The 55,998-nt window shown below is 60.5% G+C and carries 55 protein-coding genes and 1 pseudogene (1 of these 56 only partly in view); 24 read left to right on the top strand and 32 right to left on the bottom strand.

All coding sequences use genetic code 11. The features are described 5' to 3' along the window. From AU074_RS07125 to AU074_RS07095, 7 genes and pseudogenes are all read right to left on the bottom strand, one after another. Positions 1–309 carry the 5' portion of a DUF3944 domain-containing protein gene (locus AU074_RS07125; protein ID WP_076014118.1) on the bottom strand. It extends 432 nt beyond the left edge of the window, so only the first 309 of its 741 coding nucleotides appear in the window; the start codon lies at positions 307–309; its stop codon lies off the left edge, out of view. Between the two features lie 44 nt (positions 310–353). Further along, positions 354–998 carry an OmpA family protein gene (locus AU074_RS07120; RefSeq protein ID WP_076014117.1) on the bottom strand — a complete coding sequence of 215 codons (645 nt, stop codon included), beginning with the start codon at positions 996–998 and terminating at the stop codon, positions 354–356. A gap of 364 nt (positions 999–1,362) precedes the next feature. Then, positions 1,363–1,455 (bottom strand): annotated as a pseudogene (locus AU074_RS34795) (hypothetical protein); the annotation flags it as partial. 1,502 nt (positions 1,456–2,957) lie between these two features. Further along, entirely contained in the window at positions 2,958–4,208 is a 1,251-nt protein-coding gene (locus AU074_RS07110; RefSeq protein WP_143503547.1) for a hypothetical protein, read from the bottom strand. A gap of 19 nt (positions 4,209–4,227) precedes the next feature. Then, on the bottom strand, positions 4,228–5,172 hold the full coding sequence (locus AU074_RS07105; protein WP_076014114.1) for an ATP-binding protein: 945 nt from the start codon (positions 5,170–5,172) through the stop codon (positions 4,228–4,230). 200 nt (positions 5,173–5,372) lie between these two features. After that, positions 5,373–5,729, bottom strand: coding sequence for a MerR family transcriptional regulator (locus AU074_RS07100; RefSeq protein ID WP_076014113.1), 357 nt, complete (start codon positions 5,727–5,729; stop codon positions 5,373–5,375). Continuing rightward, positions 5,668–6,312, bottom strand: coding sequence for an NAD(P)H-dependent oxidoreductase (locus AU074_RS07095; RefSeq protein WP_076014112.1), 645 nt, complete (start codon positions 6,310–6,312; stop codon positions 5,668–5,670). The genes AU074_RS07100 and AU074_RS07095 overlap by 62 nt, the downstream gene beginning before the upstream one ends. Positions 6,313–6,713: 401 nt before the next feature. Between AU074_RS07095 and AU074_RS07090 the strand changes: the two genes are divergently transcribed. Next, positions 6,714–7,025, top strand: a complete 312-nt coding sequence (locus AU074_RS07090) for a DUF6124 family protein (protein ID WP_076014111.1) — start codon at positions 6,714–6,716, stop codon at positions 7,023–7,025. A 123-nt stretch (positions 7,026–7,148) separates the two neighbouring features. Here the strand turns inward: AU074_RS07090 and fic are convergent, their stop codons facing one another. From fic to AU074_RS07040, 10 genes are all read right to left on the bottom strand, one after another. Next, positions 7,149–8,270 (bottom strand): protein adenylyltransferase Fic, encoded by a 1,122-nt coding sequence (gene fic / locus AU074_RS07085; RefSeq protein ID WP_076014110.1) that lies wholly within the window; start codon positions 8,268–8,270, stop codon positions 7,149–7,151. A 506-nt stretch (positions 8,271–8,776) separates the two neighbouring features. Further along, a complete protein-coding gene (locus tag AU074_RS07080) occupies positions 8,777–9,553 on the bottom strand; it encodes an XRE family transcriptional regulator (RefSeq protein WP_076014109.1) in 777 nt (258 codons plus the stop codon). Between the two features lie 213 nt (positions 9,554–9,766). Continuing rightward, positions 9,767–10,294, bottom strand: a complete 528-nt coding sequence (gene ppa, locus AU074_RS07075; protein WP_003176323.1) for an inorganic diphosphatase — start codon at positions 10,292–10,294, stop codon at positions 9,767–9,769. Between the two features lie 93 nt (positions 10,295–10,387). Beyond that, positions 10,388–11,218: a zinc-dependent peptidase gene (locus AU074_RS07070; RefSeq protein WP_076014108.1), complete on the bottom strand. Its 831-nt coding sequence runs from the start codon at positions 11,216–11,218 to the stop codon at positions 10,388–10,390. Positions 11,219–11,224: 6 nt separating this feature from the next. Next, a complete protein-coding gene (locus AU074_RS07065) occupies positions 11,225–11,881 on the bottom strand; it encodes a DedA family protein (protein ID WP_076014107.1) in 657 nt (218 codons plus the stop codon). Positions 11,882–12,121: 240 nt separating this feature from the next. Then, the gene (locus AU074_RS07060; protein WP_076014106.1) at positions 12,122–12,580 is read right to left on the bottom strand and encodes an N-acetyltransferase; all 459 of its coding nucleotides are present in this window, start codon (positions 12,578–12,580) and stop codon (positions 12,122–12,124) included. Between the two features lie 92 nt (positions 12,581–12,672). Further along, entirely contained in the window at positions 12,673–13,521 is an 849-nt protein-coding gene (eutC, locus tag AU074_RS07055) for an ethanolamine ammonia-lyase subunit EutC (protein WP_076014105.1), read from the bottom strand. Then, positions 13,518–14,912, bottom strand: coding sequence for an ethanolamine ammonia-lyase subunit EutB (locus tag AU074_RS07050; protein ID WP_003219393.1), 1,395 nt, complete (start codon positions 14,910–14,912; stop codon positions 13,518–13,520). Before AU074_RS07050 ends, eutC begins: the two co-directional genes overlap by 4 nt. 64 nt (positions 14,913–14,976) lie before the next feature. Continuing rightward, positions 14,977–16,425 (bottom strand): ethanolamine permease, encoded by a 1,449-nt coding sequence (gene eat / locus AU074_RS07045; protein WP_076014104.1) that lies wholly within the window; start codon positions 16,423–16,425, stop codon positions 14,977–14,979. A gap of 205 nt (positions 16,426–16,630) precedes the next feature. Next, the gene (locus AU074_RS07040; protein ID WP_003219398.1) at positions 16,631–18,151 is read right to left on the bottom strand and encodes an aldehyde dehydrogenase family protein; all 1,521 of its coding nucleotides are present in this window, start codon (positions 18,149–18,151) and stop codon (positions 16,631–16,633) included. 289 nt (positions 18,152–18,440) lie between these two features. Here AU074_RS07040 and AU074_RS07035 point away from each other — a divergent pair, with 289 nt between their 5' ends. The 4 genes from AU074_RS07035 (at position 18,441) to AU074_RS07020 (ending at position 22,659) form a co-directional block, all read left to right on the top strand. Further along, entirely contained in the window at positions 18,441–20,345 is a 1,905-nt protein-coding gene (locus AU074_RS07035; RefSeq protein WP_076014103.1) for a sigma-54-dependent Fis family transcriptional regulator, read from the top strand. A gap of 61 nt (positions 20,346–20,406) precedes the next feature. Further along, a complete protein-coding gene (mpl, locus tag AU074_RS07030; RefSeq protein WP_076014102.1) occupies positions 20,407–21,756 on the top strand; it encodes a UDP-N-acetylmuramate:L-alanyl-gamma-D-glutamyl-meso-diaminopimelate ligase in 1,350 nt (449 codons plus the stop codon). Next, positions 21,753–22,382, top strand: coding sequence for a flavin prenyltransferase UbiX (gene ubiX, locus AU074_RS07025; RefSeq protein WP_003219402.1), 630 nt, complete (start codon positions 21,753–21,755; stop codon positions 22,380–22,382). The genes mpl and ubiX overlap by 4 nt, the downstream gene beginning before the upstream one ends. After that, on the top strand, positions 22,375–22,659 hold the full coding sequence (locus AU074_RS07020) for a YceK/YidQ family lipoprotein (protein WP_076014101.1): 285 nt from the start codon (positions 22,375–22,377) through the stop codon (positions 22,657–22,659). The genes ubiX and AU074_RS07020 overlap by 8 nt, the downstream gene beginning before the upstream one ends. A gap of 148 nt (positions 22,660–22,807) precedes the next feature. On the opposite strand, the gene AU074_RS07015 is transcribed toward AU074_RS07020, so the two are convergent. From AU074_RS07015 to AU074_RS07005, 3 genes are all read right to left on the bottom strand, one after another. After that, positions 22,808–23,449: an oxidoreductase gene (locus tag AU074_RS07015; protein WP_076014100.1), complete on the bottom strand. Its 642-nt coding sequence runs from the start codon at positions 23,447–23,449 to the stop codon at positions 22,808–22,810. A gap of 28 nt (positions 23,450–23,477) precedes the next feature. Then, entirely contained in the window at positions 23,478–25,196 is a 1,719-nt protein-coding gene (locus AU074_RS07010; protein ID WP_076014099.1) for a C13 family peptidase, read from the bottom strand. A 102-nt stretch (positions 25,197–25,298) separates the two neighbouring features. Next, a complete protein-coding gene (locus AU074_RS07005) occupies positions 25,299–25,754 on the bottom strand; it encodes a MaoC family dehydratase (protein ID WP_076014098.1) in 456 nt (151 codons plus the stop codon). A gap of 165 nt (positions 25,755–25,919) precedes the next feature. Between AU074_RS07005 and AU074_RS07000 the strand changes: the two genes are divergently transcribed. The 4 genes from AU074_RS07000 (at position 25,920) to AU074_RS06985 (ending at position 27,917) form a co-directional block, all read left to right on the top strand. Continuing rightward, complete coding sequence (locus AU074_RS07000; RefSeq protein WP_017476261.1) at positions 25,920–26,273, top strand: CidA/LrgA family protein; 354 nt, start codon at positions 25,920–25,922, stop codon at positions 26,271–26,273. Continuing rightward, entirely contained in the window at positions 26,270–26,986 is a 717-nt protein-coding gene (locus AU074_RS06995; protein WP_076014097.1) for an LrgB family protein, read from the top strand. The genes AU074_RS07000 and AU074_RS06995 overlap by 4 nt, the downstream gene beginning before the upstream one ends. Positions 26,987–27,008: 22 nt before the next feature. Continuing rightward, positions 27,009–27,599, top strand: coding sequence for an LON peptidase substrate-binding domain-containing protein (locus AU074_RS06990; protein WP_076014096.1), 591 nt, complete (start codon positions 27,009–27,011; stop codon positions 27,597–27,599). A 111-nt stretch (positions 27,600–27,710) separates the two neighbouring features. Next, positions 27,711–27,917 carry a hypothetical protein gene (locus AU074_RS06985; protein WP_076014095.1) on the top strand — a complete coding sequence of 69 codons (207 nt, stop codon included), beginning with the start codon at positions 27,711–27,713 and terminating at the stop codon, positions 27,915–27,917. On the opposite strand, the gene AU074_RS06980 is transcribed toward AU074_RS06985, so the two are convergent. Next, a complete protein-coding gene (locus tag AU074_RS06980; RefSeq protein ID WP_076014094.1) occupies positions 27,914–29,230 on the bottom strand; it encodes a bifunctional DedA family/phosphatase PAP2 family protein in 1,317 nt (438 codons plus the stop codon). The genes AU074_RS06985 and AU074_RS06980 overlap by 4 nt on opposite strands. 147 nt (positions 29,231–29,377) lie before the next feature. After that, the gene (locus tag AU074_RS06975) at positions 29,378–30,061 is read right to left on the bottom strand and encodes a DNA-3-methyladenine glycosylase (RefSeq protein ID WP_076014093.1); all 684 of its coding nucleotides are present in this window, start codon (positions 30,059–30,061) and stop codon (positions 29,378–29,380) included. A 176-nt stretch (positions 30,062–30,237) separates the two neighbouring features. Here AU074_RS06975 and AU074_RS06970 point away from each other — a divergent pair, with 176 nt between their 5' ends. The 13 genes from AU074_RS06970 (at position 30,238) to AU074_RS06910 (ending at position 42,769) form a co-directional block, all read left to right on the top strand. Next, complete coding sequence (locus AU074_RS06970) at positions 30,238–31,503, top strand: glutamate-5-semialdehyde dehydrogenase (RefSeq protein WP_076014092.1); 1,266 nt, start codon at positions 30,238–30,240, stop codon at positions 31,501–31,503. Further along, positions 31,503–32,147, top strand: a complete 645-nt coding sequence (nadD, locus tag AU074_RS06965) for a nicotinate-nucleotide adenylyltransferase (protein WP_003215431.1) — start codon at positions 31,503–31,505, stop codon at positions 32,145–32,147. Before AU074_RS06970 ends, nadD begins: the two co-directional genes overlap by 1 nt. Positions 32,148–32,216: 69 nt before the next feature. Continuing rightward, a complete protein-coding gene (gene rsfS / locus AU074_RS06960) occupies positions 32,217–32,711 on the top strand; it encodes a ribosome silencing factor (RefSeq protein WP_003215432.1) in 495 nt (164 codons plus the stop codon). A 9-nt stretch (positions 32,712–32,720) separates the two neighbouring features. After that, positions 32,721–33,188, top strand: a complete 468-nt coding sequence (gene rlmH, locus AU074_RS06955) for a 23S rRNA (pseudouridine(1915)-N(3))-methyltransferase RlmH (protein ID WP_003185785.1) — start codon at positions 32,721–32,723, stop codon at positions 33,186–33,188. A 15-nt stretch (positions 33,189–33,203) separates the two neighbouring features. After that, positions 33,204–35,102 (top strand): penicillin-binding protein 2, encoded by a 1,899-nt coding sequence (gene mrdA / locus AU074_RS06950; protein ID WP_076014091.1) that lies wholly within the window; start codon positions 33,204–33,206, stop codon positions 35,100–35,102. 31 nt (positions 35,103–35,133) lie between these two features. Then, entirely contained in the window at positions 35,134–36,237 is a 1,104-nt protein-coding gene (gene rodA / locus AU074_RS06945; protein WP_050543221.1) for a rod shape-determining protein RodA, read from the top strand. A gap of 17 nt (positions 36,238–36,254) precedes the next feature. After that, on the top strand, positions 36,255–37,268 hold the full coding sequence (gene mltB, locus AU074_RS06940; protein ID WP_076014090.1) for a lytic murein transglycosylase B: 1,014 nt from the start codon (positions 36,255–36,257) through the stop codon (positions 37,266–37,268). Further along, positions 37,268–38,266 (top strand): septal ring lytic transglycosylase RlpA family protein, encoded by a 999-nt coding sequence (locus AU074_RS06935; RefSeq protein ID WP_076014089.1) that lies wholly within the window; start codon positions 37,268–37,270, stop codon positions 38,264–38,266. The genes mltB and AU074_RS06935 overlap by 1 nt, the downstream gene beginning before the upstream one ends. Positions 38,267–38,451: 185 nt before the next feature. Next, positions 38,452–39,609, top strand: a complete 1,158-nt coding sequence (locus AU074_RS06930) for a D-alanyl-D-alanine carboxypeptidase family protein (protein ID WP_076014088.1) — start codon at positions 38,452–38,454, stop codon at positions 39,607–39,609. Positions 39,610–39,693: 84 nt separating this feature from the next. After that, positions 39,694–39,969 carry a DUF493 domain-containing protein gene (locus tag AU074_RS06925; RefSeq protein WP_076014087.1) on the top strand — a complete coding sequence of 92 codons (276 nt, stop codon included), beginning with the start codon at positions 39,694–39,696 and terminating at the stop codon, positions 39,967–39,969. Continuing rightward, positions 39,969–40,616, top strand: a complete 648-nt coding sequence (lipB, locus tag AU074_RS06920) for a lipoyl(octanoyl) transferase LipB (protein WP_003215439.1) — start codon at positions 39,969–39,971, stop codon at positions 40,614–40,616. The genes AU074_RS06925 and lipB overlap by 1 nt, the downstream gene beginning before the upstream one ends. Before the next feature lie 2 nt (positions 40,617–40,618). Further along, positions 40,619–41,638: a lipoyl synthase gene (gene lipA, locus AU074_RS06915; RefSeq protein ID WP_003215441.1), complete on the top strand. Its 1,020-nt coding sequence runs from the start codon at positions 40,619–40,621 to the stop codon at positions 41,636–41,638. A 195-nt stretch (positions 41,639–41,833) separates the two neighbouring features. After that, positions 41,834–42,769, top strand: coding sequence for an LD-carboxypeptidase (locus tag AU074_RS06910; protein ID WP_076014086.1), 936 nt, complete (start codon positions 41,834–41,836; stop codon positions 42,767–42,769). 133 nt (positions 42,770–42,902) lie between these two features. On the opposite strand, the gene AU074_RS06905 is transcribed toward AU074_RS06910, so the two are convergent. The 5 genes from AU074_RS06905 to leuS form a co-directional block, all read right to left on the bottom strand. After that, a complete protein-coding gene (locus tag AU074_RS06905; protein WP_076014085.1) occupies positions 42,903–44,228 on the bottom strand; it encodes a lytic murein transglycosylase in 1,326 nt (441 codons plus the stop codon). A 61-nt stretch (positions 44,229–44,289) separates the two neighbouring features. Further along, positions 44,290–44,454: an alternative ribosome rescue factor ArfA gene (gene arfA / locus AU074_RS06900; protein ID WP_003176285.1), complete on the bottom strand. Its 165-nt coding sequence runs from the start codon at positions 44,452–44,454 to the stop codon at positions 44,290–44,292. A gap of 84 nt (positions 44,455–44,538) precedes the next feature. Next, positions 44,539–45,576 (bottom strand): DNA polymerase III subunit delta, encoded by a 1,038-nt coding sequence (gene holA, locus AU074_RS06895; protein ID WP_076014084.1) that lies wholly within the window; start codon positions 45,574–45,576, stop codon positions 44,539–44,541. A gap of 39 nt (positions 45,577–45,615) precedes the next feature. Beyond that, a complete protein-coding gene (gene lptE, locus AU074_RS06890) occupies positions 45,616–46,221 on the bottom strand; it encodes an LPS assembly lipoprotein LptE (RefSeq protein ID WP_076014083.1) in 606 nt (201 codons plus the stop codon). Between the two features lie 90 nt (positions 46,222–46,311). Further along, a complete protein-coding gene (gene leuS / locus AU074_RS06885) occupies positions 46,312–48,918 on the bottom strand; it encodes a leucine--tRNA ligase (RefSeq protein ID WP_076014082.1) in 2,607 nt (868 codons plus the stop codon). Between the two features lie 261 nt (positions 48,919–49,179). On the opposite strand from leuS, the gene AU074_RS06880 reads away from it, so the two are divergent. Together AU074_RS06880 and AU074_RS06875 are read left to right on the top strand one after the other, a co-directional pair. Beyond that, a complete protein-coding gene (locus AU074_RS06880) occupies positions 49,180–49,497 on the top strand; it encodes a hypothetical protein (RefSeq protein ID WP_076014081.1) in 318 nt (105 codons plus the stop codon). A 99-nt stretch (positions 49,498–49,596) separates the two neighbouring features. Then, a complete protein-coding gene (locus AU074_RS06875; RefSeq protein ID WP_076014080.1) occupies positions 49,597–50,358 on the top strand; it encodes a YdcF family protein in 762 nt (253 codons plus the stop codon). 120 nt (positions 50,359–50,478) lie between these two features. Here the strand turns inward: AU074_RS06875 and lnt are convergent, their stop codons facing one another. The 5 genes from lnt to miaB all read right to left on the bottom strand — a co-directional run bounded on the left by lnt (position 50,479) and on the right by miaB (position 55,888). Further along, entirely contained in the window at positions 50,479–52,002 is a 1,524-nt protein-coding gene (lnt, locus tag AU074_RS06870) for an apolipoprotein N-acyltransferase (protein WP_076014079.1), read from the bottom strand. Positions 52,003–52,010: 8 nt separating this feature from the next. Then, entirely contained in the window at positions 52,011–52,850 is an 840-nt protein-coding gene (locus AU074_RS06865) for an HlyC/CorC family transporter (RefSeq protein ID WP_003215451.1), read from the bottom strand. Between the two features lie 27 nt (positions 52,851–52,877). Next, complete coding sequence (gene ybeY, locus AU074_RS06860) at positions 52,878–53,351, bottom strand: rRNA maturation RNase YbeY (RefSeq protein WP_076014078.1); 474 nt, start codon at positions 53,349–53,351, stop codon at positions 52,878–52,880. Further along, positions 53,344–54,345 (bottom strand): PhoH family protein, encoded by a 1,002-nt coding sequence (locus AU074_RS06855; RefSeq protein WP_076014077.1) that lies wholly within the window; start codon positions 54,343–54,345, stop codon positions 53,344–53,346. The genes ybeY and AU074_RS06855 overlap by 8 nt, the downstream gene beginning before the upstream one ends. A 214-nt stretch (positions 54,346–54,559) precedes the next feature. After that, positions 54,560–55,888, bottom strand: a complete 1,329-nt coding sequence (gene miaB, locus AU074_RS06850; RefSeq protein WP_076014076.1) for a tRNA (N6-isopentenyl adenosine(37)-C2)-methylthiotransferase MiaB — start codon at positions 55,886–55,888, stop codon at positions 54,560–54,562. Positions 55,889–55,998 lie beyond the last annotated feature (110 nt).

Here is a 55,998-nt window from a genome sequence, read left to right as displayed (position 1 = left end):
TTTGGCTTTTGCCTTGTCGCAGACGTCGCTGAGCATTTCCCGGTACAAAACACCCTGGCGGCGGAACAGGTTGACGATGGAGTCACCGGCAAAATGCTGCAGCTCACCGGCGACCAACTTCCAGCATTGGCGCCATTGGTTCGGCTGTCCCTCAAGCTGTTTGAATTGCGGGTCGTCGGCAATCTCGCTGGCCACGCGTTTTTCGCCGTCGTCATCGAACATCAGGTACTTGGCCAGTTGGCGGATGTCGTCCTCTGTGCAGTACTGGAGAAACGCCAGGTCATCATCCGGTCGGTAGGTGATACCCATTGCTGTAATCCTTTGTCTGTAGTGAAAAGTGGGGTGAAGCCTGCCTAGCGATCTTCCTGAATCACCCAGCGCACTTCGATACGCCGTTGTTGTGCGTCCTCGGGGGCGATGCCGGGAATGGGCTGGGAGTCGCCGTAGCCGGCCACCACCACGCGTTTTGCGCTGGCCGTGTCGAGGTCGCCGATGATCAACTTGCGGGCCTCTCGGGCGCGTGCGGCGGACAGAGTGAAGTTGTCGTCGTATACCGTGCAAAACGCCTCGAAGTTGGTCACTGGGCGTGATACGGGCAAGTTGTCGGTATGGCCTTCGATATACACTTTTCCGCTGCTGAAGGTGGCCAGGAAGTCAGCGATACGCGCCTCGATACTGGCGAACGCCAGTTTGGCCTGATCAGTGACACAGGCGCTGCCGCGGCCGAAAATACCGTCCCGCAAGGTCATCTTCTGCGTGTTGATGTCCAGCACAACCAACCCGTCGTTATCACTGGTTTCCAGCGAGGCCTTGAGTTGGCTGAGAATCGCGCCAACCTTTTCGCGTTGTGAGGTGCTGCTTTTTTCCATCTCCTGCTTGTGCTTGAGGTCGGAGTAGGTCTTTTGCAGCACCGACATCACCAGTAGCAACATGACCACGGCCATGACTCCGGCCATCAGGTCAGCGATGGACACCCATTCATTTGGTTTGTCTTTCATGGGGAAACCTTCACGCCTCTACGGCACTGAGACTCAAGGGCTTGAGGCGCGGGGCGGGGTTTTCAAGCCGCTCTACAATCCGTTGCAGCGGGGCCTGCAGTTGGCCAATCGCGTGTAACTGTCGCTCGTCGTCGGCAGCCGACTTGAGTGCGAGCAGGTGCTCGTCCAGGCGCTGCAGGCTATGCCCGATCATCTCGACCCGGCCTGCGACGGTATCCATTACCGGTTGCAAGGGGCTGGCGTGTTGGAGCTTTTGCAGTTCAGCGACGAGTTCCTCGATTGCGACGGCGCTACGGGCGGCTTTTTCAGTGACGTCCTGGAATTTAGAGTTGACGGCGATCATGCCCCGACTGCTTTCCGACACGGCCTTGAGCCCAGAGACAATGCGTTCACGCAGGTCCCCGACCAGGTCGGTCATGCTCCCAATATTTATGTTCAGGTTTTCGCTGGTCCCCAGGAATTCGATTTGGGCATTCTTCTGGATTGCCATCGAGTCTTCGTTTGACTTCTGTATCTTGTCCATCGTCTGGCCGACGCTACTGGACAGGTTGGTGACGGCTGTTGAAATACCGCCGGTGGCGTTGGCCATGGTCGCGGACATAGTGGCCATATTGTCTGTGAAGCTGTCTCCCATCTGGCCGATGGTACTGCCCAAGTCTTGCTTGATACTGCCCAGTACATCGGCAACACCATCCTTGAAACCACCGATAGCCGACTGCAGTTCCTTGGCTGACAGGCCCACATCGCTGGCAGCACCGGCCATCTGCGTGGCCGCCTCGGAAATCGCTGCCAGGTTGCTGATATTGGCCTCCATATGCTCCAGGCTTTTTTGCGCGGCATGGGCGGCCTTGAGCTGTTGTTTCTGCCCTTCGTTGTTCTGTTGCTGAGTGCTGGCGGTGTCGCGCAAAGCCTCCAGCGCTTGCTCGGCGTGGGTGTTGAGGTTCTGAACTTCGGGCAGCAGGGCTTGCTGCAGATCCTGAACTGCGGAGTGGGTCGCGCTCGCCGTGATGCCGTGTTGCTGCAGATGCGTGACGGTTTCCAGCAGGGCATCGCGTGCCTGGTTATTGCTGGTGTTAAGCGTCTGCACCTCGGGCAACAGGGCTTGTTGCAGGTCCTGGATGGCCGAGTGGGTCGCACCCAGCGTGACGCCGTGTTGATGCAGGTGAGTCAGCGTCTCTTGCAGCGCATCACGAGCTTGAGCGTTGCTGGCGTTGAGGGCCTGCATCTCGGGCACCAGGGCCTGCTGCAATGTCTGGACAGCCTTGTGAGTGGCAACCTGGATGGCGCCAGAATGCTTGTTCAGTGTGCATTGGGTTTCAAGCAACGCGTGATTTGCTTGCCCTTGGCTGACCAGTGTCTGGTCAATCCTGCCCAAGGCCTCGATCAGTGCATATTGGGTTTGCTGGCGTTCCTGCTGTTGTGCCAGGCGGCTGAAGTCGAACGCGGCTTTCATCTTGCCGACACACCAACGCAGGCGTCGCTCCTCGTAGCCATTGCGGGCCGACCACGCCTTGAGCAGCAGGAAAGCCATGATGCCCCAGGTGGATGTTTTGAACTTGGTGCCCAAGCCTTCCATCATGCCCATCAGGTTGGCCATGGCATTGTCCATGCCGCCCCCTGCATTGGCTTCGAGCAGGATGGTCGAGGCCTTGTTCAGGGCGATACCCAAGCCGAGGAACGTACCGAGCAGCCCCAGGATCAGCAGGATGCCGGGCATGATGTCCGCGAGCTTTTCGCCGGGGCTGGCCACGGCAGCACTGATCTCATTGACCGAGCCGTGTTCCACGTCCAAGTCATCGACTTGACCGTTGCCGTTCCATCGCTTTTCCCAGGACTCTGAGGTAGCGCCACGCCATACGCCGATCAGCGTCGCGGCGATCAGGATCAGAAACAGGCCGCCAAAAAACAGCTGTATGGGGTCGTTTCCCGGGATCAGGAACGCGATGATTTCGTCGAACTTCACGCCACCACCTCGACCAGCCTGGCCGCTCGGGCGCGACTGGCTTCCTCAAAGATATTGGCGAAATCGATGATCAGGAACTGCTCGGACTCGCTGAGCTCCTCCCATTGCTTACCGTGCTGGGCACACTCGATGATGATCATCCCGGCTGCGCTGCTGTCTTCGAGCAGGTATTCCTTGTCGGCGAAATCCTCGGGATTTTTTTCCAGCATCTGCAGGAAACCTTCGGCGGCAAACACGTAGCTGCGCATTTCATTGGCGCGTTTGCGCTTGCTGTCCATCTGGGCTTTGAGGGCCGGCACCTTGGCCTGCAGGTCGGCCAGTATCGCGGCCTCTTCAGCATCCAGTTCAGACAGACGCTGGCCGATTTCCAGACGGCGCAGCAGCACCTGATCCTTGGCGATGGCTTGGCTCTGGGCTTTCCATTCCTGCTCCATGGTGTCCAGGTTGCAGCCCCAGGCCATGATCATTTCTTCGAACACGAACGGGATCAACTTCTGCTGGAAGCGCGCGTAGATGACTTCGTCCAGACGTTGGGTGTCGGCGTCGCTGATGCTCGGAGTTTTCTTCAGCAGCTCGGCGCCGATCTCCATAAGGAACAGGTCGTCGGCATTGATAACGTGGATGTCTTGCGCCAGCATCAGGCGTTTTTCGGTGTCCTTGAGCAATTTTTGCGCGGCACGCAAGCGCAGGTAGTGCTCAAAGTCCTCAATGTTGTTGTTTTCCATGACGTGAGTGATGCGCGTATTGAGCTGTGCATAGCTGGTAATCAGGCTGGCCAGGTCGATGGCCTTGGCGGCATCACCGCGCACCTCGCTGCGGGCCTCGCGGAAGGTTGCTTCGTGTTCTGCCGCGGTGGCCATTTCCTCTTTACTGAGGTTTATGTCGTGCAGGTCCTTGGCTCTCTGAATGACCCAGTGAATGGCGGCATCGAGTTTTTTCGCCATGACGGTCTTGTCCCAGGCCACCAAGGCATCCAGCGCTTTGTCGAAGGCTGCGATGGCTCCGGCGACCCAAGGAAAGGCGGGCAACGCGGCCGAAGTCCATTGCACGGCGAGCTTCAGAGCCGGCTGTACGACCTTTTCAATAAAGGGCTTCACCTTCTGCCAGACGCTTTTGACTGTGCCGACAAACGTCTCAGCCTTTTCTGCCATCAAGCCGATAGCTTCTCTGGCTACTTCCTTAGTCTTTTCCCAGGCCGACGAGGCAGCTTTTTTGATGCCGCCCCACATTTTTGAAAGAATTCCCATGACGTTGCTCATTATTAAGTTATTGAAGGCCTAGCAGGCTTTTGGCACGAGCCACGTCCTGCTCGCTGTGTATTCGGGTGGGAGGCGGTGTTGCTACCTGGAGGTGACTGGCCAGGACTTCATCGATAGCCGCGTGCAAGTGCTCGGCGTGCAGGCACGGGGGCCCGCCGTTTTTCTCGGCGGCAAGAAACGACTTGGGCAGTGCCAGGCGCATGCACGTGCGGATTTCTCGGCCAGATAGCCCGTCGGAACGCAGGCTGGCACTGTCGATCAACGCTCCGCGCGGCCCGGCCAGCGGAATCTGCGGCACCAGGAAACGCTCCCAAAGCTGTTGCCGGGCGCCCAGGTCGGGCAAACAGAATTCGACGTGGTAACCGATCCTGCTGCGAAAGGCCTCGTCATAATTCTTGGCAAAATTGGTGGCAAACACCACGATGCCCTCGAAACGCTCCAGCTCGATCAGCAAGGTCGAGCGCATGGCATTGACCTCGTTGTCCACGCCCTGGGTGACGGACGACAAGCGCTTGCCGAGCAACGTGTCGGCTTCATCGAAGAACAGCAGCGCCCCGGTTTGCCGGGCCTGTTCGAAGGTCGCCTGAATGTTCTTGGCCGTATCGCCCATGAACTTGCTTTCCAACTCGGCGATACCCAGTGCCATGAACGGCAGCCCAAGCTGACCGGCGAGGGCCTCTGCACATAAGGTCTTGCCGGTGCCGGGCGGGCCATAGAAGTTCAAGATGGCGGTCATGCCCATCGGGTCTACGGCAGCAAAGCCCCAGTCCTGGTAAATTTTCGTATGAAAGCGCAGGCGCGCCAGGCACTCGTCCAACTGCAGCCGGGTGCGTGCAGGCAGCACCACATCCCGCGAAAGGTTGAAACGCGCTTCGCGCAGAGGTGTTTGCAGCGCAGGGGGCGTCGCCTCCGATAAACGCCGGTGGGCGATCGAAGGGGGAAGATCAGTCATGTGAGAGCCTGGAGTGAGCGGGGGCCGTTAGGCAGGTAAAGCAGAGCCTTGGGCCAACAGAGCGGATCCTTCGCTGTGACATGGTAACTGCCTTGTACTGCCGGGCCTGGGAGGTGTTGTCAATTGGTTAGGAGCCTACTACAGGGGGTGGCTAGTTGCTACTACGCTTTAGGCGAAGGTCATTCACTGGCAACCGGACATTACTCAGGCTGACAGTGACCGGTCCAGTTCGCTTCAAACTTGACCAGGTCCGTATACACCCGTTGGAGAGCTTCAATCTGATGGGACAGTTGCTGTTTTTTGTCTGCAATCGCTTTATTTGCCTTATGCCAAGGCAGCTCATCGCCCTGCGCGTTATGCAGAATGCCCTGCAGTTCCTTGAGCTTGAAGCCCAGCTGCTGGGCGCACTTGATAAACATCAGGAGCTCGACGCTTTGTGCTGAATAGATCCGATAGCGGCCCTCCCGCTGCGGCGGCGGCAACAGGCCGATTGCCTCATAGTGACGAATCGCCTTGATCGTGGTGCCCGACAACTGAGCAGCTTTGCCGATGTACATGAAAAGTCCTTTTCCCTAAGAGAGTACTGGCCTGTTGTAGCCATCGGTCCCGTTGCTGTGGCGTGGAGCCGAGTACCGGTCCGAACAACAGCGTCTTGATCGGCTGGATGCCACAAAACTCCAGCGTCGTCTTGCGCATCTGGTGCAGCGCGGGCATGCGGTAGAACCACCTGTAATACCACGGCGGCGTGTCCAGGGTCACCAGCAAATGCGCGGTTCGGCCCTTCAGGAGTTTGTCGGGGAAGGCGTTGCCTTTGCGGTATTTGAAGGCGAAACCGGACAGGAAAATTCGGTCGATAAACCCCTTCATCAACGCCGGGATGCCACCCCACCAGATGGGAAAAACAAACGTCAGGTGATTGGCCCACAGGATGTCGGATTGGGCGCCGAGCAGGTCGGGTTCCAAGGGTTGGATCAGGCTGTAGCCATTGTGGAGGATCGGGTCGAAAGCCAGGTCGCCCAGGCGCAGGACGCGCACTTCGTGGCCGGCTGTTTTGGCGCTGGTGATGTAGGTGTCGGTGAGGGCGGAGCAGAAGCTGGTGCTGGAAGGGTGGCCGAGGATGACCAGGATGCGTTGGCTCATGGCGGTGGAGTCCTGAAAATTGGGGGTTCAGGGTGAGGTGTGACCTTAGGGGGAGAGTCAAGAAGTGGCGTGATTGGGAATGGCCAGGAAGACTCATCCCTTTCATTTGCAGGACGTTTCCTAGAGAATTCCAAGCGCTTGCGCCAGCAAAATCCCGCGACTAGTCTGCGTTCCGTCACCGCATATTCGGTGATCGGGTTTAGTCGCCCGGATAACGCTAGGCGTACAGCGCCATCTCAAAGCCAGGTATTTATCGCCTGCACTTTATGGTGGCTGTGCGCAGGGCACCTTCGGGTGCGCCGGTGCCTAGCGGCCGGTCGACTAACCTGCGTACAGCTGCCACCTTCTGATCGTTTAGTCGCGAGAGGTTAGTGGTTCAACTCACTGCTAGGAGTTCTACCATGGTCAAAGTTACCCCCGATCCACCCGCATTCCATAAAGCCTTACTCCGCGACACTGATGCCTCACGCCGAGTGATTGATCGCTACCTCAAAGCGCCGGACGCGCAGCCTTCACCCACCCCGTTTACCGTTGATGACGAACTGAGTTTCGAAGATGCGCTGGCCCATGCTGCCGAGTTGCTGCATTGCGCCGTGGCGACCGCCCAGGCGTCGACCGAGCCGCTGAATGGTTCGCAGCGGGCGGTGATGCATTTGGTGGAAATGTCGAAGGTGGTGGTGGATCGAGCGCTGGATTGTTTGCAGCCGAGGTGAGGATCCTAAGCCGACACTGAGGTAACGATGCATTTGGTCAGCAACCTACTGACCAAATGCTGATCATCACGGCTCAGGGGCGCAGATCCCGGCAGACGATTGTCATCGAGTAAGGCTGTCCCCTCAGGCGTATGGCTTGAAGTCGTTGTAGTCGCGAGTGAGTAACTGCATCAGCTTGGGATGGATGAAGAGCTTTTCCTTGCCAACCTGAACCTCTTGCAGAACGCCGATGGCGACTAGCTCTTTGAGGTAACGGGAGGCTGCTTGACGCTGGGCAATCTGTTTGTCGACGACGTTGCTGATGCGGCAATAGGGCTGTTCGAAAATAACGTCCACCAGTTCGCGGGAATAGGTTTTCGGCAACTGCTCGCGAACGAACTGTGTGGTGTGTTCGGACAGGCTGCGGATGGCGGCAATTTTGGCACATGTCCAGCGTGCGGTTTCTTCTACTGCGCTAAGCATGTACAGCAACCAGGGTTCCCAGGCTTGTTCACGAGTGACATCAAGCAACAGGCGGTAGTAATCGGCTCGATGGGCAATGATGTAACGGCTAAGGTAGAGAATCGGTAGATTCAGCAGGCCTTCCTGGATCAGGTACAGGGTGTTGAGCACTCGCCCGGTACGGCCATTGCCGTCGGTGAATGGGTGAATGGCTTCGAATTGATAGTGACTAACCGCCATACGTACCAATGGATCCAGGTCGGTCTCGTTGTGCAGGAAGCGCTCCCAGTTGGCGAGCATGTCACGTAAGCGATCTTCGCCTTCCGGTGGGGTATAGATGATCTCGCCGGTTCGGTCGTTGGCTAGCTGGACTCCTGGCACCCGGCGTATATCCATGTTCACGCCTTTAAGCGTGCGGCAGATTTCGACTGCAGTACCGGTGGAGAGTGGGCGTTCGGCCAACGATTGATAACCCTTCTGCAGGGCTCTGCGGTAGCGCAGTGCTTCCTTGGTCGCTGGGTCGGCATGGCTATCTCCATTCTGAGCGTGCTGAAAGAGCAGGTCCGTGGTGGTGACGATACTTTCGATCTCCGAGCTATCCTTGGCCTCCAGCAATGGAATGGTGTTGATCAGCATTGTCTGGTTAGGGATCAGCTCAGCCGCTTGCTTCAATTCGGCCAGGGCTGTGCGGGCCTCAATGCAGCGTTTGAGCACTGCATGGGTTTCCAGAACAGTTGCCGGTGGCAAAGTGGGAAGCTGGTTGTAGGGCTTGTCAGCCTGCCAGGGAAGGTGGGATGCGGTCATGGATGGGGCTCGGTCTTTGACTTATCCGTCTAAAGGTAAGAGGGGCTCATCAGGGCGCCCTTTCGTGGCGTCAGTGTAAACATGTGTGCACTACGTGTCGCTATATTTTGATTTCTGCGACACGTCTTGACGTCATGTCGTTGGTAACGACAGGTATGCGAAACGTGTTCTTGGAGCGGGCTTTTAGCGACGTATCAGGCGAATGTCCTGAGGATGGAAAAGACGGCTTGCGTGCCTTGGAGCGGTTGGCGCGTTCTCAAATAGCTCGATGCCTGGCAGGTGTAGTGCATTTCTTCCAGGCATTAAAAAGCCGGCTTGTGGCCGGCTTCTCGGGGACTGGTTCAGCTTATTTTTGGTAAACCTCACCAGCCTTCAAATCGTTCACCCAAACTCGCGCCCGGGTGATAAGGGGCATCAGCGGGAACTCCTCCGCATCGCCAGGCAGGGCGGACCGGCTTCACGCCAACCCCCTACCAAATGTGCGGCGGATAATACCCACATTCGCCTCAATTTCCCAGCTTCGGATCCGATTTAGAGCCTTCGTAGCCCAATAAATGCTCATCCAGCGGCACTGGTGGTCGGCGGTTATTCAGTGTCGCCCACCAGAACACCCAACCCAGAATCTCAAAGTTCTGCTCGTGCCGCTGTTCGTAGGTCAAAAACTCGTCCGGATGCTCTGCGCTGTTGTGGCTGCGCATCCGCAGGCCGCCTCCGGGGCGGTTGTAGAGGTATTTGATGCGCAGCATTCCGTCGTGCTCTACCGCGTAGATTTCGCCGTCGATGATCTGTTTGCGGCCACAGTCGATCGCGAGGGTACTTCCGTCCTGGATGATGTCGATCATGCTGTTGCCAACCATGTAGGCACCGAGTGCCCGCTCCGGGTTTACGCCGATGGTTTCAAGGGCGTGCAGGGAGAGGCGGATGCTTTCGGTTGAGGTGAAGGTGGGATGGAGGGGAATCTCCACATCGATTTTTACCGGGCCAGAGACCGGGTGGGTGATGTAGTTGCCGCTGTTTTCGCGGGCAATACGGTGTGAGACGTCTAAATCGGTTCCTTCCAGTAGGTAGTTAGCGGGTGGATGTTTGGGGCCTTCGCCTGTACGCAGCCATCGGCTGGTGACGCACAACAGTTCTGCGAACTCGTTGAGCCGGCCCATGGGGACGCCGCGTTTGAACCAGTTGTTTACGTGCTGAGGCGTAACATTGCGGTTCTTGGCGAAGTCGGAAGCGGAAAGATGAACTTCCCGTAATAGCGCTCTTAAGCGATCACCTGATGTATTCATAAACGCAGAGTTTACTGGCCGTAAAAATAGATCAAATAAACCATGCGTTGAGTTGCCGTATGTAGGTGTTTCCTTATTGAGGGAATGTTCTACCGGATAACTAAGCTAGTTAAACAGTAGCTGTAAATGTGTTTATTAAAATGCTCGGATGTTTATATTTTTCCCACAAAAAAAGCCCCGATTAATCGGGGCTTTTTTGAGCGTGTAGCGGTATCAGCCTTTGTAGGCAGCGACCGACTTCATGATCTCGGCGCGGGCGGCGTCTGCGTTGCCCCAACCGTCGATCTTCACCCATTTGCCTTTTTCGAGGTCTTTGTAGTTCTCGAAGAAGTGTTTGATCTGTTCCAGCAGCAGTGGCGGCAGATCGGTGTATTCCTTCACGTCGACATACAGCTGGGACAGCTTGTCGTGTGGTACTGCGATAACTTTGGCATCGCCGCCGCCATCGTCAGTCATGTTCAGGATGCCGACCGGGCGTGCGCGGATAACCGAGCCTGGGGTAACCGGGTAAGGGGTCACGACCAGCACGTCGAGGGGGTCACCGTCGTCTGCCAGGGTGTTAGGGATGAAACCGTAGTTGGCCGGGTAGAACATCGGGGTGGCCATGAAACGGTCAACGAACAGGCAGTCGCTGTCTTTGTCGATTTCGTATTTGATCGGCGCGTGGTTGGCCGGAATCTCGATGGCGACGTAGATGTCGTTCGGCAGGTCTTTGCCAGCCGGAATCTTGCTGTAGCTCATTGGGCGTTGCCCCCGTAGTTGGCCATGGAACATGGCCGGATTGGCCTAAAAGTGGCGGCGATTATAGGCATATTCTGACGCCGATGCCATGCGTCAGACGTCGTAGGACGCTTGGCGTTCAGTCTGATACCGCACGTCGCCGGCCTGCAGTTGGTGCAGGCGCGCCAGGGGATCCTGGCGGTAGAAGTGGCGCAGTTGTTCGTACACCTCTGGATAACTGCTGACCAGCAAATCCGGGGCACTGAAGAAATATTCGCTGGTAACGGCAAAGAACTCGGCCGGGTTTTCCGCGGCGTACGGGTCTATGAGCGTTTCGGCGTCCGGGTTGTGGTCCAGTTGACGGTTGAGGTCATCAAAGGCGCTTTGCATGACGCCGGCCCATTCCTGCACGCGCATGTCGTGGTGCAACGGCGGCAGGCCGTTGGCGTCGCCATTGAGCATGTCCAGCTTGTGGGCCAGTTCGTGGATCACCAGGTTGTAGCCTTCCCAGTTGCCGCTGGCCAGCACACCGGGCCAGGCGAGGATCACCGGGCCTTGCTGCCAGGCCTCGCCGCTGTGCTCGCCGTCCCACTCGTGTTCCACGCCGCTGGCGTCGCGATGGCGCTGGGGGCTGAGGAAGTCGTCGGGGTACAGCACGATCTCGTGGAAGCCCTGGTACCAGTCGAGGTCGCCGAGGTTCATCAGCGGCAGTTGTGCCTGGGCAGCGAGCAGCAGGCGTTGTTCCTGGTGCAGTTCGACGCCGGGCAGGGCGGTGAGGTGTTTTTCGGCGAGGAACACCACGCAGGCTTCCCGCAGCCACTGGTCTTGCTCAACGGTGATGCCGTCGAGGAAGGTCAAGTGGTGGCGCACCCGCTGCCACGTTTCATCGGCAATCGGGTGCTTGGCCAGCAGGCGCCGGCGACGCCAGGCGCTCAGGGACCACATCGCAGGTTACTGCGGCTTGGCTTCGGAGGACGAGCGGCCAAAGCGGCTGCGGAACACGCCGATGATCATCGGTACCAGCGACAGCAGGATGATGAACACCACCAGCAGCGACAGGTTTTTCTTGATGAACGGTACGTTGCCGAAGAAGTAGCCCAGTGTCACCAGGCCGCCGACCCACAGGATGGTGCCGAACACGCTGAAACCGAAGAAGCGCGGGTAAGGCATTTTCGCGATGCCGGCGACGAACGGTGCAAACGTGCGCAGGATCGGCAGGAAGCGCGCCAGGGTCACGGTTTTGCCGCCGTGCTTGTCGTAGAAGTCGTGGGTTTTTTGCAGATAGTCGCGGCGGAAGATTTTCGAGTTGGGGTTGCTGAACAAGCGTTCCCCGGCCGTTCGTCCGATCACGTAGTTGGTACTGTCACCCAGGATGGCCGCGAGCATCAGCAAACCGCCCAACAATACCGGGTCCATCCCACCGCCCGCGGCGATGGCGCCGGCAATAAACAGCAAGGAATCACCCGGCAGGAAGGGCATGACCACCAGGCCTGTTTCGCAAAAGATAACCAGGAACAGAATGGCGTATATCCACACTCCGTAGTTTCTCACCAGCATGTCGAGGTACACGTCGAGATGCAGGATAAGGTCGAGCGGGTTGAAATCCATGGATGGCACCTGTGTGAATGGCCTGGCTCAGCGGGCCTGTGCGGAGGCTTCGGGTAATAAGGGCTACAAGGTTGCGGCGTAATTCTTACGACCCTGAAAGGTCCGCATTATACGGATAGAGTCGTGAAAAGCGTGTTGGTTTTGTAGCGGGGGATGTCGCGACATCGATCTTATTCCAGGCACAGAGTCAGTGTGGGAGGGGCCTCCCACAACCGATGCATGAGCTTTGGTTAATAGATGTCAGTCATCGCTGATGGGCAGCACGTAGTTCTTGAACTCGGTGTCTTCCCGAAAACCGATGGACTCGTAGGTCTTCTGCGCCACCAGATTGTCGCTGCTGGTGGACACACGCAGGCGCACGGCGTGAGTTTCCTTGGCCATCTTCTTCGCGGTACGCATCAGGTTGTCGGCCACCAACTGACGGCGTGCGTCTTCGGCGACGTAGATGTCGTTGAGGATCCACACGCGCTTGAGGGACAGCGATGAAAAGCTTGGATACAGCTGGCAGAAACCGAGCAGTTTCTTGTCGTCATCGTCGGCCAACGCCAGATAGATCACGGATTCCTTGCGGCGCAGGCGTTTTTCCAGAAAGGCGCGGCTCGAATCAGGGAAAGGCAGCGCACCGTAGAACTCACGGTATTTGACGAAAAGCGGGGTCAACAGGTCCAGGTGTTCCAGGGTCGCTTGAGTAATCCGCATGCCAGGCCTCAACTTCCAAATGGGGTATGACCACACAAGCGGCCGTGTTTCGATGCTGCCTAAAGCGGAGAAAAAGCGCAATCGTGCAAGGATCAGTCCTTCGGCGGGCTGAGCAGGAAGTTGCCTTTCATCAGGTCGGGATCATCCGACTCGAGGGTTTGTACCTGGGCTTCATCCTTGAGGTTGACCCCCGATAACTGCCGGCGGCAGGCCTCACGCATCAAGTACAGCAAGCGGTGAGCGGCCATGCCGTAGCTCAAGCCCTCCAGGCGCACATTGGAGATGCAGTTGCGGTAGGCGTCGGTGAGGCCGACCTTGGGGTTGTAGGTGAAATACAGGCCCAGGCTGTCCGGCGAGCTGAGCCCCGGCCGCTCGCCGATCAGAATCACCACCATTTTCGCTCCCAGCAACTGGCCGACTTCATCTGCCACCGCCACGCGGCCCTGTTCCACCAGAATCACCGGCGACAGCGACCAACCCTCTGCGTGGGTTTGCTCTTCCATGCGTGTAAGAAACGGCAGCGTATGTTTATGCACCGCCAGCGCCGACAAACCGTCGGCCACTACCACCGCCAAGTCCACGCCGCCCGGGTTGGCTTCGGCGTAGTCCCGCAGGGCCTGGGCCGACTCATCACTCAGGCGCCGCCCAAGGTCCGGGCGTTGCAGGTAGCTGTGACGGTCGACGGCGGCGCTGTGCAGCAACAGGCTGTCGCGGCCGCGTTCGGCCAGTTGGCTGCTGAGTCCTACATGGTCAAACGGCAGGTGTACGGCGTCCCGCGCCTGGGCGTGGGCGAACTGGAAATCCAGCTGCGCACCGGTAGGAATGCTGGTGCCGGTACGGCCCAGGGCAATTCGCGCCGGGGTCAGGCGCCGCAGTTCCAGCCACGGGTTGTCCACGTTGTTTTCCGGGGTGTCGATGTGCACAGGCGGTTCCTTCTTCATCCCAGTTGCGCCAAGGCGTGGCGGAATGCCGGTGGCAGGCTGTTGCCGAAGTGCACCTTGCCGTCGGCTTGCGTGAAGATGCCCATTTTTGCCAGCCACTGTTCAAACTCCGGCGCTGGCTTTAAACCCAATGTTTGCCGGGCGTAGAGCGCGTCGTGGAACGAGGTGGTCTGGTAGTTGAGCATGATGTCGTCGGAGCCCGGGATGCCCATGATGAAGTTGATCCCGGCCACGCCCAGCAGCGTGAGCAGGGTGTCCATGTCGTCCTGGTCGGCTTCGGCATGGTTGGTGTAGCAGATGTCGCAGCCCATCGGCACGCCCAGCAGCTTGCCGCAGAAGTGATCTTCGAGGCCGGCCCGGATGATCTGCTTGCCGTTGTACAGGTACTCGGGGCCGATGAAGCCGACCACGGTGTTCACCAAAAACGGTTTGAAGTGCCGGGCTACGGCGTAGGCGCGGGTTTCGCAGGTTTGCTGGTCGACGCCAAAGTGCGCGTTGGCCGACAAGGCGCTGCCCTGGCCGGTTTCGAAATACATCAGGTTTTGCCCGAGGGTGCCGCGATTCAGGCTCAGGCCCGCGTCGTAGCCTTCCTGCAACACGCTCAGGCTGATGCCGAAACTGGCGTTGGCCGCCTCGGTGCCGGCGATCGACTGGAACACCAGGTCCAGCGGCACGCCACGGTTGATGGCTTCGATGGAGGTGGTGACGTGGGTCAGCACGCAGGCCTGGGTCGGAATTTCGTAGCGCTGGATGATCGCGTCGAGCATTTCCAGCATGGCGCAGATCGAGGCGATGCTGTCGGTGGCCGGGTTGATGCCGATCATCGCGTCGCCGTTACCGTAGAGCAGGCCGTCGAGAATGCTGGCGGCGATACCCGCCGGTTCATCGGTGGGATGGTTGGGTTGCAGGCGGGTGGACAGGCGCCCGCGCAGGCCCATGGTGCCGCGAAACTGTGTGACGACGCGGATCTTCTGCGCCACCAGTACCAGGTCCTGCACCCGCATGATCTTCGACACGGCGGCGGCCATTTCTGGTGTCAGCCCGGGCGCCAGGGCGCGCAGGCTTTGTTCGTCGGCCGCGTCGCTGAGCAGCCAATCCCGCAGGCCACCGACGGTCAGGTGGCTGACCACGGAAAACGCCTGTTTATCGTGGGTGTCGATAATCAGCCGGGTGACTTCGTCGCTTTCGTACGGGATCAGCACTTCTTCAAGAAAGTGCTTCAGCGGAATATTGGCCAGGGCCATTTGCGCCGCGACCCGCTCACCGTCGTTTTGCGCGGCAACACCGGCGAGGAAATCCCCGGAGCGCGCCGGGCTGGCCTTGGCCATCACGTCCTTGAGGCTGTCGAAGCGGTAGGTCAATGCACCGACCGCGTGGGAAAAGCTTGCCATACAGAGTCTCCTTTTCGGCGCGGGCAGAATGTGAGTAAAGCGCCCGCACCGAGGTTTACGGCGTTTAGTGCAAGGCGGCCTCTGCGGCCTGGATCGCCGCAAATTCTTCTTCCGGCGTGCCTGCTACCAAGTGATGCCGACTGTAGAAAGCAAAGTAAGCAATTAATACTCCATAGATGATCGCGGCGCCAATCACCACGCGCGGATCCACCAGAAAGCCCGCCACAACAGCGATGCAGGCCAGTACCAGAGCGACGCCCGAGGTGAAGATGCCGCCCGGTGTGCGGTAAGGACGGTCCATTTTGGGGCGGCGGATGCGCAAGGTGATGTGTGCGGCCATCATCAGCACGTAGGAAATGGTCGCGCCGAACACGGCCACCAGGATCAGCAAATCACCCTGGCCGGTCAGCGACAGGCCAAACCCGATGATGCCGGGGATCACCAGGGCCAGGACCGGTGCCTTGCTTTTGTTGGTCTGCGACAGCTTGCGCGGCAGGTAGCCGGCGCGGGACAGGGCGAAGATCTGCCGAGAGTAGGCGTAGATGATCGAGAAAAAACTCGCGATCAGCCCGGCCAGGCCCACCAGATTGACGAAGTGGCTCATCCACGTGGAACCGCCATAGGCTTTGGACAAGGCTTCCACCAGCGGATTGCCCGATGCCATCAGTGCATAGGCGCCAGCACCGCCGGGCGCGATGACCAGGATCAGCAGGGCGAAGCTGGTCAGCACCACAATGGCACCGATCAGGCCGCGGGGCAGGTCACGTTTCGGGTTCTTGGTTTCTTCGGCGGCCAGCGGCACGCCTTCGACCGCCAGGAAGAACCAGATTGCATAGGGAATCGCTGCCCACACGCCGACATACCCGAATGGCAGGAAGGTGCTGGCGCCCTTGGCCTCGGTCACCGGAATATCCAGCAGGTTGGCGACATTGAAGTGCGGCACCATCGCCACCAGGAACACGCCCAGGGCAATGGCCGCGACGGCGGTAATCACAAACATCAGCTTCAACGCTTCACCCACACCAAAGATGTGGATGCCGATAAAGATGATGTAGAACGCCAGGTAGATCATCCAGCCGCCAATGCCGAACAGCGACTCGCAATAGGCGCCGATAAACACTGCGATGGCGGCGGGGGCGATGGCGTATTCGATAAGGATCGCGGTGCCGGTGAGGAATCCGCCCCAGGGGCCGAACGCGCTGCGGGCAAAGCCGTAGCCGCCGCCGGCGGTAGGAATCATGGAAGACAGTTCGGCCAGGGAGAAACACATGCACAGGTACATGGTGGCCATCAGCAGTGTGGCGAGGAACATGCCGCCCCAGCCGCCCTGGGCCAGGCCGAAGTTCCAGCCGGCGTAGTCGCCGGAGATCACGTAGGCAACCCCGAGACCGACCAGCAGCACCCAGCCGGCAGCGCCTTTTTTCAGTTCCCGTTGTTGGAAGTATTCGTTGCCGACCTTTTCAAAGTCGACGGAAGACCCGGACGCCGGAGCGCCATTCGGTTCGCTAGGCATGATGGAATCCCTTTCTTATTGTTTTGTCCCGGCTTACTTAAGTAAGCCGAATGAGTAGCAAGGTCTTGTGAAGATCAAGTGTGGGAGCGGGCTTGCTCGCGAATGCGGTGGGTCAGTTCAAAATTCAGTCACTGATACACCGCATTCGCGAGCAAGCCCGCTCCCACATTTTTATTGCATTTCAAATGTGGGAGCGGGTTGTGAGTTAGAAGAAGCCCAGCGGATTGATGTCGTAGCTCACCAGCAGGTTTTTGGTCTGCTGATAGTGATCAAGCATCATCTTGTGAGTCTCACGCCCCACACCGGACTTCTTGTAACCGCCAAACGCGGCATGCGCCGGGTACAGGTGATAGCAGTTGGTCCACACGCGCCCGGCCTTGATCGCCCGGCCCATGCGGTAGGCGCGGTTGATGTCGCGGGTCCACAGGCCGGCACCCAGGCCGAACTCGGTGTCGTTGGCGATCGCCAGGGCTTCGGCTTCATCCTTGAACGTGGTGATGCTCACCACCGGGCCAAAGATTTCTTCCTGGAACACCCGCATCTTGTTGGTGCCCTTGAGCAGTGTCGGCTGGATGTAATAGCCGGTGGCCAAATCGCCGGTCAGCTTCTCGACCTTGCCGCCGGTCAGCAACTCGGCGCCTTCGCCCTTGGCAATTTCGAGGTACGACAGGATCTTGTCGAACTGCTGCTCGGACGCCTGGGCGCCGACCATGGTGTCGGTGTCCAGCGGGTCGCCACGTTTGATCGACTCGACCTTCTTCATCACCACTTTCATGAAATCGTCATAGATCGACTCTTCCACCAGCGCGCGGGAAGGGCAGGTGCAGACTTCACCCTGGTTGAAGAACGCCAGCACCAAACCTTCGGCGGCTTTCTCGATGAATTGCGGTTCGGCTTTCATGATGTCGGCGAAGAAGATGTTCGGCGACTTGCCGCCCAGTTCAACGGTGGACGGAATGATGTTCTCGGCGGCCGCATGCATGATGTGCGAGCCCACTGGTGTGGAGCCGGTAAAGGCGATCTTGGCAATGCGCTTGCTGGTGGCCAGGGCTTCGCCGGCTTCTTTGCCGTAGCCGTGCACCACGTTCAGTACGCCCGGCGGCAGCAGGTCGCCGATCAGTTCCATCAGCACGTTGATGCCCAGCGGGGTTTGCTCGGCGGGTTTGAGCACCACGCAGTTACCGGCAGCCAGGGCTGGCGCGAGTTTCCAGGCGGCCATCAGCAGCGGGAAGTTCCACGGGATGATCTGGCCGACCACGCCCAGCGGCTCGTGGAAGTGATAGGCGGCGGTGTGTTCGTTGATTTCGGCGCTGCTGCCTTCCTGGGCGCGGATGCAGCCGGCGAAGTAGCGGAAGTGGTCAGCGGCCAGCGGGATGTCGGCGTTCAGGGTTTCGCGCACGGCCTTGCCGTTGTCCCAGGTTTCGGTGATGGCTAGCAGTTCGAGGTTCTGTTCGATGCGGTCGGCGATTTTCAGCAGCACCAGCGAGCGGTCCTGAGCCGAGGTTTTGCCCCAGGCGTCAGCGGCGGCGTGGGCGGCGTCCAGGGCCTTGTCGATGTCTTTGGCCGTGGAGCGCGGGAATTCGGCGATGGGCTTGCCGTTGACCGGCGAGGTGTTGGTGAAATAGTTGCCATCGACCGGCGCGACAAATTCACCGCCGATGTAGTTGCCGTACTTGGCCTTGAACGAAACGATAGCGCCTTCAGTACCGGGGTGTGCGTAACGCATGGTGGGTATCTCCTGGCTTTTTGTGTTTATTGGAGGACGCACGGTTGTGCTTGTTAAAGCGTAGAGCAAAGGTCGGGCCAGTGCCTTGCGGGCCCCGCAAATCAAGGGTTTTGAGGTTGTTGCAAGCCGTTGCTGTGACAGGCTTGGTACAGCCAGGGTGACAGTTTGTGCCACAAACGGTACAGCCTGTGACCCATGGGTCTGGTCGGGATTGCAATGGTCGGGGTGCTGGAGGATGCTGGGCATTCGCGCGCGGTGGTGTAGCTCACGCAGGGAGAATAATAAAAACATGCAAAACGATCATTTCAGTCGTCATGCCCAGCAAGTCCTGACGGTCACCCGTGGTCAGGACCCTTTGCACGGCCCCGGCAGCGATCCGTCCATCGCCCGCTCCTGGCTGCGTTGCCTGGAGGACTATCACCTCGACCCCGCGCTGACGGTTGCGCCCACGGTGCTCGAACATGGCCGCCTGCTGGAAAGCCGCGAGCGCCTGCAACAAGTGCTGAGCATCGCCGGCAGTGAAATGAACAGCCTGCATCAACAGTTATCCGGCGCCGGCCATGCCGTGCTGCTGACCGATGCCCGTGGGGTGATCCTCAACTGCGTCACCGCCCCAAGCGAGCGCAAGATTTTCGAGCGTGCCGGGCTGTGGCTGGGCGCCGACTGGAGCGAGGCTTGCGAAGGCACCAACGGCATCGGCACCTGCCTGGTGGAGCGCCAGTCCCTGACGATTCATCGCGATGAACACTTCCGCGGCCGGCATACCGGCCTGACCTGCTCGGCCAGCCCGGTGTTCGACCCCCATGGCGAGCTGCTGGCGGTGCTGGATGTGTCCTCGGCCCGGGAAGCGGTGTCGCGTCAGAGCCAATTCCACACCATGGCGCTGGTCAATCTTTCGGCGAAGATGATCGAGAGCTGTTACTTCCTGCGGCATTTTGAGCACCACTGGTTGCTGCGCTTTCATTTGCAGGCCGAGTCTGTGGGGCTGTTCAGCGAAGGGTTGCTGGCGTTCGATGGCGAAGGGCGCATTTGCGCGGTCAACCAGAGTGCGTTGAACCTGCTCGGGCAGATCCGTGGCGGCCTGTTGGGCCAGCCGGTGGAGGCGTTTTTCGATTGCTCCCTGGACGAGTTGCTCGGACGTGCCAGCGCGAATGCCAGCGCCAGTTGGCCGCTGCGTACCCGCGATGGCCGTGGGTTGTTCGCGGTGTTGCGCGGCCAGCCCCGCAGCGTACCGGTGCCAGCTCCACAGCCCTTGCCCGAACGGCCCCGGTTGCCGGGCATTTGCCTGGGCGATGCGGCGCTGCAAAACGATTTCCGCAAGGCGTTGCGTGTGTTCGAACGCGACGTGCCTTTACTGATCAATGGCGAAACCGGCTCCGGTAAGGAGGCGTTTGCCAAGGCGGTGCACCATGCCAGCCTCCGGGCGGATAAAGCCTTTATCGCCCTGAACTGCGCGGCCATCCCGGAAAGCCTGATCGAGAGCGAGCTGTTCGGCTATCGCGGCGGCAGTTTCACCGGCGCCCGCAAGGAAGGCATGCGCGGCAAGCTGCAACATGCGGATGGTGGTACGTTGTTCCTGGATGAAATCGGCGATATGCCCCTCGCTTTGCAAACGCGCCTGCTAAGGGTTTTGGAAGACCGACTCGTCGTGCCCATCGGCGGCGAGCCGCAAGCGGTGAACGTTAGAATCATCAGCGCCACCCACCGTAATTTACTGGAGCGGGTAGAGGACGGCAGTTTTCGCGAAGACCTGTACTACCGGCTGAACGGCCTGGAAATCGCCCTGCCGCCGTTGCGTGAGCGCAGCGATAAGTCGCAACTGCTCGACTTCCTGTTGGCTGAGGAGACGGGCGACCAGCCGGTGTTGCTCGACGGCCCTGCGCGTCAGGCACTGTTGGCATTTGCCTGGCCGGGCAATGTGCGGCAGTTGCGCACGGTGCTGCGCACGTTGGCGGCATTGTGTGACGATGGACGGATTGGGCTTGAGGACCTGCCGGCGGTCATTCGCCAGGCGCGCCCGCAGCCTGCAGTAGTGGAGGACCGTTCGGATTCGCCCTTGGACGATGCAGAGCGCCTGGCGCTGCTCAGTGCCTTGGAGCAACAGCGCTGGCACATGAGCCATACCGCAGAGCAACTGGGGGTTAGCCGCAACACCTTGTATAGAAAGCTGCGTAAACACGGGATCGCCCGTTAGCTAAAGAGTGCGAATTTTCCCACCCTACGCTAACCTGCCTCGATGTTTTACGAGGTCGACTATGCACATTCATATTCTCGGTATTTGCGGCACGTTCATGGGCTCTATGGCGGTTCTCGCCAAAGAACTGGGCCATCATGTTACTGGCTCCGATGCCAACGTTTACCCTCCCATGAGCACGCAGCTGCAGGCTCAGGGCATTGAGCTGACCCAAGGCTACGACCCGTCGCAGTTCGACCCGGTCCCGGACCTGGTGGTGATCGGCAATGCCATGAGCCGCGGTAACCCGGCGGTCGAGTACGTACTGAATAAAGGTTTGCCTTACGTGTCTGGCCCGCAATGGCTGGCAGACCACGTGTTGCAAGGCCGTTGGGTGCTGGCGGTTGCCGGAACCCACGGCAAGACCACCACCAGCAGCATGCTGGCCTGGGTGCTGGAGCACGCGGGCATGAGCCCGGGCTTCCTGATCGGCGGCGTGCCACAGAACTTCTCGGTGTCGGCGCGCCTGGGCGATACCCCGTTCTTTGTCATCGAAGCCGATGAGTACGACAGCGCATTCTTCGACAAGCGCTCCAAGTTCGTTCACTACCGCCCGCGCACGGCGATCCTGAATAACCTGGAGTTCGATCACGCTGACATCTTCCCTGATCTGGCGGCCATCGAGCGGCAGTTCCATCACTTGGTGCGCACTATCCCAAGCGAAGGCCTGGTGATTCACCCGACTACCGAACCGGCCTTGCAGCGCGTGATCGAGATGGGCTGCTGGACCCCGGTACAAACCACCGGCGCGGGCGGCCAATGGCAGGTCAAACTGCTGAGTGAAGACGGCTCAAAATTTGAAGTGCTGTTCGAAGGCGTCGCCCAAGGCGTCGTCGATTGGGGCATGACAGGCCAACACAACGTCGCCAACGCCTTGGTTACCCTGGCGGCTGCGCGGCATGTCGGGGTGGTGCCATCCATGGGCATCGCTGCCTTGAGCGCATTCAAAAGCGTCAAGCGCCGTATGGAAAAGGTCGCCGAAGTGAATGGGATTACCATCTACGACGACTTTGCCCACCACCCGACGGCCATCGCCACCACCCTGGATGGCCTGCGCAAACGCGTGGGTGGCGCCCAGGTCATTGCGATTATCGAACCACGCTCCAACTCCATGAAGCTGGGCGCCCACCGTGATGGTTTGCCGGAAAGCGTGAACGATGCAGACCAGGCTGTGTGGTATGCACCGGCCAACCTCGGCTGGGACTTGCCCGCCATCGCCGCGCTGTGCACGGTGCCGTCGATTTGCTGCGACTCACTGGAAGGCATCATTGAGCACGTGAAACACCAGGCCAAGCCCGGCACTCACGTGGTGATCATGAGCAACGGCGGCTTCGGCGGCCTGCACGGCAAACTCGCCGAGGCCCTGAAGTGAGCGGCCCGGAACGCGTCACCCTGGCGATGACCGGCGCATCGGGCGCGCCCTATGGCTTGCGCCTGCTGGACTGCCTGGTGCGCGAAGACCGCGAGGTGCACTTCCTGATCTCCAAGGCGGCGCAATTGGTGCTGGCCACCGAGACCGATGTCGCGTTGCCGCCCAAGGTGCAGATGATGCAGGCCTTCCTCACCGAGTACACCGGTGCGGCGGCGGGGCAGATCAAGGTCTATGGCAAGGAAGACTGGATGTCGCCGGTGGCTTCGGGTTCCGGCGCACCGGCTGCGATGGTGGTGGTGCCGTGTTCCACCGGGACCCTGTCGGCGATTGCCACGGGGGCCTGCAACAACCTGATTGAGCGCGCAGCGGATGTGACCTTGAAGGAGCGCCGCCAGTTGATTCTGGTGCCGCGCGAGGCGCCGTATTCGAGCATCCATCTGGAACACATGCTCAAGCTATCAAACATGGGCGTGACCATCCTGCCGGCGTCGCCGGGCTTTTATCACCAGCCGCAAACCATCGATGACCTGGTGGATTTTGTGGTGGCGCGGATTCTCAACCTGCTGAACATTCCCCAGGACATGCTGCCGCGCTGGGGCGAGCACCATTTGAGCAGTGATGAATAAATTATTGATGGTGTTGCTGGCGGCTCAGCTGACGGGGTGCGCGACTGCGCGCACGCTGGACGCGGCGCAACCCGGGGCGCCGGTGGTGTATGCCGGGACGCGTCTGGATTTGTATGCGATTCAAGGTGGGTGTTGCGCGATGGACCGCTTTGGGGCCGAGGCGCCGAGCTATCCCCATGTCGACCTGCCGGCCAGCGCGTTGCTCGATACGTTGCTGTTGCCGTTGTCGGTGCTGACGGTGTTGGGGGTTGGGTTTAACGCGACGGGCGGCCTGTAGTACAAAATATCAGGAACACCCTATACCTAATGTGGGAGCGGGCTTGCTCGCGAATGCACAGTGTCAGTCAATACATCAGTGACTGATCTACCGCATTCGCGAGCAAGCCCGCTCCCACATTTGGATTGTGTACGCCCTGGAATACGGGTTACTTGCCGAGCTTGCGCAACTCATCCGACTCCACAACCCGCACCCCGTCCTGCTCTTCCAGCGCCAGCCGCCACATCGCGCGTGCCAGTTCGCACACTTCAATGCCGTGGTACTTGCCCGGAATCAGTCGCGACAATGGCCCGGCCAGTTGCTCGGCCAAGCGTGGCTCCAACCGCTCACCCAGCAACAGCGAAGGCCGCACGATGGTCAACTGCGGCCAATCCTGAGCCTTCAGCGCCTGTTCCATTTCGCCCTTGACCCGGTTGTAGAAGATCGAGGATTTCGGATCGGCGCCAATTGCGCTGATCACGATCAGGTGCCGTGCGCCCAGTTCCCGGGCGCGCTTGGCAAAGGCTACAACCATGTCCAGGTCGACGGCGCGGAAGGCTGCTTCGGACCCGGCCTGTTTGATGGTGGTGCCCAGGCAGCAGAAGGCGATGTCCACCTGGCCGCTCAGTTGTGGCAGGAATACTTTCGGGTCGCCCACTGGGTTTTCGAGGTGTGGATGCTCGGCCAACGGCTTGCGGCTGGGTGCCAGCACGCGGGTCACTGTCGGCTCGTTGAGCAGGCGGTCCAGCAGGTGTTCCCCGGTCAGGCCGGAGGCTCCGGCGAGCAATATATGCTGAGGCGTCAGGTACATGATGTTTCCCCCTAGATACAGATTCAGCTTAGTTGCTCTTGGCTTCCTTGCTATTCATTGAGACGCTTTCCAACGCTTTTCGTGCCTGCTGTTTTCGTAATAATTGCCAATGGGCAATCACGCCTTTGGGGGCCCAGATCTGCGGCTCGGAGGCTTCGAAGTTGTCCGCCTGTTCGCGTTCGGCCACGTGGGTTTGCGCCAGTTTGAAGGCTTGCTGCAAGTCGTCGGTCTGGTTGAAGGCCTGGGCGAAGAGGGCGTCGCCGAAGTAGGTGAAGTCGGCCTCTTCGGAACAGCCGAACGACACGCGGTCGGCCCGTGAGGCGGTCATGATCAGGGTGTGTTCGTCTTTCAGCGCCGGGATGAACCCGCCGGAGTAGCAGGCCGAAATCACGATGATCTTGTCGCGGTTCTTCAGCGGTTCCAGCACGGCGGCCAACTCATCGGCCGGCAGGTCGGCCAACTCCATGCGTGGCTGGTCGAGCACCAGTTCGTGTTCGTGGGTGCCGTGGCTGGTCAGGTAGATGAACACCAGGTCTTCCGGGCCACTGCGTTCGGCCAGGGTCTGAACCGAGCGGCGCAGGCTTTCGCGAGTGGCCATGGGGCGGTCGGCAATATGGTCGCGGTGGTTCACCAGGCGGATCTGGCCGTAGGCGCCGAAGCGGGTGGCGAGCATGTTGCTGACGTAGTCGGCTTCACGCAGGAACACGCTCTGCTTGCCGTCGCCGGCCACCACCAGGGTGTACAGCTCCACCGCCTTGGTGGAGGCTGGCACGGCGGCGAGGGCAGCATCGAGCAAACGGCCCTGGGCCAGCAGGCCGGTTTCCAACGGGTCGGGTAATAACTTGCCGTCGGCGTCGCGCACGCGCATGCCGTTGACCCAGGTGCCGGCCTGTACGGTGCCATCGGTGAGCACCAGGGTTCCACGCCCTTGATAGCTGTCGCTGTCAAAGCCGCCGATATAGAAGCTGCCGTCGGTGAGGTTCAGGCGGCCTGGGCCGGTGAAGCGCCAGTCAACGAATTGACCGACATAGTGGCTGCCGTCGACGCCGATCAGTTCGCCCTTGCCGCTGAGGGCGCCTTCCTTGAACTCGCCGATCCATACGTCGCCGTCGGCGTTCTCATAACGTCCCTTGCCGTTGAGCTGGTTCTGTTTGAAGTGGCCGATGTACATGTCGCCTTCGGCACTGTTGAAGGTGCCGTTGCCCTCCAACTGGCCATCGACGAAGCGGCCGCTGAACTGGTTGCCGCTGTCGTCGTTACGCTGGCCTTCGCCGTTGGGCTTGCCGTGGGCGAACTGGCCCTGGTACTGGCTGCCGTCGGCCAGCTCGAGGCGGCCGAGGCCGGAATACTGGTCGTCCTTGAATTCGCCGCGATAGGTCATCTGCCCTTCTTTGAGGGTGCCTTCGCCGTTGCGTTTGCCTTGCTTGAACCCGCCGACGTAGCTGTTGCCCGCAGTGGTCAGGCTGCCCTGGCCGTCGAACAGGCCTTGCTGGAACTGGCCTTTATAGACTTCGCCATTGCTGCCATGCCACTCACCCTGGCCGTGCCATTGGCCTTTATCAAACTGGCCGGCGTACCAGCTGCCGTTGGGGTAATCCACTCGGCCCTGGCCTTGCAGCAAGCCATTGACCACATCGCCACGGTAACGACCGCCATCGGGCAGCCGCGCATCGGGCGGCAACAGCGATTCGCCGTCGCCGCACGCGGTGAGCAACAGGACAAGAGCAAGGGGGGCGAGTGGGCGCATAACGGGATCCGGATAATTGAGCGCCGAGTATGCCGCAGCTGCGAGGTCTATACATAAATTTACATGAATTGTGGTGAGCGGTCGGGCCCACCACAGCCAGGCTCAGACGAAGCAGAGTGACAACGACTCGGCTATATACGCGGGTTTTTCCTGGCCATCGATTTCCAGGGTACAGGTAGCTTTAAGTAGCCATTGCCCAGGCTTTTTCTCGGTGGCGTCGGTCAGGGTCACGGCCAGGCGCACTTTGGAGTCCACCTTCACCGGCTGGATGAAGCGCACACTGTCCAGGCCATAGTTGACTGCCATTTTCAGGCCTTCTGGCATGATCAGGATGTCTTCGATCAGCTTGGGTATCAGCGACAGCGACAGGAAACCGTGGGCGATGGTGCCGCCGAACGGCGTCTGGGCGGCTTTCACCGGGTCGACGTGGATGAACTGAAAATCGCCGGTGGCTTCCGCGAACAGGTTGATGCGCTCCTGGTCGATGGTGAGCCATGCGGAACGTCCCAGTTCCTTGCCGACATAATCCTTGAGTTGCTCTACGGGTACTGAGGGCATTGCGACTCTCCTTGGTTCATCATGTTGTGTTTTTGGACAGGTCCAGAGAACCAATGTAGATCATCACGGGCACTTGGCCCGGTCAACCCACCATGCTTTTGGCGAATGCCGCTCCATAGAGGCAGCGTGCTTATAATGCCGACACGCTTTTGGGGGGAAGAACGGATGCTGTTACGCGGTCTGACATGGCTGGTGCTGTTTCAATTGCTCGGCACGGCGATCAATCATTTGTTTGTCCCGGTGTTGCCGGGGCCGATTATTGGCCTGCTGCTGATGCTGGCATTTCTGGTGTGGCGCGGCGAAGTCGGTGAACCCCTGAGCCTGGCCGCCAGCAGCCTGCTGCGCTACCTGCCGTTGCTGCTGGTGCCGCCGGCGGTAGGCGTGATGGTGTATGCCAAGGATATCGCCGCCGACTTTTGGGCCATCGTCGGCGCGTTAGTGTTGTCGCTGGTGATCGCCATGGGTTTTGTCGGCGTGTTGATGCAGCAGATGGTCAAGCGCAAGGAGAAGGACCAATGATCTTCGACTGGCACGGCGCGTGGTCGGCGGTCATTCATCACCCGCTGTTCGGCATCGGCATCACCCTCGGCGCCTATCAGCTGGTGCTGGCTGGCTTCGAGAAAACCCGCTGGATTTTCCTGCAGCCGGTGCTGGTGTCGATGCTGCTGGTGATCGGCGTGTTGCTCAGCTGCGGCCTGACCTACGTCGAGTACCGCAAAAGCACCGAGATCATGAGCATCCTGCTGGGCCCGGCAACGGTAGCCCTGGCGGTGCCGCTTTACCTGAATCTGCGACGGATTCGCCAATTGTTCTGGCCGATTTTTACTACGCTGGTAGTGGGAGGCGTATTGGCCACCGGTCTGTGCGTGCTGTTGGGCTGGTGGTTTGGTGCCGAACACATGATGCTGATGACCATGGCGCCCAAGTCCGTGACCTCACCGATTGCGATGCTGGTGGCCGAGCAGATCGGTGGCGTGGCGGCATTGGCGGCGGTGTTTGTGCTGATCACCGGGGTGATCGGCGCGATGATCGGGCCGGCGTATTTGTCGCGCCTGGGCGTGCACAGCCCCGAGGCGCGCGGCATGGCGCTGGGCATGACCGCCCACGCGGTGGGTACCTCGGTGGCTTTGCAGGAAAGCGAAGAGACCGGCGCCTTTGCGGCGCTGGCCATGAGTTTGATGGGCGTGGCCACGGCGGTGTTCTTGCCGTTGGCCGTGTCGCTGGTTATTTAAGTCGGGTTTAAGGAAACCTTTTATGAGTCTGGCGCTTTTCCCGCTCAATACCGTGCTGTTTCCCGGGTGCACCCTCGACCTGCAATTGTTCGAGGTGCGTTACCTGGACATGATCAGCCGCTGCATGAAAAAGGGCGAAAGCTTTGGCGTGGTGTGCATCCTCGACGGCAAGGAAGTCGGGCTGGCGCCGGATGGCTACGCGTTGATTGGCTGCGAAGCGCTGATTCGCGACTTCAAGCAGCAGGACAATGGCCTGCTGGGGATTCGGGTCGAGGGCGGTCGGCGTTTCCGCGTACGTGACGCCGGTGTGCAGAAGGACCAACTGCTGGTGGCTGAGGTGCAGTGGCTGGACGAACACCCCGAGCAGCCGTTGGAAGAGGAAGACGCCGACTTGCTCGCGCTGCTCCATGCCCTGGCTGAGCACCCGATGGTCGCCTCCCTGGACATGGGGACCCATGCCGATGGCCAGCAGGCCTTGGGCAATCAGCTGGCGTATCTGCTGCCCTTTACCGAGGCCGACAAGATCGACCTGCTGCAACTCGATGACCCGCAACAGCGTCTGGACGCGATCCAGCTGTTGCTGGATGAATTGCAGGGCGAGCTGTTCACCTGACCCGCGAGTGCCACTCGGATTTATCCTTCCCTGTCTTCAGATTTTCCGTCGTTGCCCTGATCTCGTTGCCTGAAATAGTTGGCAATCACGTAACGATGATCAGGGGGAAGGATGATTCAGCTTTCGCAATCGGAGCAGGTCGTATGGGATGCCTTTTTTATAGCCATCACGACACAGATACTGCAGATGGACGATGGTCGCGGTGCGGAAGACATCGCCGAACGCGCCGCGCATATAGCTGACGAAATGTTTCTGGAGCGGCGCGAGCGCAGCGTCGAACGTCGCGCTGCTCCCGTGGATTGGCTGGGGCCTGCTTAATAGGCGTACCTGAGCAGCGCGTGAGAGGTGCCGGTAAACGCAATAAACGCGAGCAACGCGCCACACACGGGCAAGATCAACCACCAGACTCTCGGCGGCATTGCTGGTAATAGGCTGCGCTGCTGGCTGAAGTGCAGGCTGAAGGCACAGACCGTCATCGCCAACAGGGTGCCGGCCAGGATGTCCGTCGGCCAGTGCGCTCCCAGGTACACCCGGGAAATCGCAATGGTCGCTGCAGGAATGCAGCCGAGCACCAGCCAGGTCAGGCGCAGGCGGGTCGGTTGACCACGGCCGGCCAGCACCGCCAACGCCAGGAAGAATGCAAACGAGCCGGATGCATGGCCGCTGGGCATGCTGAAACTGGTGAGCGGATCGGTCAGCACTTCGGGGCGCATCCGCGCAAAAAACAGTTTGGTGCCGGTATTGATCAGCGCAGCGCCCAGCAGGGTGGCGCCGACAAAGATTGCCTGGCGCCATTGCCGCGCCACGACCAGCAGGCCGGTCAATACGGCACTGGCCACAAACATCTTCTTGAACTCGCCGAGCTGGGTCACCATCACCATGGCTCTATCGATCGCCGGGCCGCGGTGTTCCTGCACCAGCGCCATCAAGCCCTGGTCAAAGTCGTTCAGGTAGTGATAGCCGATAAACAACGCAATCAGCAGTGTGCCGCCGATGCAGCCAATCCACAGGGTGGCGCGCCGGTGGCCGCGCAGGCTGGTGTTGAGGCTCACGCCGATCAGCACCGCCAGGCAGGCGGCGACAATCCCGGCTTCTGGCCAGAAGCCCTCGGGCAATGGCAGACGGAAGGCCGCGCCGGTGGCCCAACCCGGCAGCAGATACGCCACCGACCATCCCGCGCCGGCCAGCAGGCTCACGGCAACAAAGCGTGGGAAGGGCATGTCACACATGCCCGCGACCATCGGCAACATCGGCCGCAGCGGACCAATGAAGCGTCCTACCAGCAGGCTCGCGATGCCGTACTTGTGGAAGTAAGCCTCAGCGCCGCTCATCCATTCAGGGTGATGCCGCAGGCCGGGCAGGCGCCGGATGTTCTGGTGGAAATGGCGACCGAGGAAGTAGGAAGCAACATCACCCAGCATGCCGCCGAGGAAGCCCAGCAACAGGGTTTCCCCCAAGGACAGTGCTCCGCTGCCGGCCAGTGCGGCGATGGCAAACAGCAACACCGTGCCCGGTACGATCAGGCCGGCAATGGCCAGGCACTCCACGCACGCCACGATAAATACCGCCACGGCGAGCCATTGCGGGTTTAGGGTCAGCCAGCCGGTAATGCCATCGAGCCATGGGCCCATACAATCAAACTCCCTTTGTGAATATTGCCCCCTCTGTAGGAGCGAGCTTGCTCGCGAAGGTCGTTAACGATAACGCGGGCTTTCTGGTATAGCGCGGCGCTCTCGGGTTCTTCGCGAGCAAGCTCGCTCCTACAGGGGGCTAGCGTTTCAAATCAAAAAATAGTCGCGGCCTTCGACCTGGCCCCGGCGCAGCGGGTTCCGTGTGCAATACGGCGCATAACCGGCATCCACGAAGCGGTACATCAGGTGTTCATCGCGCCCGCCGGGGATGCCCAGTCGGGTGGTCTGGATGATCTGCGCCGGCGCAAGCCCCACGTCTTCCACGTAGAGCAACTCCTGGTCAAAGCGTTTGGCATCCCACATCGGCACCTTCAAACCCAGCGCCTTGCACAGCAAGGTCTGGCCGGCACACAGCTTTTGCGAGGGGCGCGGCTTGCCGCTGGCGTCCGGGTTGTTCAGCAGCATCTGCGCCAGGCTGGCCGGGCCGGACACTTCGTCGACCCACGGATAGGCCGATTTGATCAACACCGCATTGCCTGGGCCGTGGGCGCTGAAGTTCAGCGAATCGCCGCCACGGGCGTAGTACATATAGATGTGGCCGCCATCCAGAAACAAAGCCTTACGCTTTTCTGTGTAGCCGAGGGACGCGTGGCTGCCTTTTTCGGCGAGGTAATAGGCTTCGGTTTCGATAATTCGCGCCGACAGCCACAAATCACCGACACGGTGGCGAATGACTTTTCCCAGCAATTCGCGCGCGAGCAGTTGCGCGTCACGGTCGAAAAAGCCGTCGGGCAGGGCATTGGCGGGGATCAATGGCGAAAAACTGGACATGGCGATCAAAGGTAATACGGCTAAATGTGACAGGATGATAACAACTCCAGCCTTAATTCCCGCTGAACGTCGGGTTTTTACAGCTCATTTCGACCATCCGCCCCTCACCGCTGTCCGTGGGACGGCGTCACAGCTATAATCTGCCGCTTTCCTCTTTGCCAAGACCCCACCAGACCATGACTGAGTCCGTTCTTGACTACATGACCCGCCTGGGTCGCGCTGCCCGTCAGGCCTCGCGGTTGATCGCCCGTGCGAGCACGGCGCAGAAGAACCGCGCCTTGCTGGCGGCTGCCGACGCTCTGGATGCTTCGCGCTCCGAGCTGACCGCCGCCAACGAGCAAGACCTGGCCAACGGCCGGGCAAATGGTCTGGAGCCTGCCTTGCTGGATCGCCTGGCGCTGACGCCGGAACGCATTGACGACATGATCGAAGGTTTGCGTCAGGTGGCCAAGCTGCCTGACCCCATCGGTGAAATCCGTGACATGCGCTACCTGCCATCGGGTATCCAGGTGGGCAAGATGCGCGTGCCCCTGGGCGTGATCGGCATCATCTATGAGTCGCGCCCGAACGTGACCATCGACGCCGCGAGCCTGTGCCTCAAGTCCGGCAACGCCACCATCCTGCGGGGCGGTTCCGAGGCCATCAATTCCAATCGTGCCATCGCCGCGTGCATTCAGCAGGGCCTGGCCGTGGCCGAACTGCCGGCCGAAGTGGTGCAAGTGGTCGAGACCACTGACCGCGCTGCCGTTGGTGCGCTGATCACCATGCCTGAATTCGTCGACGTGATCGTGCCGCGTGGTGGCAAGAGCCTGATCGAGCGCGTGAGCCGTGATGCCAAGGTGCCGGTCATCAAGCACCTGGACGGCGTCTGCCACGTGTTCATCGACGTCGCCGCCGACCTCGACAAGGCGATCCGCATCGCCGATAACGCCAAGACCCACCGCTACGCCCCGTGCAACACCATGGAAACCCTGTTGGTGCACGCCGGCATTGCCGATCGCGTGCTGCCGCCGCTGGCTGCCATCTACCGTGACAAGGGCGTTGAACTGCGTGGCTGCGAGCGTACCCGGGCGATCCTCGGCAGCGACGTGATCGAAGCCACCGAGCAAGACTGGTACACCGAATACACGGCGCCGATCCTGTCGATCCGCATCGTCGACGACCTGGACCAGGCCATCGAACACATCAACCAATACGGCTCCAAGCACACCGACGCCATCGTCACCGAGCATTTCAGCGACGCCCGGCGTTTCCTCAACGAAGTGGATTCCGCTTCGGTGATGGTCAACGCCTCGACGCGTTTTGCCGACGGCTTCGAGTATGGCCTGGGGGCGGAGATCGGTATCTCCACCGACAAGCTCCACGCACGCGGCCCGGTTGGCCTGGAAGGGCTGACCAGCGAGAAGTACGTGGTGTTCGGTGACGGACATGTGCGCACTTGATGGGTAAACGCATCGGGCTGCTCGGCGGCACCTTCGACCCTGTGCATATCGGCCATTTGCGCAGTGCACTGGAAGTCGCGGACGCCCTCGGGCTGGATGAGCTGCGCCTGGCACCGAATGCCCGGCCGCCCCATCGCGACACGCCGCAGGTGTCTGCGCAGCAGCGCCTGGAGATGGTCCGCCTGGCGGTGGCCGGCATCGCACCGCTGGTGGTGGACGACCGCGAACTCAAACGCGACAAACCGTCCTACACTGTCGACACCCTGGAACTGATGCGGGCCGAGTTGGCCGCGGATGACCAGTTATTTCTACTTTTGGGCTGGGACGCGTTTTGCGGCCTGCCCACTTGGCACCGCTGGGAAGAGTTGCTCCAGCATTGCCACATCCTGGTGCTGCAACGCCCGGATGCCGACGCAGAATCGCCGGATGCCTTGCGCAACCTGCTGGCAGCGCGGTCGGTAAGTGACCCTTTGGCCCTGACCGGGCCGAGCGGGAATATTGCATTCGTCTGGCAAACCCCGCTTGCGGTGTCTGCCACCCAGATCCGTCAACTGCTGGCCAGCGGGAAGTCGGTACGTTTCCTGGTGCCTGACGCGGTCCTGGCCTACATCGATGCGCACGGGCTTTACCGTGCGTCGAACTGAAAAGGCGCGCTTGAACGCACGAACACTCGTGCAGCGAGCGCCCGAACATACGAGCAAAACGAGTTTTATATGACGAACAAAGACGTAAGCAAAGTTAAGCGCAAAGGCACGTTCAAGAGCGCTCCTCTGCCAGTAGAAGCCCACACCGGCCCTGAGCTGGCCGGCGAAGAGCTGGTCAAGGTTGCCGTGGCTGCCCTGGAAGACGTGAAGGCCCAGGACATTCAAGTCCTGGACGTGCGCGACAAGCAGAGCATCACCGACTTCATGATCATCGCCACCGGTACCTCCAACCGCCAGATCGGCGCGATGCTGGACAAGGTTCGCGAAGCGGTCAAAGCCCAGGGCGTCAAGCCATTGGGTGAAGAAGGCAAGGGCGACAGCGACTGGGTACTGTTGGACATGGACGACGTGATCGTTCACATGATGACCAGCAACGCCCGTCAGTTCTACGACCTGGAGCGTCTGTGGAAAGGCGCCGAGCAGAGCCGTGCCGCTGATGGCAAGCACCACAGCCCTGAAGTTGGCCACGCGCACTTCGACAAGCTCAACAAAGACCAGGAATAAGGAACGGCTGTGCGCCTGCGTCTGATCGCTGTCGGTTCACGCATGCCCAAGTGGGTGGAAGAAGGCTGGCATGAATATGCCAAGCGCCTGCCATCCGAATTGGCGCTGGAACTGGTGGAAATACCGCTCAACACTCGGGGCAAAAATGCCGACGTGGCCCGCTTTATCCGTCAGGAAGGCGAAGCCATGTTGGCCAAGGTCGGGCCCAACGAGCGGATCGTGACCCTCGAAGTGCACGGCAAGCCCTGGAGCACCGAGCAGTTGGCGGTGGAGCTGGATCGCTGGCGCCTGGATTCGCGCACGGTCAACTTCATGGTCGGCGGCCCCGAGGGGCTGGCGCCGGAAGTGTGCGCGCGGGCGGACCAGCGCTGGTCGCTGTCGCCCCTGACACTGCCGCACCCGTTGGTAAGAATCCTGATCGGTGAACAGCTGTATCGCGCCTGGACAGTTCTGTCCGGGCACCCTTACCACAAATAATCTGCGCCCTGCCTGATGACCCAGCCGATCCGCATCAAGGACCACGAGAAAGACGCACGTCTTGTACGCGCGCGGGTGGTGTTTGGCGCGATTTTGGTGGTGGTACTGCTGGGGGTGCTGATTGCGCGCCTGTATTTCCTGCAGGTGATCCAGTACGACTATCACTCCACGCTGTCGGAAAACAACCGGGTGCACGTGCAGCCGATTCCTCCGACCCGTGGGCTGATTTTCGACCGCAATGGCGTGGTGGTCGCGGATAACCGGCCCAGCTTCAGCCTGAGCATGACCCGCGAACGTTCCGGCGACTGGCAGCAGATCCTTGATGTGATCGTCGAGGTGCTGCAACTGACGCCGGAAGACCGGGTGATCTTCGAGAAACGCATGAAGCAGGGGCGCCGGCCGTTCGAGCCGGTGCCGATCCTGTTCGAGCTGACCGAAGAGCAGATCGCCCGGATCGCGGTGAACCAGTTCCGGTTGCCGGGTGTGGAAGTGGTGGCGCAATTGGTGCGGCATTACCCGCAAGGGGCGCACTTCGCGCATTCGGTCGGCTACATGGGCCGAATCAACGAGAAAGAGCTGAAGACCCTCGACCCGGTCAACTACAGCGGCACCCACCATATCGGCAAGACCGGCATCGAGCGTTTCTACGAGCCGGAACTGCACGGCCAGGTGGGTTACGAGGAAGTCGAGACCAACGCCCGTGGCCGCGTGCTGCGGGTGCTCAAGCGTACCGACCCGGTGCCCGGCAAGGACATCGTGCTGAGCCTGGACATCAAGTTGCAGGAAGCGGCGGAGATGGCCCTGGGCGGTCGCCGTGGTGCTGTGGTGGCGCTGGACCCGAGTACTGGCGAAGTGCTGGCGATGGTCAGCCAGCCAAGTTTTGACCCGAACCTGTTTGTCACCGGGATCAGCTTCAAGGCCTACGCCGAGCTGCGCGATTCCATTGACCGGCCGCTGTTTAACCGCGTGCTGCGCGGCCTGTATCCACCGGGCTCGACCATCAAGCCGGCAGTGGCAATTGCCGGCCTGGACTCTGGCGTGGTCACGGCGTCGAGCCGCGTGTTCGACCCCGGCTACTACATGCTGCCCAACTACGATCACAAATACCGTAACTGGAACCGCACCGGCGACGGATTTGTGGACCTGGACACGGCGATCATGCGTTCCAACGACACCTACTTCTATGACCTGGCCCACAAGCTGGGGATTGATCGGCTCTCGGCCTACATGGGCAAGTTCGGCCTCGGTCAGAAAGTCTCCCTGGACATGTTCGAAGAATCGCCGGGCCTGATGCCGTCCCGCGAGTGGAAGCGAGCAACCCGTCGGCAGGCGTGGTTCCCGGGCGAAACCCTGATCCTGGGGATCGGCCAGGGCTATATGCAGGCCACGCCGCTGCAACTGGCCCAGGCGACCGCGCTGGTGGCCAACAAGGGTGTGTGGAACCGTCCGCACCTGGCCAAGACCATCGAGGGCGAACGCCCGGTGGATGAAAACCCGATTCCCGATATCGTGCTGCGCGACCCGTCCGACTGGGCCAAGGTCAACCACGGCATGCAGCAAGTGATGCACGGCGCCCGGGGTACCGCGCGTAAAGCGGCAGCCGGCGCGCAATACCGGATTGCCGGCAAGAGCGGTACGGCCCAGGTGGTCGCGATCAAGCAGGGCGAGAAATACGACCGCTCCAAAGTTCAGGAGCGCCACCGTGACCACGCCTTGTTCGTCGGCTTTGCCCCGGCCGACAACCCGAAAATCGTTGTGGCAGTGATGGTCGAGAACGGCGAGTCCGGTTCCGGTGTGGCCGCTCCGGTGGTGCGTCAAATCATGGATGCCTGGCTGTTGACCGAAGACGGCAAGCTCAAGCCCGAATATGGCGGCACCCCTTCAAGCGTGGAGGCTACGGCCCGTGAAGAGTAATTTTGATCGCATCCTCTCCAGCGAGGATGTGATGCGCCGTCGTGCCACGTTGCTGCAGCGCATGCACATTGATGGCCCGTTGCTGATCCTGCTGCTGACCCTGGCGGCCGGCAGCCTGTTCGTTTTGTATTCAGCCAGTGGCAAAAACTGGGACCTGCTGATCAAGCAAGCGTCCTCGTTTGGCCTGGGCCTGTTGTCGATGGTGGTGATCGCCCAGCTGGAGCCGCGCTTCATGGCGCGCTGGGTGCCGCTGGGTTATGTCGCCGGTGTGTTGCTGCTGGTGGTGGTGGATGTCATGGGCCACAACGCCATGGGGGCGACCCGCTGGATCAACATCCCGGGGGTGATTCGCTTCCAGCCGTCGGAATTCATGAAGATCCTGATGCCGGCGACCATCGCTTGGTACCTGTCAAAACGCACATTGCCGCCCCAGCTCAAGCACGTGGGCATCAGCCTGATATTGATTGGCGTGCCGTTTATCCTGATCGTGCGCCAGCCCGACCTCGGCACCTCGTTGCTGATCCTCGCGGGCGGCGCGTTCGTGCTGTTCATGGGTGGCTTGCGCTGGCGCTGGATCCTCAGCGTGCTGGCCGCCGCCGTGCCGGTGGCCGTGGCCATGTGGTTCTTCTTCATGCACGACTATCAGAAGCAGCGAATCCTCACGTTCCTCGACCCGGAGAGCGATCCGCTGGGCACCGGCTGGAACATCATCCAGTCCAAGGCCGCCATCGGTTCCGGCGGTGTGTTCGGCAAGGGTTGGCTGTTGGGCACCCAGTCGCACCTGGACTTTTTGCCGGAAAGCCACACCGATTTTATTATCGCGGTGATGGGCGAGGAGTTCGGCCTGGTGGGCATCTGCGCACTGTTGCTGATTTACTTGCTGCTGATCGGCCGCGGCCTGGTGATTACCGCCCAGGCGCAAACGCTGTTCGGCAAATTGCTCGCCGGCAGCCTCACCATGACGTTTTTTGTTTACGTTTTCGTCAACATCGGTATGGTCAGTGGCCTGTTGCCGGTGGTTGGGGTGCCGTTGCCGTTCATTAGCTACGGCGGAACTTCGCTGGTGACATTGATGTCAGCGTTTGGGGTTTTGATGTCGATCCATACCCATCGTAAGTGGATCGCACAGGTTTGAATAAGGTGAAGATGTCAATGCAAGTAATGCGCGGCTGGGCGGCTCGGCACGTGTCCTGGATGGGCCTGTTGGGCCTGCTGGGAGCCGCTGTGCAGGAAGCGCAGGCCGGCGTCTACGACGGCTCGCCCCAGGTCGCCGAATTTGTCGGTGAGATGACCCGTGACTATGGTTTCGCCGGTGAACAGCTGATGGGCGTGTTCCGCGAGGCCCAACGCAAGCAGGCGATTCTCGACGCCATTTCCCGGCCCGCCGAACGCGTGAAGCAGTGGAAGGAATATCGCCCGATGTTCCTGACCGACGCCCGCGTGGCGCGTGGCGTGGACTTCTGGCGCCAGCACGAAGCCGTGCTGGCCCGCGCCGAGCAGGAATACGGGGTGCCGGCCCAAGTGATCGTGGCCATCATCGGCATCGAAACCTTTTACGGCCGCAACACCGGCAGCTACCGGGTGATCGACGCCTTGTCGACCCTGGGCTTCGATTACCCGCCGCGCGCCGAATTCTTCCGCAAAGAGCTGCGCGAGTTCCTATTGTTGGCCCGTGAAGAGCAGGTCGACCCGTTGACCCTCAAGGGCTCCTACGCCGGGGCCATGGGCTTGCCGCAGTTCATGCCGAGCAGCTTTCGCGCCTACGCCGTGGACTTTGACGGCGACGGCCATATCAATATCTGGAGCAACCCCGATGACGCCATCGGCAGCGTTGCCAGCTACTTCAAGCGTCATGGATGGGTAGCCGGCGAGCCGGTGGTGATCCGTGCCGATGTTACGGGCGATCGCGCCGACGAAGGCCTGACCCAGGGTATCGAGCCCGTCAAGACGGTTGGGGAGTTGCGGGCGCTGGGCTGGTCGAGTCAGAATGCGCCACGCGATGATATGCCGGTGACGGCGTTCCGCCTTGAAGGCGAGAACGGCCCGGAATATTGGATGGGCCTGAAGAATTTCTACGCAATCACGCGTTATAACCGCAGTGTGATGTACGCCATGGCCGTGCATCAGCTGTCAGACATGCTGGTCCAAGCACGGGGCGTCAAGTAATGCCGGTATCACCGATGTACAAACCCCTGAAGCTGGTGGCTTACGCCGCATTGTCATTATTGGTGGTCAGTTGCTCTACCAGCCGTGCACCGGTGCAAAAAGCCAGTGGCACTGCCGTCCGCTCCCAACCTGGGCTGGACATCAACCGCGCCCACAAAGACGGCGCGCCGTGGTGGGATGTGGATGTGTCGAAGATCCCGGATGCCACGCCGACCCTGCACACCGGCCCTTACAAGGCCAACCCCTACACCGTATTGGGCAAAAACTACTTCCCGCTGCAAGAATCGAAGACCTACGTGCAATCGGGTACGGCGTCCTGGTACGGGACCAAGTTCCATGGCCAGAACACCGCCAACGGCGAAGTGTATGACCTCTACGGCATGAGCGCGGCGCACAAGACCCTGCCGCTGCCTAGCTATGTACGCGTGACCAACCTGGACAACAACCGCACGGTGATCCTGCGGGTCAATGACCGTGGGCCGTTCTATTCGGACCGGATCATCGACTTGTCCTACGCTGCCGCGAAGAAACTCGGGTATGCCGAAATCGGTACGGCACGCGTGAAGGTTGAAGGTATCGACCCGGCCCAGTACTGGGCCCAGCGTGGCAAGCCGGCGCCGTTGATGCTTAACGAGCCGCAAACCCAGCAACCGCAAGTGACCGCGTCGACAGGCAAAATCGAACAGTGGACGCCGCCGCCGGCGCAACATGCTCCGGACACGGTCGTCGTACCGCGTGCAGCTCCGGGGGCTTCTACCGTGGGCGGGCAGTACTTGCAAGTCGGCGCTTTCGCCAACCCCGACGCGGCAGAGCTGTTAAGGTCCAAGCTCAGCGGGATGGTCAACGCGCCGGTCTTTATCAGCTCTATTGTGCGTAACCAGCAGACCCTGCACCGTGTGCGCATGGGCCCTATCGGCTCGCCGAGCGAGGTTGCGCAAGTGCAGAACAGCGTGCGCCTGGCCAACCTGGGGCAACCCAGCGTGGTCACCGCCGAATAAGCGATACAAAGGATTGATGGTTCAGGCTCGCATGCGGGTTTGAACCCTGGTTGTTGGCTCGTTGAACAATAAAAACCCAGGGGCAAGGGGTGGGCGTACAACCGAACACGCGACAGTCTGGCGACGGGCTGTCTGAATAGTTTTGCCCGCGAGGGCAAGTTTCCATAAGCAATTTCGAGAGACGGATGAACATCACCACCTTAGCCAAACGCACGTGCCTGCTTCTTTCGCTGATCATCACCCCGGCCGCCTGGGCGGTTGAAATGGTGCCGGCTTCCCCGCAACTGGCTGCCAAGGCCTGGGTCCTCATGGATGCCGCCAGCGGCAACGTGCTGGTGGAGAACAACGGTGACCAGCGCCTGCCCCCAGCCAGCCTGACCAAGCTGATGACCGCCTACATCGCGACCCTGGAAATCCGTCGCGGCCAGATCGGTGAAAACGATCCAGTGACCGTCAGCGAAAACGCCTGGCGCACCGGCGGTTCGCGGATGTTCATCAAGGTCGGTTCGCAGGTGACTGTCAGCGACCTGCTGCACGGCATCATCATCCAGTCCGGTAACGACGCCAGCGTAGCCCTGGCCGAGCACATCGCCGGCAGCGAAGACGCGTTCGCCGACATGATGAACAAAACCGTGGCCGACCTGGGCATGACCAACAGCCACTTCATGAACCCGACCGGCCTGCCGAACCCGGAGCACTACTCGTCGGCTCACGACATGGCGATCCTGGCGCGCGCGATCATTCGTGTCGACCCGGTGCACTACGCGATCTACTCCCAGAAAGAGTTCTTCTGGAACAACATCAAGCAGCCTAACCGCAACCTGTTGCTGTGGCGTGACAAGACCGTCGATGGTCTGAAAACCGGTCACACCGAAGAAGCCGGCTACTGCATGGTGTCGTCCGCTGTCCGTGACGGCCAGCGCCTGATTGCCGTGGTGTTCGGTACCAACAGCGAGCAGGCCCGTGCGGCCGAGACACAGAAGCTGCTGACCTATGGCTTCCGTTTCTTCGAAACTCAGACCTTCTACCAGAAAGGCACCGAGCTGGCTCAAGCCCCTGTATGGAAAGGCGCAACCCATCAAGTCAAGGCCGGCCTGGCTGAAGACCTGACCCTGACCATGCCTAAAGGCCAGCTCAAGAAGCTGGTTGCCAGCATGACCATGAACCCGCAACTGGTCGCACCGATCGCCAAGGGCGATGTCATCGGTAAAGTCGAAGTGAAGCTGGACGACAAGGTGGTGCACAGCGCCGACCTGATCGCTCTGGACGCCGTCGACGAAGGTGGTATCTTCCGACGCGTGTGGGATAGCATCCGTCTATTCTTCTACGGCTTGTTCAACTGATAGTGTGCACCTGCAAAGCCCCGCGTTGATCTGACGCGGGGCTTTGCCGTCGCCACGGCTTACCGCTTACGAGGCTGTTCTGCCATGACCGATAAAGAAGTACAGGCGCCAAAGATCGAGTTCCCTCAAAAGGACTATCCGATCAAAGTGATCAGCGATACTGGCGTGGGCCGCAAAGACGCGGTGATTGCCATCGTGTTGAAGCACGCCGAGATCAATCTTGATAAGACCATTGATCGTCAAAGCAGCACAGGTAAGTACACCACGACCCAGCTGTATATCCTGGCGACCGATCAAGACCAGCTCTACAACATCAACAGCGAACTGCGGGCTACCGGCTTCGTGCACATGGTGTTGTGATGTCACAGACCCTGGGCTTTCGCGAGCTCGGCCAAATGGCATACGAGCCGGTGTGGCACGCCATGCAGCGGTTCACCAACGAGCGCGGCACCGAAGCCCCGGATGAGATCTGGCTGGTCGAGCACCCGCCGGTTTTCACCCAGGGCCAGGCCGGCAAGGCCGAGCATTTGCTGCTGCCGGGAGAAATCCCGGTGGTGCAGGTCGACCGCGGCGGGCAGGTGACTTACCATGGCCCAGGCCAATTGGTGGCTTATCTGTTGCTGGACGTGCGCAGGCTGGGTTTTGGCGTGCGGGAGTTGGTCAGTCGCATGGAGTCATGCCTGATCGAACTGTTGGCCAGCTACGGTGTGACCGCGGCGGCCAAGCCGGATGCACCGGGGGTTTACGTCGATGGCGCGAAAATCGCCTCCCTGGGCCTGCGGATTCGCCACGGCTGTTCCTTTCATGGTCTGGCCTTGAATGTGGACATGGACCTGGCGCCGTTTCGACGGATCAATCCCTGCGGTTACGCCGGTTTGGCGATGACCCAGTTGAGCGATCACGCAACACCACTAGAATTTGCCGAGGTAAGTGCCCGGCTGCGCGCGCAGCTCGTCAAACACCTCGACTATGCTGAGCAGACGACCCTAACGGGCGGAATCGACTGATTATGACTACTGATGCAGTGCAAACCATGATCCCGACGCTGGATGTTACCGAGCGTCCGGCCCCGCGTGCCAAGGTAGAAGCCGGCGTCAAGCTGCGCGGCGCCGAGAAGGTTGCACGCATCCCGGTCAAGATCATTCCGACCACCGAACTGCCGAAAAAGCCTGACTGGATTCGCGTGCGTATCCCGGTTTCGCCGGAAGTCGACCGCATCAAGGCCCTGCTGCGCAAACACAAGCTGCATAGCGTGTGCGAAGAAGCGTCCTGCCCGAACCTGGGCGAGTGCTTCTCCGGTGGCACCGCGACTTTCATGATCATGGGTGACATCTGCACCCGTCGTTGCCCGTTCTGCGACGTTGGCCACGGCCGGCCGAAGCCACTGGACGTCAACGAGCCGGAAAGCCTGGCCATCGCCATCGCCGACCTCAAACTCAAGTACGTCGTGATCACCTCGGTAGACCGTGACGACCTGCGCGACGGCGGTGCCCAGCACTTTGCCGACTGCATCCGCGAGATCCGCAAGCTGTCGCCGAACGTGATGCTCGAAACCCTGGTCCCGGACTACCGTGGCCGTATGGACGTAGCGCTGGAAATCACCGCTGCCGAGCCGCCGGATGTATTCAACCACAACCTGGAAACCGTACCGCGCCTGTACAAGGCTGCGCGTCCGGGTTCGGACTACCAGTGGTCGCTGACCCTGCTGCAGAAATTCAAGCAGATGATGCCGCACATTCCGACCAAATCCGGCCTGATGCTGGGCCTGGGCGAAACCGACGAAGAAGTGATCGAAGTCATGAAGCGCATGCGCGAACACGACATCGACATGCTGACCCTCGGCCAGTACCTGCAGCCATCCCGTAGCCACTTGCCGGTACAGCGCTTCGTGCACCCGGACGTGTTTGCCTGGTTTGCCGAAGAAGGCTACAAAATGGGCTTCAAGAACGTCGCTTCCGGCCCGCTGGTACGTTCCTCGTACCACGCCGACGAGCAGGCGAAACTGGTCAAGGCCAGCCTGGTCTCGTAAGCCGCGCCCTCACTGTAGGAGCGAGCTTGCTCGCGAAGCACTCAAGAGCACCGCGCGCATCCAGGATGCGCGCGTTATCGTTTACGACCTTCGCGAGCAAGCTCGCTCCTACAGGTTGCGGTTAAGTCATCCTCTTCTGTTTGCAACCATTGCTGTTTAGAGTGCCTTGGGCAATCCACACGAGGAGCACCATGGATGACGACTCAATTGACCACTTGTGCGGTACCTGCGCTGCGCGCCGAAGGCGTGATCGGTCTGATTGCCCCTGCCGGGCCGGCCGAGCTGGATATCGACAAGGCCACGCAATGGATGCGCGCCCGGGGCTACACACTGCGGGTGTTCCCGGGTGTAGGGGAACGTGATGGCTACCTGGCCGGCAGTGATGACGTACGCCTGAATGACCTGCATGGGGCGTTCGCCGACCCGTCCATCGACGCGATTTTTTGCCTGCGCGGCGGCTATGGCACCCCACGCCTGCTGGACCGCCTGGACTTCGACCTGCTGCGGGCCAATCCCAAGCCATTTGTCGGCTACAGCGATATCACCGCCTTGCACCTGGCGATCAACCGCTATGCCGGTTTCGTCACCTTCCACGGGCCGATGTACAACGCTGACCTGTTAGGTGAGAAGCAACAACCTACCGAGTCGTCGCTGTTCAGCATGCTGCGCGGGCAAGTGAAGGCCGGTAGCCAGTTGACCCACCCGGTGGCCTACCCATTGACCACCGTTGAGCCAGGCATCGCCTGCGGGCGCTTGCTGGGCGGTAATCTTTCGATGATCGCGGCGGTGATGGGCACGGCGTACGAGATTGATGCCGAGGACATCATTCTGTTTATCGAAGACATTAACGAGCCGCTGTACCGAATCGACCGTCTGCTCACGCATTTGCGCCTGGCCGGCAAGTTGGCTCAGGTGGCGGGTGTGGTGGTGGGGGATGTGGCAGGGGTTGATAACCTCGCGCTTGAGCGCTTGCTGAAACAGACGTTCGAGCCGTTGTGCATTCCTGTGCTGTCCGGCTGGCGCAGCGGGCACTGCAACCCGAACCTGACCTTGCCGATGGGCGCGAGGGTGCGGCTGGATGCGGGGGAGAGGCGGTTGGTGTTGGAGCAGGATGTGGTGTTTAAGGCCTGACCCTTGTATTGCCGCTGAAGGCCTCTTCGCGAGCAAGCCCGCTCCCACATTTTGACCGTGTACTTCCTGAAGGAATGCGATCGAAATGTGGGAGCGGGCTTGCTCGCGAATGCGGTAGTCGCCATGCGCCGATCTATCGGCTTTGCAGCGACTCCAGCAACTTCACCGTCGGATAACCATCCGCCGGCCAGCCCAGCGACTGCTGCGCTGCACGAATCGCCTTGCGGGTGTTGGCGCCGATGATCCCGTCCGGGTTGCCGGCATCGTAACCCTGGGCGCTGAGTGCTGTTTGCAAATCAATCCGTTGTGAACGGCTCAACGGCAGCTCATCTTTCGGCCAGCTCCCACGAATCACGCCACCGCCACCGAACCGTTCCGACAGCAAACCAACCGCCAACGCATAGGACGACGAGTTGTTGTACTTGAGGATCGCGCGGAAGTTATCCAGCACCAGGAACGCCGGGCCACGATAGCCGGCGGGCAGCAGCAGGGCGGCAGAAAGCTGGTCCACATTGGCCGGCACGCTGGCGCCAGGCGGCACCTGGATCCCGAGCTTCAGCCATTCGCCAACGGTCTTGCGCACGCTGCCGTCGGCCAGGGCATAATCGAAGTTCAACGGCAGTTGCTGCACCTCAAAACCCCACGGCTGGCCTTTCTGCCAGCCGGAGCTTTGCAGGTAGTGCGCGGTGGAGGCGAGGGCGTCGGCCGGGCTGTTCCAGATATCGCGGCGACCGTCGCCGTCGAAGTCCACGGCGTGGGTGTTGTAGGTGGTCGGGATGAACTGGGTCTGGCCCATGGCGCCGGCCCAGGAGCCTTTCATCTGGTCAGCCGCGATGTCGCCATGCTGGATGATTTGCAGCGCCGCCAGCAGTTGGGCGTGGGCGAACGCCGGGCGACGGCCTTCATACGCCAGGGTCGCCAGGGAGCGGATCACCGAATTGTTGCCCTGGAACTGGCCGAAGTTACTCTCCATGCCCCACACCGAGACCAGCGCCTGGCGGTCGACGCCATAACGATCTTCGATGCGTTGCAGAATGTCGGCGTATTTCACCAGCAGTGCCTGGCCATTACGTACACGCAGCGGCGACAGGGCGCCGTCGAGGTATTCCCACACCGGGCGGGAAAACTCCGGCTGGCTGCGGTCGGCACGAATCACCGCCATGTCGGGTACGACATTGGCAAAGGCCGTGTCGAAAACCTGTGGCGTGATACCTGCCTTCAGGGCTTCTACGCGAAAGCCTGCCTGCCATTCGGCAAAGGTCTGGGTCGGCTGGATATCAAGGTTGTCCACCGCCAGTGGCGCAACGACGGCAGGTGCGGCTACCGGTGCAGTCTGGAGCGGGGGCAGGGGTTGAGCATCGGCGGCGGTGGGTTTTTCCGCGCAGGCGACTAACAGAATGAGGCTGGAGGCAGCGATCAGTTGGCGAAGGTGCCAACGACGGGAAAGACTAGAGGGCATGCACAGGTCCAGGGAGTACGAATCAGGTACAGACCTTATCATGCCAGAGGGGCGCTTGCCTTCAGGCAGCCAGAAAGTAAGAAGCCTCCCAGCTATTAGACTGGAAGGCTTCGCGGCGGTAGCTGCCTTTGCCTTTGCCGGCTCGTTCCTGGCGACTGCGGAACAACGGCTGGGCGATGATGGATTTGGCCTTGTTGGGGCCATGCTTGGATGGCTTTTTGCTCATGATGGGTACTCTTTGGCGGGTTGATGATGCGGTGCGAATCATCGGCCGAAGTTTGCATTCTGTCCAGCCCAGCGAGTCGTAGGACTATTCAGCAGGCAGCGCCAAGCGCTGTCCTGACATCAAAAGTGACAAACGACTCAAGCTCATCCAGGGCGATCCAGCCGCCTGGCCCTTGATCTGCGCGTCAATGCGCTGGGCCTCGAGCAGCAATTGCGCCCAGCGTTGCGCCGAGTGCCGTTGCAGGGCTTTGCTGATCAGCGGTTTGCGCTTGTCCCACACCGGTGGCCGGGCCTGGCTGAAAGCCTTGTCCAGCGGGATGCCCTGGCTGTATTGCAGGGCAATATTGGCCAGCAGGCGTAATTCCCGGGCCAGGGCCCAGAGAATCACCGGGGGCTCGACGCCTTCGCCGCGCAGCCCTTCGAGCATGCGCAAGGCGTGGGCGGGTTCGCCGTTGAGGATCGCGTCCACCAGGCCAAATACGTCAAAGCGCGCGCTGTCAGCCACGGCGCCTTGTACGGTTTCGACGGTGATCTGGCCGCCTTCAGCCATCAGCTTGAGCTTTTCGATTTCCTGGGCGGCCGCCAACAGGTTGCCTTCCACCCGCGCAGCGATCAGCTCCACCGCGTCCTGGCTGGCAGTCAGCCCGGATTGCGACAGGCGCTGACGAATCCACTGCGGCAGCTGGCTGCTGTCCACTGGCCAGATCTGTATGAACTGCGTCTGGCCGCCTTCCACCAGCGCCTTGCCCCACTTGGTCTTTTGCGCGCTGCCATCAAGCTTGGGCAGGCTGATCAGCAGCAGCGTGTCTTCGGCAGGGCGTGCGCAGTATTCCATCAATGCTGCCGCGCCTTTATCGCCGGGCTTGCCCGAAGGCAGGCGCAGTTCCAGCAGGCGTTTTTCGGCGAACAGCGACATGCTCGCCCCGGCTTGCAGCAGCGTGCCCCAGTCGAAACTGGCGTCGGCGCTGAATACCTGGCGTTCATCGAAGCCCTGCTGGCGGGCGGCCGTGCGAATCGCGTCCGCAGCCTCCTGGCACAGCAGCGGGTCATCACCGCTGACGATGTAGGCGGGCGCGAGGTTGCCTTGCAGGTGCTTGGCGAGTTGGGCGGGGGCAAGTTTCATAGGCAGGGCGAACGGGGCGCCTGGGGCGCCCCGTCTGGCTTACTCGGCAGGAACTTCAACAGGCGACTGTTTAGGCTGGCTGTTTTCATACTCTTGCGCAGCTTTCAGTGCATCGGCATCTGCCTTGGCTTTGTTGTCTGCCGTTTGCTGCAGTTGATCCAGTTTCTCCGGGGTGATCTGTTGCAGGCGCAGAACCATGCGCTGCACAAGTTCACGACGCATTTCCTTGCGCACCTGGATGGTTTCGGAATCCGAACCCACAAGGTTGTTGCCGTCGTGGCTCACGACTTTCTGTACCTGGATCTTGTCGCCCATCAGCGGCAGGTTGTCATGGCCCTGGATTTCGTAGAAGAGCGTGGTGCTCAGCTCAATGTCCGAAGCACGCCCGGCACTGGCGTAGCTGAGGTTGCGCTGCTCTTCTTTTTCATCCGCCAGGTTCAGTTTATAAGCCGCGCCTGTATAGACTTTGACGCCACTGTTTTCCAGGACCTGGCGCAGCTGTTGCACCGTTTCTCCGTAGGAGTTGCGTGCGGTGACGTCCAGTTCCTTGAGCGTCAGGTCGGTGGTGCCGGTGCCGCGCAGCTGGAAGCCGCAAGCGCTCAGTAGCACGGCAAGGCCCATAACCAGCAGATTGCGTTTGATCATTTTGATGCTCCCCTTGAAACCATGTGGGCCTTATCGAGGCCCTGGAGGTTTTGTTCGGCGCCAGGGTTATGCCCCTGGCGCCCGATCCGATTAGCTAGCGACGATATTGACCAGTTTGCCGGGCACCACGATCACTTTGCGGATCGTCAGGCCTTCGGTGAAGCGCAGCACGTTCTCATTGGCACGGGCGGCGGCTTCGACTTCTTCACGAGTGGCGCTGGCAGGCATGTCGATCTGGCCACGCAGCTTGCCGTTGACCTGAATCACCAGTTGCAGCGTGTCCTGTACCAGGGCGCTGTCATCCTGTACTGGCCAGGCGGCATCGATGACTGCACCGCTGTGGCCCAAGCGGCTCCACAGGTCGTGGCTGATGTGTGGCGTGATCGGAGCCAGCAGCAGGGTGACCGTCTCGAGGCCTTCCTGTACCAGCGCGCGGTCTTGTTCGGTGGCCTGCGGGGCTTTTTCCAGCACGTTCATCAGCGTCATCACCTGGGCGATGGCAGTGTTGAATTTATGGTGCTGGCCCACGTCCTGGCTGGCGTGCTTGATGGCCAGGTGGGTGCTGCGGCGAATGGCTTTTTGCTCATCGCTCAAGGCTGCCACGTCCAGTTTGCCCGGCAAGCCCTGGCTGACATGAGCGTGCGCCAGGCGCCAGACGCGTTTGAGGAAACGGTGCGAACCCTCTACGCCGGAGTCGGACCATTCCGCGCTCATGTCGGGCGGCGAGGCGAACATCATGAACAGGCGGCAGGTGTCTGCGCCGAACTGGTCGATCATCGACTGTGGGTCGACGCCGTTGTTCTTCGACTTGGCCATCTTCTCAGTGCCGCCGATTTCCACCGGCAGGCCGTCGGAGATCAACTTGGCACTGATCACCTTGGCCTTGCTGTCACGCACCAACTCGACGTCCGCCGGGTTGAACCAGGTGTAGGCGCCATTGGCTTCGCGACGGTAGTAAGTTTCAGCAATCACCATGCCTTGGGTCAGCAGGTTCTTGAACGGCTCGTCGGAGCTCACCAGGCCTTCGTCACGCATCAGCTTGTGGAAGAAGCGCGCGTACAGCAGGTGAAGGATGGCGTGTTCGATACCGCCGATGTACTGGTCCACCGGCAACCAGTGGTCGGCCGCGGATTTTTCCACCAGGCCGCCTTCATAGTGCGGCGAGGCGTAGCGGGCGTAGTACCACGAGGACTCCACGAAGGTGTCCATGGTGTCGGTTTCACGCTTGGCCGGTGCGCCGCAGTTCGGGCAGGTGCACTCGTAGAATTCAGGCATGCGCGCCAAGGGCGAGCCAGCGCCGTCCGGTACTACATCTTCCGGGAGTACGACGGGCAGTTGGTCTTCCGGCACCGGCACATCACCGCAGGTTTCGCAGTGGATGATCGGGATCGGGCAGCCCCAATAGCGTTGGCGGCTGATGCCCCAGTCACGCAGGCGGAACTGGGTGCGCGAGGCACCGAGGTTTTTCTTGATCAGCGCGACTTCGATAGCGTCGAACGCGCCTTCGAAATCCAGGCCGTCGAACTCACCGGAATTGATCAGGGTGCCGTGCTCGCCGTAGGCGTCTTGCCACGGGGCCGGGTTGGTGTCGCCGGAACTGGTGCGCACCACGGACTTGATGGGCAGGTTGTACTTGGTGGCGAATTCGAAATCGCGCTCGTCGTGGGCTGGCACAGCCATTACCGCGCCATCGCCGTAGTGCATCAGCACGTAGTTGGCGACCCACACCGGTAGCTTCTCGCCGGTCAGCGGGTGCTCGACGAACAACGAGGTCGGCAGGCCTTTTTTCTCTTGGGTGGCGACGTCGGCTTCGGCGACGCTGCCGCCTTTGCATTCGGCGATGAACGCCTGCAGCTCAGGGTTGTTCTGTGCAGCCTGGGTGGCCAGCGGGTGTTCAGCGGCCACGGCGACGTAGGTCGCGCCCAGCAGGGTGTCCGGACGGGTAGTGAAGACTTTCAGTACGCCTTCTGCGCCGATGGAGTCGACGTTGTAGGGGAACTGCACTTCCATGCCCTTGGACTTGCCGATCCAGTTGCGCTGCATGGTCTTGACCTGCTCGGGCCAGCCAGGCAAATCGTCGAGGCTCGACAAGAGCTCATCCGCGTAGGCGGTGATCTTGAAGTAGTACATCGGGATTTCGCGCTTTTCGATCAGTGCGCCGGAGCGCCAGCCGCGGCCGTCGATCACTTGTTCGTTGGCCAGTACGGTCTGGTCCACCGGGTCCCAGTTCACGGTGCCGCTCTTCTTGTAGATCACGCCTTTTTCGAACAGGCGAGTGAACAGCCATTGTTCCCAGCGGTAGTAATCAGGCTTGCAGGTGGTCACCTCGCGGGACCAGTCCACCGCCAGGCCCAGGCTGCGCAGCTGGGTCTTCATGTAGGCGATGTTTTCGTAGGTCCATTTGGCGGGCGCTACGTTGTTCTTCATCGCGGCGTTTTCCGCCGGCATGCCGAAGGCGTCCCAACCCATGGGTTGCAGGACGTTCTTGCCCAGCATGCGCTGGTAGCGGGAAATGACGTCGCCGATGGTGTAGTTGCGCACATGCCCCATGTGTAGCTTGCCGCTGGGGTAAGGGAACATCGACAGGCAATAGAAAGTCTCCTTGCCTGGCTGTTCACTGACTTCAAAGGACTTTTGCTCATCCCAGAACGACTGGGCGGCATTTTCTATTTCACGGGGCTGATATTGTTCGTGCATGGCTACTTTTGAACTGAATAGGGGTGGCCTAATCCTCTTCGGTGCAACGTTCAGGTTGATCGACACCAAAAAGCGGCGCGTCCGTGCCCAAACCCTGCGGGAAGTGGAGTTACAGGAAGCGCCGTAGCATACATGACCCCACTCTATCGAGGGAAACCCTGATTGCGCCGCCGAGGCCGTTGGTCGCGGCGTCAGGCAGGCAGGGCCAGCAGGACTACGCTGTTTAGTGGGGAGTGAGTCTTATCTTCAATGAGGTGAGGGATGGTTGATTCGCAGCGAACTTTAACGAAACCGCAGGTGTACGAAGGACTGATCGACCGTTTGGGTCGAGCACTGGATGCAGCAAAAACCGCTGGCCGATTGTGTGATGAGCGGCCTCTGGAGTTGGAACTGCGTGGCTTGAGCCAGGCAGAGCTGGACGTGATCAAGGTGTATCTGGCGTTAAATGAGCATCGCGCGCCCCATGGCATGGCCTCCCCGCCAGCCCAGGAGGTTTCGCGCTCGGCCAAGGTGGTATGGCTCAAGGATCTGTCGGCCGGTCGCGGCCCGGAAAAACTTCGGTCCGTGCGTTTTAAGTGAAGTACCGCTTTATCTGTAGCCTTCTCAAAATCTGTTCTTGTAAAGATTGTCGCTAAACCTCGTTACACCTTAGGCTTCGGGCATCTTTGGAGATGCCCGATGCCTATTCGTTATTTCATTAAACAATTGCTGTTGCCGCCCGGCATTCTGTTGCTGTTGCTGGCGCTTGCCTGGTGGTTTCGTCGCAGCCGGCCACGACTGGCAGCGGTGTGCTTTGCCCTGGGGTTTGGCGGGATGTGGTTGATGAGCCTGCCGGTGGCGGTGCAGTGGGGGGCAAAGGCGCTGGAGAGCGAGCCGCCGTTGGCCCGGGACGAATGGGCAACCCTGGCGCAGCGGGCTGATGCCATCGTGGTGTTGGGCTCCGGGCGTGAGCGTGGGGATCCGGCGTGGGGCTCCGATCAGCCGACGGGAATCGGGCTTGAGCGGCAGCGTTACGCGGCGAGATTGGCCAAGGCTTCGGGTTTGCCGGTGCTGACCAGCGGTGGCTTGCACTACGGCACGCCGCCGAGCGAGGCGGAGTTGATGGCGGTGTCGATGCAGGATGACTTCGGTGTGAGTGTACGCTGGAAGGAAGAGCGCAGCCGTACCACCTGGGAAAACGCTCAGATGAGCGCCGAGATTTTGTTACCGCAGGGGATCAAGCGTGTGGTCGTCGTAACCCAGGCTTGGCACATGCCGCGCTCGCGTTGGAGTTTCGAAAAGGCCGGGTTTACGGTGGTTCCGGCGCCGGTGGGTTTTCTCGGTTTAGACAATGCCCGGCCTCTGGGTGGCTGGATGCCGGAGTTCAAGTCGGTTTGGCAGAGCGGGCAGTTGCTGAATGAAGCGGTGGGGCAGGTGGGCTACCGGATGTTTTACAGGTAATACCGCAGGGCAAATGTGGGAGCGGGCTTGCTCGCGAATGCAGTGTGTCAGTCACAGGTGCATTACCCGACAGACCGCATTCGCGAGCAAGCCCGCTCCCACATTGTCCGAGTATTTCTATTAAACCGTTTTCGACATCCGGCCCGCCAACAGCGCCCAGCCAAACAGGCCGAGGCACAGGATGATCAACGGCCACGAGCGCCATTCCAGATACGGCGTGAGGTTGTGCATCGGCACCACCTCGCCGTAGAGAATCCCGCGCTCAAACTGCGGGATCTGCACGGTGATCTGCCCGTACGGGTTGATCAGGCCGGTGACGCCATTGTTGGTGGCGCGAATCATCCAGCGACCCGCTTCCAGGGCGCGCATCTGGGCCATCTGCAAATGCTGCAGCGGGCCGATGGAGCGGCCGAACCAGGTGTCGTTGCTGATGGTCAGCAACAAATCGCTACGGGCTGACAAGCTGGCGGCGAACTCCGGGTACACCACTTCATAGCAAATGAACGGCGCAATCTGATAGCCCTTGGCTTGCAGCAAAGCCTGGTCGGATGGCCCGCGGGCGAAGTCCGACATCGGCAGGTCAAAGAACGCGATCAGGCCGCGCAACATGTCCTGCAGCGGCACGTACTCGCCAAACGGCACCAGCTTCTGCTTCAGGTAGGTACCGTCGCCTTCGCCCACCACCGTGATGCCATTGAAGAAGCGCTTCTGGTGGTGCACTTCCTGGCGGATCGGTACGCCGGTGATCAGCGCGGTGTGCCGGTCCGCGGCGAACTTGCCCATCATGCCCAAGTAACCCTCGACAGATTCCTTGAGCACCGGCACGGCGGTTTCCGGCCATACCAGCAGGTCGACAGGCTTGGAGCTGAAGCTCATGTCGCGGTACAGCGCGAGCTGCGCATTCAACTGCTCGGGGTCCCACTTCATGCTTTGTTCGACGTTGCCCTGGACGGCCGCCACGGTCAGCGGTGCGCCAGAAGGGCTTGTCCATGCGTGATGTTTGAGTGCCAGGCCGATGGCCCATGGCGCCACCAACAGCAGCAAGCCCGCACCGATGAACAGGTTGCGCTTAGCCGCCAGCAGACGCGGCAGGTTGCAGATCAGTGCGGCGGTCAGCGCCAGGGCAAAGGAAATCAGCCACATGCCACCCAGCGGCGCGAGGCCGGTGAGAGGGCCGTCGAGCTGGCTGTAACCGGAATAAAGCCATGGGAAACCGGTGAGGAACCAGCCGCGAAACGCTTCCTGGCCCACCCACAGTGCCGCGAAGGCCAGGGCATCGGCCAATGGCGCTTCATTGCGACGCAGCCAGCGCGCCCACAGCCAGGCGGGCAGGGCAAAGAACCAGGCAATTGCCGCCGTAAACGCCAGCATCAGCATGCCAGCCAGCAGCACTGAAGCGCCGCCAAAATGGTGGATGCTGTAGTAAATCCAGCTGGTACCGGCGCCAAACAGCCCAAAACCGAAACACCAGCCACGGCCCAAGGCCTGGCGTGGTGTTAGTTCACGCAATCCCGCATAAAAGAACCCGACCGCCACCAGCGCAAAAGGCCAAAGGTCGAACGGCGCCAGCGCCAGGGTAGTGATGGCGCCGGCCACCACGGCCAGCAAGTTACCGGGCCAGCCGGGTGCAATCATACGGCGCATGTCAGTCCTTAGCGGGCAATAGGTGTCAGGCGAATCAGATGGATCCTGCGGCTGTCGGCATTCAGGATGCGGAAGCGATAGGCGCCGATTTCCGTTGTCTCGTTACGCTTGGGCAGATGCCCGAACGCACTCATCACCAGGCCGCCAACCGTGTCGAATTCATCGTCGGAGAATTCGCTGTCGAAGAACTCGTTGAAGTTCTCGATCGGCGTCAGGGCCTTGACCAGGAAGTCACCGCTGGGCAGCGGCTTGATGTAGCTGTCTTCTTCCACATCGTGTTCGTCTTCGATGTCACCGACGATCTGTTCCAGCACGTCTTCGATCGTCACCAGGCCGGCCACACCGCCGTATTCGTCAATCACGATGGCCATGTGATTGTGGTTCGCACGAAATTCGCGCAGCAGCACATTCAGGCGCTTGGATTCGGGGACGAAAGTGGCAGGACGCAGCAGGTCCTTGATGTTGAAGCTGTCGCCGTTCTCCTTGAGGATCAGCGGCAGCAGGTCCTTGGCCAGAAGGACACCCATGACGTCGTCATGGCTTTCGCCGATCACCGGGTAGCGCGAGTGCGCCGAGTCGATGACGGCCGGGAGGAATTCCCGAGGGGTCTGGGTCGCCTTGATGCTGACCATCTGCGAGCGCGGGACCATGATGTCCCGCACCTGCAAGTCAGCGACCTGGATGGCGCCTTCGACGATGGCCAGCGCTTCGCTGTCCAGCAACTTGTTCTGATGTGCCTCGCGCAGCAGCTCCAGCAGCTCCTGGCGGTTTTTCGGCTCGTGGGCAAAGGCCTGGGTGAGTTTCCCCAGCCATGACTTTTGCCCGTTGCTCGATCGGTCTTCGCTCATAGCGATTACTCTAAATCCTTTGTTGTTTCAGTTAGGTGTAGTTTCAATTTCGTCATCTGCATACGGGTCGCGATGACCCAGTTCTGCAAGCAACGTTCGTTCCAGTGCTTCCATTTCTTCGGCTTCGTCATCGTCTATATGGTCGTAACCCAAGAGATGCAAGCAGCCGTGGATGACTAGATGAGCCCAATGGGCCTCAAGTTCCTTTCCTTGTTCCGCCGCTTCACGCTCGACCACTTCGACGCAGATCACCAGGTCGCCCAGTAATGGGATGTCCAGTAACTCATCGGGTACGTCAGCGGGAAACGACAGCACGTTGGTCGCGTAGTCTTTTTGTCGCCAGGTGTGATTCAGTTCACGGCCTTCGGGCTCGTCCACCAGGCGAATGGTCAGTTCCGAGTCGGCGGTACGCTGGCGCAGGGCCAGTGTGCACCATTGGCGAAACTGTTCTTCGCTGGGGGCAGGCGCTTCGGTGGCCAGCTGCAGGTCAAGCTCAAGCATCGCGGCGAGTGTCCTTGGCCGGTTGGTCGTCGCGGTGTTCGAAGCGCTCGTAGGCTTCGACAATGCGCTGCACCAGCGGGTGACGGACCACGTCTTTGGGCATGAAGTGCGTGAAGCTGATCCCTGGCACGTCCTTGAGCACGTCGATCACCTGGGCCAGGCCCGACTTGGTGCCTTTCGGCAGGTCGACCTGGGTGACGTCGCCGGTGATCACGGCCGTTGAGCCGAAGCCGATCCGGGTCAGGAACATCTTCATCTGCTCGACGGTGGTGTTCTGGCTTTCGTCGAGGATGATGAAGCTGTTGTTCAGCGTGCGGCCGCGCATGTAGGCCAGCGGGGCGATCTCGATCACTTGGCGCTCGATCAGCTTGGCCACGTATTCGAAGCCGAGCATCTCGTAGAGTGCGTCGTAGAGCGGGCGCAGGTACGGGTCGATCTTCTGGGCCAGGTCGCCGGGCAAAAAGCCCAGTTTCTCGCCGGCTTCCACCGCCGGGCGCACCAGCAGGATGCGTCGCACCTGCTCACGCTCCAGGGCGTCGACCGCACAGGCCACGGCCAGGTAGGTCTTGCCGGTACCGGCCGGGCCGATGCCGAAGTTGATGTCGTTACCCAGGATCTCTTTGACGTAGCGCTGCTGATTCAAGCCGCGAGGGCGAATCATGCCTTTCTTGGTGCGCAACGCGACGCTGGCTTCGGCTACCGGGTTATTCGCCAGGTCTTGCACCGCAGATTCCTGCAGGTACAGGTGCACCGTTTCCGGCGACAGCTCGCTACCTTTGGTTTCCCGGTAGAGGCGGCGCAGGAGGTTTTCTGCCGAGGTGGTGTGTTCGGGTTCACCAATAAGCTCGAATTGATTGCCGCGGTTGCGGATCTCGATGCTCAGGCGTTGTTCGATCAGGCGCAGATGCTCGTCGAACTGTCCGCACAGATTGGCGAAACGGCGAGCCTCAAAGGGCTCGAGGAGAAAACGATGTGGTTCTATGGGTGCGTTCAAGGTCGTTTTTAGCCGCCCTGGGGCAATTAAGATGAAATCAAGGATAACGCCAGCAGGCCGGGTGCGAAAGCACTTAAACGGAGCATCTTGGCTGACGGCGATTCTGTAGGAGCGAGCTTGCTCGCGAAAAACGTCAACGATACCGCTTGAAGCCTGAATATACGCGGTGCCCTCAGGTTTTTCGCGAGCAAGCTCGCTCCTACAGAAACTTGGTTTATTGGATCAGCGAGCCGCGCAGCGAGTGCGGTTGTGCCGCGTCGATGTGCACGTCGGCGAACTGCCCGATCAGCGTCGGATTATCGCAGCGGAAGTTGACGATCCGGTTGTTCTCGGTCCGGCCCTGCAATTCGCCAGGGTCTTTTTTCGAGTAGTCGGTCACCAGGATGCGCTGGGTCGAGCCCACCATCTGTCGGCTGATCTCGAAGCCTTGTTGGTTGAGGCGATGTTGCAGGGCGTTCAAGCGCTCTTTCTTCAACGCTTCCGGAGTCTCGTCCGCCAGATCCGCCGCCGGGGTGCCCGGGCGCTGGCTGTAGACGAACGAGTAAGAGAAGTCGAACCCGACGTCTTCAATCAGCTTCATGGTCTGCTGAAAGTCTTTCTCGGTTTCACCCGGGAAGCCGACGATAAAGTCCGAGCTGATGCAGATCCCCGGCACCGCCGCACGCAATTTGCGCAGCTTGGATTTGTATTCCAGGGCGGTGTGGTTGCGTTTCATCGCCGAGAGGATGCGGTCCGAGCCTGATTGCACCGGCAAGTGCAGGTGTTTGACCAGCTCCGGCACTTCGGCGTGGGCCTGGATCAGGCTGTCGGAGAACTCCAGCGGGTGCGAGGTGGTGTAGCGAATCCGCTCGATCCCGTCGACGGCCGCCACCACGCGGATCAACTCCGCGAGGTCCGCCAGGCGCCCGTCATGGGTCTGGCCGCGATAGCCGTTGACGTTCTGCCCCAGCAGGGTCACTTCACGCACGCCGTTTTCGGCCAGGTGAATGATTTCTGCCAGCACGTCGTCGAACGGCCGGCTGACCTCTTCACCGCGGGTGTAGGGCACCACGCAGAAAGTGCAGTACTTGCTGCAGCCTTCCATTACCGACACATAAGCGCTCGGGCCGTCGATGCGCGGCTCGGGCAAATGGTCGAATTTTTCGATTTCCGGGAACGAGACGTCGACTTGCGGCAGCTTGGTGATGCGTGCGGCGTCGATCATTTCCGGCAGGCGGTGCAGGGTTTGCGGGCCGAACACTACGTCGACGTACGGTGCGCGGTCGCGAATGGCGGCACCTTCCTGGCTGGCCACGCAACCGCCGACGGCGATCACCATGTCCGGGTTGGCCAGTTTCAGTTCACGCCAGCGGCCCAGTTGCGAGTACACCCTGTCCTGTGCCCGCTCGCGGATCGAGCAGGTATTGAGCAGGATCACGTCGGCATCTTCAGCGCGGGCGGTGACTTCCAGGGCCTGATGTTCACCCAGCAGATCGACCATGCGCGAGCTGTCGTACTCGTTCATCTGGCAACCGTGGGTTTCGATGTAAAGCTTCTTGGCCATGGGGATCGTCAACTGGTGGTAAAGAACCGCGCATTATAGGGGGCATGCCGATAGGTTCCTAGCACTGTGCATCGGACGCCATGCTATAGTTCGCGCCCTCTTTTATATCC

It is taken from the genome of Pseudomonas sp. ATCC PTA-122608 (genome assembly GCF_001952855.1).
Classification (GTDB): Bacteria; Pseudomonadota; Gammaproteobacteria; order Pseudomonadales; family Pseudomonadaceae; genus Aquipseudomonas.
The sequence above is the reverse complement of the archived record's forward strand: the minus strand, read 5'-3'. Positions and strand labels throughout refer to the sequence as shown.

Coding starts and splice junctions, on each gene's coding strand:
- AU074_RS07120 (WP_076014117.1), bottom strand. CDS start 998: ATGAAAGACAAACCAAATGAATGGGTGTCCATCGCTGACCTGATGGCC.
- AU074_RS07110 (WP_143503547.1), bottom strand. CDS start 4,208: ATGGGAATTCTTTCAAAAATGTGGGGCGGCATCAAAAAAGCTGCCTCG.
- AU074_RS07105 (WP_076014114.1), bottom strand. CDS start 5,172: ATGACTGATCTTCCCCCTTCGATCGCCCACCGGCGTTTATCGGAGGCG.
- AU074_RS07100 (WP_076014113.1), bottom strand. CDS start 5,729: ATGTACATCGGCAAAGCTGCTCAGTTGTCGGGCACCACGATCAAGGCG.
- AU074_RS07095 (WP_076014112.1), bottom strand. CDS start 6,312: ATGAGCCAACGCATCCTGGTCATCCTCGGCCACCCTTCCAGCACCAGC.
- AU074_RS07090 (WP_076014111.1), top strand. CDS start 6,714: ATGGTCAAAGTTACCCCCGATCCACCCGCATTCCATAAAGCCTTACTC.
- fic (WP_076014110.1), bottom strand. CDS start 8,270: ATGACCGCATCCCACCTTCCCTGGCAGGCTGACAAGCCCTACAACCAG.
- AU074_RS07080 (WP_076014109.1), bottom strand. CDS start 9,553: ATGAATACATCAGGTGATCGCTTAAGAGCGCTATTACGGGAAGTTCAT.
- ppa (WP_003176323.1), bottom strand. CDS start 10,294: ATGAGCTACAGCAAGATTCCGGCTGGCAAAGACCTGCCGAACGACATC.
- AU074_RS07070 (WP_076014108.1), bottom strand. CDS start 11,218: ATGTGGTCCCTGAGCGCCTGGCGTCGCCGGCGCCTGCTGGCCAAGCAC.
- AU074_RS07065 (WP_076014107.1), bottom strand. CDS start 11,881: ATGGATTTCAACCCGCTCGACCTTATCCTGCATCTCGACGTGTACCTC.
- AU074_RS07060 (WP_076014106.1), bottom strand. CDS start 12,580: ATGCGGATTACTCAAGCGACCCTGGAACACCTGGACCTGTTGACCCCG.
- eutC (WP_076014105.1), bottom strand. CDS start 13,521: ATGAAGAAGGAACCGCCTGTGCACATCGACACCCCGGAAAACAACGTG.
- AU074_RS07050 (WP_003219393.1), bottom strand. CDS start 14,912: ATGGCAAGCTTTTCCCACGCGGTCGGTGCATTGACCTACCGCTTCGAC.
- eat (WP_076014104.1), bottom strand. CDS start 16,425: ATGCCTAGCGAACCGAATGGCGCTCCGGCGTCCGGGTCTTCCGTCGAC.
- AU074_RS07040 (WP_003219398.1), bottom strand. CDS start 18,151: ATGCGTTACGCACACCCCGGTACTGAAGGCGCTATCGTTTCGTTCAAG.
- AU074_RS07035 (WP_076014103.1), top strand. CDS start 18,441: ATGCAAAACGATCATTTCAGTCGTCATGCCCAGCAAGTCCTGACGGTC.
- mpl (WP_076014102.1), top strand. CDS start 20,407: ATGCACATTCATATTCTCGGTATTTGCGGCACGTTCATGGGCTCTATG.
- AU074_RS07020 (WP_076014101.1), top strand. CDS start 22,375: ATGAATAAATTATTGATGGTGTTGCTGGCGGCTCAGCTGACGGGGTGC.
- AU074_RS07015 (WP_076014100.1), bottom strand. CDS start 23,449: ATGTACCTGACGCCTCAGCATATATTGCTCGCCGGAGCCTCCGGCCTG.
- AU074_RS07010 (WP_076014099.1), bottom strand. CDS start 25,196: ATGCGCCCACTCGCCCCCCTTGCTCTTGTCCTGTTGCTCACCGCGTGC.
- AU074_RS07005 (WP_076014098.1), bottom strand. CDS start 25,754: ATGCCCTCAGTACCCGTAGAGCAACTCAAGGATTATGTCGGCAAGGAA.
- AU074_RS07000 (WP_017476261.1), top strand. CDS start 25,920: ATGCTGTTACGCGGTCTGACATGGCTGGTGCTGTTTCAATTGCTCGGC.
- AU074_RS06995 (WP_076014097.1), top strand. CDS start 26,270: ATGATCTTCGACTGGCACGGCGCGTGGTCGGCGGTCATTCATCACCCG.
- AU074_RS06990 (WP_076014096.1), top strand. CDS start 27,009: ATGAGTCTGGCGCTTTTCCCGCTCAATACCGTGCTGTTTCCCGGGTGC.
- AU074_RS06985 (WP_076014095.1), top strand. CDS start 27,711: ATGATTCAGCTTTCGCAATCGGAGCAGGTCGTATGGGATGCCTTTTTT.
- AU074_RS06980 (WP_076014094.1), bottom strand. CDS start 29,230: ATGGGCCCATGGCTCGATGGCATTACCGGCTGGCTGACCCTAAACCCG.
- AU074_RS06975 (WP_076014093.1), bottom strand. CDS start 30,061: ATGTCCAGTTTTTCGCCATTGATCCCCGCCAATGCCCTGCCCGACGGC.
- AU074_RS06970 (WP_076014092.1), top strand. CDS start 30,238: ATGACTGAGTCCGTTCTTGACTACATGACCCGCCTGGGTCGCGCTGCC.
- nadD (WP_003215431.1), top strand. CDS start 31,503: ATGGGTAAACGCATCGGGCTGCTCGGCGGCACCTTCGACCCTGTGCAT.
- rsfS (WP_003215432.1), top strand. CDS start 32,217: ATGACGAACAAAGACGTAAGCAAAGTTAAGCGCAAAGGCACGTTCAAG.
- mrdA (WP_076014091.1), top strand. CDS start 33,204: ATGACCCAGCCGATCCGCATCAAGGACCACGAGAAAGACGCACGTCTT.
- rodA (WP_050543221.1), top strand. CDS start 35,134: ATGCGCCGTCGTGCCACGTTGCTGCAGCGCATGCACATTGATGGCCCG.
- mltB (WP_076014090.1), top strand. CDS start 36,255: ATGCAAGTAATGCGCGGCTGGGCGGCTCGGCACGTGTCCTGGATGGGC.
- AU074_RS06935 (WP_076014089.1), top strand. CDS start 37,268: ATGCCGGTATCACCGATGTACAAACCCCTGAAGCTGGTGGCTTACGCC.
- AU074_RS06930 (WP_076014088.1), top strand. CDS start 38,452: ATGAACATCACCACCTTAGCCAAACGCACGTGCCTGCTTCTTTCGCTG.
- AU074_RS06925 (WP_076014087.1), top strand. CDS start 39,694: ATGACCGATAAAGAAGTACAGGCGCCAAAGATCGAGTTCCCTCAAAAG.
- lipB (WP_003215439.1), top strand. CDS start 39,969: ATGTCACAGACCCTGGGCTTTCGCGAGCTCGGCCAAATGGCATACGAG.
- lipA (WP_003215441.1), top strand. CDS start 40,619: ATGACTACTGATGCAGTGCAAACCATGATCCCGACGCTGGATGTTACC.
- AU074_RS06910 (WP_076014086.1), top strand. CDS start 41,834: ATGACGACTCAATTGACCACTTGTGCGGTACCTGCGCTGCGCGCCGAA.
- AU074_RS06905 (WP_076014085.1), bottom strand. CDS start 44,228: ATGCCCTCTAGTCTTTCCCGTCGTTGGCACCTTCGCCAACTGATCGCT.
- arfA (WP_003176285.1), bottom strand. CDS start 44,454: ATGAGCAAAAAGCCATCCAAGCATGGCCCCAACAAGGCCAAATCCATC.
- holA (WP_076014084.1), bottom strand. CDS start 45,576: ATGAAACTTGCCCCCGCCCAACTCGCCAAGCACCTGCAAGGCAACCTC.
- lptE (WP_076014083.1), bottom strand. CDS start 46,221: ATGATCAAACGCAATCTGCTGGTTATGGGCCTTGCCGTGCTACTGAGC.
- leuS (WP_076014082.1), bottom strand. CDS start 48,918: ATGCACGAACAATATCAGCCCCGTGAAATAGAAAATGCCGCCCAGTCG.
- AU074_RS06880 (WP_076014081.1), top strand. CDS start 49,180: ATGGTTGATTCGCAGCGAACTTTAACGAAACCGCAGGTGTACGAAGGA.
- AU074_RS06875 (WP_076014080.1), top strand. CDS start 49,597: ATGCCTATTCGTTATTTCATTAAACAATTGCTGTTGCCGCCCGGCATT.
- lnt (WP_076014079.1), bottom strand. CDS start 52,002: ATGCGCCGTATGATTGCACCCGGCTGGCCCGGTAACTTGCTGGCCGTG.
- AU074_RS06865 (WP_003215451.1), bottom strand. CDS start 52,850: ATGAGCGAAGACCGATCGAGCAACGGGCAAAAGTCATGGCTGGGGAAA.
- ybeY (WP_076014078.1), bottom strand. CDS start 53,351: ATGCTTGAGCTTGACCTGCAGCTGGCCACCGAAGCGCCTGCCCCCAGC.
- miaB (WP_076014076.1), bottom strand. CDS start 55,888: ATGGCCAAGAAGCTTTACATCGAAACCCACGGTTGCCAGATGAACGAG.